General features: G+C 76.4%; 52 protein-coding genes, 1 tRNA gene and 1 rRNA gene (1 of these 54 running past the window's edge). 10 read left to right on the top strand and 44 right to left on the bottom strand.

The features are described 5' to 3' along the window. The 7 genes from BUE37_RS07815 to BUE37_RS07785 form a co-directional block, all read right to left on the bottom strand. Nucleotides 1–1,194 carry the 5' portion of a CaiB/BaiF CoA transferase family protein gene (locus BUE37_RS07815; protein WP_073419688.1) on the bottom strand. The gene continues 45 nt to the left of window position 1, outside the view, so the window shows 1,194 of its 1,239 coding nt (coding positions 1–1,194); its start codon is at nt 1,192–1,194; its stop codon lies off the left edge, out of view. Beyond that, a complete protein-coding gene (locus BUE37_RS07810) occupies nt 1,187–2,338 on the bottom strand; it encodes a CapA family protein (protein WP_217651182.1) in 1,152 nt (383 codons plus the stop codon). Before BUE37_RS07810 ends, BUE37_RS07815 begins: the two co-directional genes overlap by 8 nt. Before the next feature lie 16 nt (nt 2,339–2,354). Next, nucleotides 2,355–3,179 (bottom strand): amino acid ABC transporter ATP-binding protein, encoded by an 825-nt coding sequence (locus BUE37_RS07805; protein ID WP_073419687.1) that lies wholly within the window; start codon nt 3,177–3,179, stop codon nt 2,355–2,357. Then, the gene (locus BUE37_RS07800) at nt 3,176–4,114 is read right to left on the bottom strand and encodes an amino acid ABC transporter permease (protein WP_073419686.1); all 939 of its coding nucleotides are present in this window, start codon (nt 4,112–4,114) and stop codon (nt 3,176–3,178) included. The genes BUE37_RS07805 and BUE37_RS07800 overlap by 4 nt, the downstream gene beginning before the upstream one ends. A gap of 23 nt (nt 4,115–4,137) precedes the next feature. Beyond that, complete coding sequence (locus tag BUE37_RS07795) at nt 4,138–5,067, bottom strand: transporter substrate-binding domain-containing protein (RefSeq protein WP_073419685.1); 930 nt, start codon at nt 5,065–5,067, stop codon at nt 4,138–4,140. Nucleotides 5,068–5,224: 157 nt separating this feature from the next. Beyond that, entirely contained in the window at nt 5,225–6,076 is an 852-nt protein-coding gene (locus tag BUE37_RS07790) for a PaaX family transcriptional regulator (protein WP_217651181.1), read from the bottom strand. Between the two features lie 72 nt (nt 6,077–6,148). Further along, the gene (locus tag BUE37_RS07785) at nt 6,149–7,150 is read right to left on the bottom strand and encodes a PaaX family transcriptional regulator (RefSeq protein ID WP_073419684.1); all 1,002 of its coding nucleotides are present in this window, start codon (nt 7,148–7,150) and stop codon (nt 6,149–6,151) included. Between the two features lie 219 nt (nt 7,151–7,369). Between BUE37_RS07785 and BUE37_RS07780 the strand changes: the two genes are divergently transcribed. Then, nucleotides 7,370–8,764 carry an alpha/beta hydrolase gene (locus BUE37_RS07780; RefSeq protein WP_217651180.1) on the top strand — a complete coding sequence of 465 codons (1,395 nt, stop codon included), beginning with the start codon at nt 7,370–7,372 and terminating at the stop codon, nt 8,762–8,764. A 100-nt stretch (nt 8,765–8,864) separates the two neighbouring features. After that, nucleotides 8,865–10,118: an alpha/beta fold hydrolase gene (locus BUE37_RS07775; RefSeq protein ID WP_139252896.1), complete on the top strand. Its 1,254-nt coding sequence runs from the start codon at nt 8,865–8,867 to the stop codon at nt 10,116–10,118. Nucleotides 10,119–10,139: 21 nt separating this feature from the next. Here the strand turns inward: BUE37_RS07775 and BUE37_RS07770 are convergent, their stop codons facing one another. Then, nucleotides 10,140–10,946, bottom strand: coding sequence for a DNA-formamidopyrimidine glycosylase family protein (locus BUE37_RS07770; protein WP_073419683.1), 807 nt, complete (start codon nt 10,944–10,946; stop codon nt 10,140–10,142). Nucleotides 10,947–11,058: 112 nt separating this feature from the next. Next, a tRNA-Pro gene (locus BUE37_RS07765) sits at nt 11,059–11,132 on the bottom strand. A 145-nt stretch (nt 11,133–11,277) separates the two neighbouring features. Here BUE37_RS07765 and BUE37_RS07760 point away from each other — a divergent pair. Next, nucleotides 11,278–12,798 (top strand): MDR family MFS transporter, encoded by a 1,521-nt coding sequence (locus BUE37_RS07760; RefSeq protein WP_175562814.1) that lies wholly within the window; start codon nt 11,278–11,280, stop codon nt 12,796–12,798. Between the two features lie 62 nt (nt 12,799–12,860). Here the strand turns inward: BUE37_RS07760 and BUE37_RS07755 are convergent, their stop codons facing one another. The 9 genes from BUE37_RS07755 to BUE37_RS07715 form a co-directional block, all read right to left on the bottom strand. Then, on the bottom strand, nt 12,861–14,375 hold the full coding sequence (locus BUE37_RS07755) for a M1 family metallopeptidase (RefSeq protein ID WP_073420630.1): 1,515 nt from the start codon (nt 14,373–14,375) through the stop codon (nt 12,861–12,863). Nucleotides 14,376–14,545: 170 nt separating this feature from the next. Then, entirely contained in the window at nt 14,546–15,892 is a 1,347-nt protein-coding gene (gene der, locus BUE37_RS07750) for a ribosome biogenesis GTPase Der (RefSeq protein ID WP_073419681.1), read from the bottom strand. Then, nucleotides 15,889–16,590, bottom strand: a complete 702-nt coding sequence (gene cmk, locus BUE37_RS07745; protein ID WP_073419680.1) for a (d)CMP kinase — start codon at nt 16,588–16,590, stop codon at nt 15,889–15,891. Before cmk ends, der begins: the two co-directional genes overlap by 4 nt. Then, nucleotides 16,587–16,949, bottom strand: coding sequence for a chorismate mutase (gene aroH, locus BUE37_RS07740; RefSeq protein WP_073419679.1), 363 nt, complete (start codon nt 16,947–16,949; stop codon nt 16,587–16,589). Before aroH ends, cmk begins: the two co-directional genes overlap by 4 nt. 227 nt (nt 16,950–17,176) lie before the next feature. Continuing rightward, entirely contained in the window at nt 17,177–18,091 is a 915-nt protein-coding gene (locus BUE37_RS07735; RefSeq protein ID WP_073419678.1) for an aldose 1-epimerase family protein, read from the bottom strand. Further along, nucleotides 18,088–19,161 carry an ABC transporter ATP-binding protein gene (locus tag BUE37_RS07730; RefSeq protein WP_073419677.1) on the bottom strand — a complete coding sequence of 358 codons (1,074 nt, stop codon included), beginning with the start codon at nt 19,159–19,161 and terminating at the stop codon, nt 18,088–18,090. The genes BUE37_RS07735 and BUE37_RS07730 overlap by 4 nt, the downstream gene beginning before the upstream one ends. Nucleotides 19,162–19,173: 12 nt before the next feature. Further along, nucleotides 19,174–20,076, bottom strand: coding sequence for a carbohydrate ABC transporter permease (locus BUE37_RS07725; RefSeq protein ID WP_245794429.1), 903 nt, complete (start codon nt 20,074–20,076; stop codon nt 19,174–19,176). A gap of 2 nt (nt 20,077–20,078) precedes the next feature. Next, a complete protein-coding gene (locus tag BUE37_RS07720; protein ID WP_245794427.1) occupies nt 20,079–20,915 on the bottom strand; it encodes a carbohydrate ABC transporter permease in 837 nt (278 codons plus the stop codon). A 135-nt stretch (nt 20,916–21,050) separates the two neighbouring features. Further along, a complete protein-coding gene (locus BUE37_RS07715; RefSeq protein WP_245794425.1) occupies nt 21,051–22,232 on the bottom strand; it encodes an extracellular solute-binding protein in 1,182 nt (393 codons plus the stop codon). Nucleotides 22,233–22,660: 428 nt separating this feature from the next. On the opposite strand from BUE37_RS07715, the gene BUE37_RS07710 reads away from it, so the two are divergent. After that, nucleotides 22,661–23,668, top strand: a complete 1,008-nt coding sequence (locus BUE37_RS07710) for a LacI family DNA-binding transcriptional regulator (protein WP_073419674.1) — start codon at nt 22,661–22,663, stop codon at nt 23,666–23,668. A 64-nt stretch (nt 23,669–23,732) separates the two neighbouring features. Further along, nucleotides 23,733–26,120, top strand: a complete 2,388-nt coding sequence (locus tag BUE37_RS07705; protein ID WP_073419673.1) for a beta-xylosidase/alpha-l-arabinosidase — start codon at nt 23,733–23,735, stop codon at nt 26,118–26,120. Between the two features lie 63 nt (nt 26,121–26,183). Here the strand turns inward: BUE37_RS07705 and BUE37_RS07700 are convergent, their stop codons facing one another. The 8 genes from BUE37_RS07700 to ald form a co-directional block, all read right to left on the bottom strand. Further along, complete coding sequence (locus BUE37_RS07700) at nt 26,184–27,032, bottom strand: pseudouridine synthase (RefSeq protein ID WP_073419672.1); 849 nt, start codon at nt 27,030–27,032, stop codon at nt 26,184–26,186. 50 nt (nt 27,033–27,082) lie between these two features. After that, nucleotides 27,083–27,517 (bottom strand): hypothetical protein, encoded by a 435-nt coding sequence (locus tag BUE37_RS07695; RefSeq protein ID WP_073419671.1) that lies wholly within the window; start codon nt 27,515–27,517, stop codon nt 27,083–27,085. Between the two features lie 43 nt (nt 27,518–27,560). After that, entirely contained in the window at nt 27,561–28,388 is an 828-nt protein-coding gene (gene scpB, locus BUE37_RS07690) for an SMC-Scp complex subunit ScpB (RefSeq protein ID WP_217651179.1), read from the bottom strand. Next, on the bottom strand, nt 28,385–29,236 hold the full coding sequence (locus tag BUE37_RS07685) for a segregation and condensation protein A (RefSeq protein ID WP_073419670.1): 852 nt from the start codon (nt 29,234–29,236) through the stop codon (nt 28,385–28,387). The genes scpB and BUE37_RS07685 overlap by 4 nt, the downstream gene beginning before the upstream one ends. A gap of 150 nt (nt 29,237–29,386) precedes the next feature. Further along, complete coding sequence (locus BUE37_RS07680; RefSeq protein ID WP_073419669.1) at nt 29,387–29,893, bottom strand: hypothetical protein; 507 nt, start codon at nt 29,891–29,893, stop codon at nt 29,387–29,389. Beyond that, entirely contained in the window at nt 29,890–30,795 is a 906-nt protein-coding gene (locus BUE37_RS07675; RefSeq protein ID WP_073419668.1) for a ParA family protein, read from the bottom strand. The genes BUE37_RS07680 and BUE37_RS07675 overlap by 4 nt, the downstream gene beginning before the upstream one ends. Before the next feature lie 199 nt (nt 30,796–30,994). Continuing rightward, on the bottom strand, nt 30,995–31,975 hold the full coding sequence (locus tag BUE37_RS07670; RefSeq protein ID WP_245794423.1) for a site-specific tyrosine recombinase XerD: 981 nt from the start codon (nt 31,973–31,975) through the stop codon (nt 30,995–30,997). Then, nucleotides 31,954–33,069: an alanine dehydrogenase gene (gene ald / locus BUE37_RS07665; RefSeq protein ID WP_073419667.1), complete on the bottom strand. Its 1,116-nt coding sequence runs from the start codon at nt 33,067–33,069 to the stop codon at nt 31,954–31,956. The genes BUE37_RS07670 and ald overlap by 22 nt, the downstream gene beginning before the upstream one ends. A 171-nt stretch (nt 33,070–33,240) precedes the next feature. On the opposite strand from ald, the gene BUE37_RS07660 reads away from it, so the two are divergent. Next, nucleotides 33,241–33,915 carry a hypothetical protein gene (locus BUE37_RS07660; RefSeq protein ID WP_073419666.1) on the top strand — a complete coding sequence of 225 codons (675 nt, stop codon included), beginning with the start codon at nt 33,241–33,243 and terminating at the stop codon, nt 33,913–33,915. A 122-nt stretch (nt 33,916–34,037) separates the two neighbouring features. Then, nucleotides 34,038–34,652, top strand: a complete 615-nt coding sequence (locus tag BUE37_RS07655; protein WP_073419665.1) for a fibronectin type III domain-containing protein — start codon at nt 34,038–34,040, stop codon at nt 34,650–34,652. A 108-nt stretch (nt 34,653–34,760) separates the two neighbouring features. On the opposite strand, the gene BUE37_RS07650 is transcribed toward BUE37_RS07655, so the two are convergent. Genes BUE37_RS07650 through steA form a run of 8 tightly spaced genes read right to left on the bottom strand, consistent with a single transcriptional unit; the run spans nt 34,761 to nt 45,175 of the window. Next, on the bottom strand, nt 34,761–35,360 hold the full coding sequence (locus BUE37_RS07650) for an NUDIX domain-containing protein (protein WP_073419664.1): 600 nt from the start codon (nt 35,358–35,360) through the stop codon (nt 34,761–34,763). Then, the gene (locus tag BUE37_RS07645; RefSeq protein WP_073419663.1) at nt 35,360–37,111 is read right to left on the bottom strand and encodes a CTP synthase; all 1,752 of its coding nucleotides are present in this window, start codon (nt 37,109–37,111) and stop codon (nt 35,360–35,362) included. The genes BUE37_RS07650 and BUE37_RS07645 overlap by 1 nt, the downstream gene beginning before the upstream one ends. Next, entirely contained in the window at nt 37,089–39,482 is a 2,394-nt protein-coding gene (locus BUE37_RS07640) for a hypothetical protein (RefSeq protein ID WP_073419662.1), read from the bottom strand. The genes BUE37_RS07645 and BUE37_RS07640 overlap by 23 nt, the downstream gene beginning before the upstream one ends. Next, nucleotides 39,479–40,621, bottom strand: a complete 1,143-nt coding sequence (locus BUE37_RS07635; protein WP_073419661.1) for a glycosyltransferase family 4 protein — start codon at nt 40,619–40,621, stop codon at nt 39,479–39,481. Before BUE37_RS07635 ends, BUE37_RS07640 begins: the two co-directional genes overlap by 4 nt. Next, nucleotides 40,614–42,254 carry a murein biosynthesis integral membrane protein MurJ gene (murJ, locus tag BUE37_RS07630; RefSeq protein ID WP_073419660.1) on the bottom strand — a complete coding sequence of 547 codons (1,641 nt, stop codon included), beginning with the start codon at nt 42,252–42,254 and terminating at the stop codon, nt 40,614–40,616. Before murJ ends, BUE37_RS07635 begins: the two co-directional genes overlap by 8 nt. Nucleotides 42,255–42,270: 16 nt before the next feature. Beyond that, a complete protein-coding gene (locus BUE37_RS07625; RefSeq protein WP_073419659.1) occupies nt 42,271–43,095 on the bottom strand; it encodes a hypothetical protein in 825 nt (274 codons plus the stop codon). Then, nucleotides 43,092–44,042, bottom strand: a complete 951-nt coding sequence (locus BUE37_RS07620) for a copper transporter (protein WP_073419658.1) — start codon at nt 44,040–44,042, stop codon at nt 43,092–43,094. Before BUE37_RS07620 ends, BUE37_RS07625 begins: the two co-directional genes overlap by 4 nt. After that, complete coding sequence (gene steA, locus BUE37_RS07615) at nt 44,039–45,175, bottom strand: putative cytokinetic ring protein SteA (protein WP_245794421.1); 1,137 nt, start codon at nt 45,173–45,175, stop codon at nt 44,039–44,041. The genes BUE37_RS07620 and steA overlap by 4 nt, the downstream gene beginning before the upstream one ends. Before the next feature lie 408 nt (nt 45,176–45,583). Here steA and BUE37_RS07610 point away from each other — a divergent pair, with 408 nt between their 5' ends. Next, the gene (locus tag BUE37_RS07610) at nt 45,584–46,378 is read left to right on the top strand and encodes a TetR/AcrR family transcriptional regulator (protein ID WP_073420626.1); all 795 of its coding nucleotides are present in this window, start codon (nt 45,584–45,586) and stop codon (nt 46,376–46,378) included. 43 nt (nt 46,379–46,421) lie between these two features. Continuing rightward, entirely contained in the window at nt 46,422–47,126 is a 705-nt protein-coding gene (locus BUE37_RS07605; RefSeq protein WP_139252894.1) for a hypothetical protein, read from the top strand. Nucleotides 47,127–47,162: 36 nt separating this feature from the next. Here the strand turns inward: BUE37_RS07605 and BUE37_RS07600 are convergent, their stop codons facing one another. From BUE37_RS07600 to BUE37_RS07570, 7 genes are all read right to left on the bottom strand, one after another. After that, nucleotides 47,163–47,879, bottom strand: a complete 717-nt coding sequence (locus BUE37_RS07600) for a class I SAM-dependent methyltransferase (RefSeq protein WP_073419655.1) — start codon at nt 47,877–47,879, stop codon at nt 47,163–47,165. A 135-nt stretch (nt 47,880–48,014) separates the two neighbouring features. Continuing rightward, the gene (gene recN, locus BUE37_RS07595; RefSeq protein WP_245794419.1) at nt 48,015–49,949 is read right to left on the bottom strand and encodes a DNA repair protein RecN; all 1,935 of its coding nucleotides are present in this window, start codon (nt 49,947–49,949) and stop codon (nt 48,015–48,017) included. Beyond that, nucleotides 49,924–50,979 (bottom strand): NAD kinase, encoded by a 1,056-nt coding sequence (locus BUE37_RS07590; RefSeq protein WP_073420624.1) that lies wholly within the window; start codon nt 50,977–50,979, stop codon nt 49,924–49,926. The genes recN and BUE37_RS07590 overlap by 26 nt, the downstream gene beginning before the upstream one ends. 92 nt (nt 50,980–51,071) lie before the next feature. Beyond that, the gene (locus BUE37_RS07585) at nt 51,072–51,869 is read right to left on the bottom strand and encodes a TlyA family RNA methyltransferase (protein WP_073419654.1); all 798 of its coding nucleotides are present in this window, start codon (nt 51,867–51,869) and stop codon (nt 51,072–51,074) included. Continuing rightward, nucleotides 51,869–52,057 (bottom strand): hypothetical protein, encoded by a 189-nt coding sequence (locus BUE37_RS07580; protein ID WP_073419653.1) that lies wholly within the window; start codon nt 52,055–52,057, stop codon nt 51,869–51,871. Before BUE37_RS07580 ends, BUE37_RS07585 begins: the two co-directional genes overlap by 1 nt. A gap of 184 nt (nt 52,058–52,241) precedes the next feature. Beyond that, nucleotides 52,242–53,333: an HAD-IIA family hydrolase gene (locus BUE37_RS07575; RefSeq protein ID WP_073419652.1), complete on the bottom strand. Its 1,092-nt coding sequence runs from the start codon at nt 53,331–53,333 to the stop codon at nt 52,242–52,244. Continuing rightward, nucleotides 53,330–53,785 carry a tetratricopeptide repeat protein gene (locus BUE37_RS07570; protein ID WP_073419651.1) on the bottom strand — a complete coding sequence of 152 codons (456 nt, stop codon included), beginning with the start codon at nt 53,783–53,785 and terminating at the stop codon, nt 53,330–53,332. The genes BUE37_RS07575 and BUE37_RS07570 overlap by 4 nt, the downstream gene beginning before the upstream one ends. 90 nt (nt 53,786–53,875) lie before the next feature. Between BUE37_RS07570 and BUE37_RS07565 the strand changes: the two genes are divergently transcribed. Next, entirely contained in the window at nt 53,876–55,192 is a 1,317-nt protein-coding gene (locus tag BUE37_RS07565) for a DUF1015 domain-containing protein (RefSeq protein WP_281248067.1), read from the top strand. 11 nt (nt 55,193–55,203) lie between these two features. Here the strand turns inward: BUE37_RS07565 and BUE37_RS07560 are convergent, their stop codons facing one another. The 3 genes from BUE37_RS07560 to rrf all read right to left on the bottom strand — a co-directional run. Then, a complete protein-coding gene (locus tag BUE37_RS07560; protein WP_073419650.1) occupies nt 55,204–55,563 on the bottom strand; it encodes a single-stranded DNA-binding protein in 360 nt (119 codons plus the stop codon). A 99-nt stretch (nt 55,564–55,662) separates the two neighbouring features. Further along, nucleotides 55,663–56,511, bottom strand: a complete 849-nt coding sequence (locus BUE37_RS07555) for a tetratricopeptide repeat protein (RefSeq protein WP_139252893.1) — start codon at nt 56,509–56,511, stop codon at nt 55,663–55,665. A 1,068-nt stretch (nt 56,512–57,579) separates the two neighbouring features. Beyond that, nucleotides 57,580–57,671: ribosomal RNA gene (rrf, locus tag BUE37_RS07550) — 5S ribosomal RNA — on the bottom strand; the annotation flags it as partial.

The following is a 57,671-nucleotide window of genomic DNA, read 5'->3' as shown; positions in this document are numbered from 1 at the left end:
GTAGCCGAGGAGCTCCCCGAGCACGGCCTCCGTGTGCTGCCCCAGCCGCGGCGCGGGCCGGTCCAGCGTCGTGTCGCTGTCCGACATCCGGATCGGCACGCCGGTCGCCCGGAGCTCGGCGACGGTCCCGAACCGGGGGTCGGCGAGCGGCACCACCTCGCCGCGCTGCGCGACCAGGGGGTCGCGGACCGCGGCCCGGGGGTCGCGGACCTCGGCCGCGGGCGCGCCGTGCGCGGTGAACGCGGCGCACACGGTGGCCACGTCCCGGTCCCGCGCCCAGTCGGCGATGAGGTCGTGCAGCGCCGCGGCGTTCGCGACCCGCCCGTCCCGCTCGGCGAAGCGCGGGTCGCCGACGAGGTCGGGCCGCTCGATCGCCCGGAGCGCGCCGTGCGCGAAGGAGTTGGTGGGCGCGCACAGCGCGAGCCACCCGTCCCGGGCGGCGAAGATCCCGAACGGCGCCAGCCGGGGCACCGTCGGCCCGGTGCGGGTGGGCAGGCCGATCTCCTCGAGCGCGTCGAAGGGCTCGCAGGCCACGAGCGAGGTGAGCGCGCCCAGCATCGAGACGTCGACGTGCTGGCCCCGCCCGGTGCGGTCGGCCTGCACGACGGCGGCGAGCGTGCCGATCACCGCGTACAGCGGCGCCACCAGGTCGCCGACGGGCAGGCCGAAGCGGACCGGGGGCTCGCCGGGGGCGCCGGCGGTCATCATCACGCCGCTGAGCGCCTGGATGATCGTGTCCATGGCCTTGCCCGACCCGGGCCCGCCCTGCGCACCGAACCCGCTGATCGACGTGTAGACGACGCGGGGGTTGAGCTCCCGCGCCCACTCGTGGTCGATGCCCAGGCGCGCGGTCACGCCGGCGCTGTAGTTCTCCACCACGACGTCGGCGGCGCGCACCAGGTCGGCGAGCACCTCGCGCCCCTGCGGGTCCTTGAGGTTGAGGGTGACGCTCTCCTTGTTGCGGCCGCGCACCAGCATCGAGACCGACATGTCGTCGGCGTCCTGGCGGCGCACGCCCAGGCCGTCGGCGGTCAGGTACGGCGAGTTGTTGCGGGAGGCGTCACCGCCGGTGTCGGGGTTCTCGACCTTGATGACCCGGGCACCGAGCCCGCCGAGCAGCAGGGTCGCGTAGGGACCGGCCAGCGCGGTGGTCAGGTCGACGACGACCTTGCCCTGCAGGGGACGCTCACTCACCGGGGACCTCCTCGCCGGCCGCGCGGACGAGCACCTCGTCGCCGGACCACTCGAACCGCGTGTCCAGGCCGGCCTCGCGCGAGATGCGCTCGACGTAGCCGGCCACCTCCTCGCCCTTCACCCCGCGCCCCAGCGGGACCGGTCGGGCGTCGTCGTCGATCCAGCACGGCACGAAGCCCGCCTCGACCCGGCCGTCCGCGCCGAACCGGCACACCGCGATCGCCGTGGCCCGGCTCTCCGGGTGGAAGGGGTAGGTCGGCATGCGCGGGTCGGGCGCGAAGCCGAACATCTCGCGGCGCTTGCGCGCCCAGGCCTCCAGCTCCGCGGCGTTGCCGCCGGACGGGGTGAGGGCCCGCGTGACCGTCACGAAGTTGCCGAGCCCGTGGTAGACCGGCCGGCCGCGGTACACCTCGATGCCGCGCATGATGTGCGCGTGGTGGCCGAACACCACGGACGCGCCGGCGTCGACCGCCGCGTGCGACACCTGCCGCTCGTAGTCGGCGACGTGCACGGGCGTGTGGCCGATCCCCTTGTGCAGGGACACGCAGACGACGTCGGCGGAGGCGGCCGCCGCGCGGACGTCGTCCTGCATGCGCCGCAGGCTGTCCGGGGCCGCGAAGGTGTAGACGGTCGGCGGGCCGCCCGGGTTGGCGTACTCCAGGTCGTAGTGCGTGAGCACCTTGACGTAGGCGCAGCCGGCCTTGCGCGACGTCGCCCAGGACTCCTTCGGTCCCACGCAGTTGTAGCTGAGCACCGCGATCCGCAGCCCGCCGCGCTCGACGACGGCCGGGGTGCGCGCCTGCTCGAGGTCCATGCCGGCGCCGGCGGTGAGCAGCCCGGCCGCGCGGGCGTGGGCGATGGTGTCGGCGACGCCCTCGGTGCCGGCGTCGTAGACGTGGTTGCCGGCGAGGGTGACGACGTCGAAGCCGGCGGCGGTGACCGCCTTGAGGTGCTCGGGGTCGGCCGGGGGCGCCGGGACGTCGGTGCTGGCGCTGGTGGTCGTGGTGCTGTGCGGCACCTCGACGTGGCCGATGGCCAGGTCGGCGCGCCGCAGGGTGTCGGTCGACGGGGCGAAGAAGCTGTCGGGATCGGGCTCGTCGAGCACCAGGTCGCCGACGGCCATGACCGTCACGGGGTGGTCCACGGGGTGTCTCCTCGGGTCAGACGGCGGGAGCCGCGGCGTCGGCGCGCTGCTGCCGCTGGGCGAAACGGGTGAGGAAGGCCTGCAGGCGCGGGGAGCGCGGGGCCTCGAAGACCTCCTGCGGCGTCCCCACCTCGACGACGCGGCCGCGGTCCATGAAGACGCAGCGGTCGGCCACCTCGCGGGCGAAGTCCATCTCGTGGGTGACGACGACCATCGTCATCCCGGTCCTCGCGAGGTCGCGGACCACCGAGAGCACCTCGTCGACGAGCTCCGGGTCCAGGGCGCTGGTCGGCTCGTCGAAGAGCATGATCCGCGGGTCGGTGGCGACGGCGCGGGCGATGGCCACCCGCTGCTGCTGACCGCCGGAGAGCTGCTTGGGGTGGGCCTGGTGCTTGTCGGCCAGGCCGGTCCGCTCCAGCAGCTCCACCGCCCGGCGGCGGGCCTCCTCGGGACGCTGGCCGTGCACCTTGACGGCGGCCTCGGTGATGTTGCGCAGGACCGTCCAGTGCGGGAACAGGTTGAACTGCTGGAAGACCATGCCCATCCGGCGGCGCTGGCGGGCGACGCGGGCCTCGGGCAGGGGCCGCAGGTGGCCGCGGTGCTGCTCGTAGCCGAGCAGCTCGCCGTCCAGGTAGGCCGCGCCGCCGTCGACCGACTCGAGCTGGTGGACGCAGCGGACCAGGGTGGACTTGCCCGACCCGGACGGCCCGAGGACGACGACGACCTCGCCCTCGTGCACGTCGAGGTCGACGCCGTCGAGCGCGACGTGGTCGCCGAAGACCTTCCGCAGCCCGCGGACGGACAGCACCGGGCGTGCGGGCCCGCTCCCCGGGGCGGTCATGCCCGCGCTCCGGCGAGGCCGAGGCGGGGCCGGCGGCGGCCGCCGGCGACGGTGGCGGTGCGGTCGTGGCCGCGGCCGAAGTGGCGCTCGAGGCGCTTCTGGCCGAGCGAGAGGACCGTGACGACGGTCAGGTACCAGATGCAGGCGACGACCAGCATCGGGATGACGTCGTAGGTGCGGTTGTAGATGACCTGGACCGAGTGCAGCAGGTCGCTCATGGCGATGACGCTGACCAGCGAGGTGCCCTTCAGCAGGCTGATGAACTGGCTGCCGGTGGGCGGGATGATCACCCGCATCGCCTGCGGCAGGACGACCTTGAAGAAGGCCTGGCGGCCGTTGAAGCCCATGGCGCGGGCGGCGTCGCGCTGGCCGGGGTCCACGGCGAGGATGCCGGCGCGGACGATCTCGGCCATGTAGGCCGCCTCGTGCAGGGTCAGGCCGATCAGGGCCGCGGTGAGCGGGGTGATGACCTCGTTGGCCGACCACGACGCGAACGTCGGGCCGAACGGGATGCCGATCGACACGTCGGGCACCAGGAACGCGAGGTTGTACCAGAAGATGAGCTGGACCAGCGGCGGGATGCCGCGGAAGACGCCGACGTAGAGGGTCGACGCCCACCGGACCGGCCCGAAGTCGGAGAGCTGCCCGGCGGCGAGCACGACGCCGAGCGCCGACCCGACGACCATGGCGATCACCGTGAGCATCACGGACATGCCGAGGCCCTGCAGCACGGTCGGGTGGAAGAGGTACTCCCCGACGACGTCCCACTCGAAGCGCTCGTTGCCCACGAGGAAGGTGGCCAGCTGCGCGCCGACCACGAGGAGCACGGCCCCCAGCAGCCAGCGCCCCGGGCGGAACCGGGGCCGGGCGGCCGCGACGTCGTCCGGTGGTCGCTCCTGGACGGCGGGGTCGGGAGCGGGGTGCGTGGTGGTCATGGAGGCGTCCCCTGACAGGAGGGTCACTGCTCGGTGGCGGGGTTGAGGAGGGGCTCGTCGATGGTGACGTCCTGGAGGTTCCACTCCTCCATCACGCGCTCGTAGTCGCCGTTCTCGAAGAGGACCTGGAAGGCCTCGAACACCACGGGACCGAGCTCGTTGGACTTCGGGGTCAGCAGGGCCATCTGGTCCACGCCGGCGCCCTGGTCCTCGGTCTGCGAGACGTAGTAGTAGTCCTCGCTGGCGCTGACGATGTCGATGGCGGCGGCCTCGGTGACCGCGGCGGCGTCGACCCGGCCGGCGTCGACGGCGAGGATCGTGGCGTTGGTGTCGGCGAGCCCGGTGAACTCCACCGGCCCCTCCCCCTGCCCCTCGCACCACTGCGAGAGCCGGGTGACCATCTCCTGGGTCACCGACCCCTCGGTGCCGGCGACCGTCTTGCCGCACAGGTCGCCGCTGTCCTCGATGCCGGCGTCGCTGCCCTCGGGGACGACGTAGGAGGTCACGGTCGTCATCCAGACGACGGCGTCGAACTCCGCCTCGCGCTCCGGGGTGGTCCGCACCGGCCCGTTGAAGGCGTCGTAGCGCCCGGACAGCATCCCGGAGAGCATCGCCGGGAGACCCGTGGTGATCTCCGTCCGGATGGGCACGCCGAGCACCTCGGAGAGCGCGGCCTGCAGGTCGGCGTCGATCCCCGTCACGGTCTGCCCGTCGGCGCCGACCGTGCGGTAGGGCGGGTGCGAGTCGCCCGCGAACACGATCTCCCCCGCGTCCTTGATCTCCTGCGGGAGCCGGTCGTACAGCTCCGCCTCGGTGTCGACGCCGCCGGAGGGTCCCGCCGCCGGGTCCGGCCCCGGGGCGGCCGACGAGGTCTCCCCCGACCCGCCACAGGCGGCCAGGACGGCCATGGAGACGGCCAGGGGCAGCGCGAGTCGAGCAGTGGTGTGGCGCATGGGGTCTCCAGTCGTACGTCACAGGTGCGCGGTCGGCAGTACGAGAAAGTGTCGCCGGTTACAGGGGGCGAAAGTAACCACCGCCACAACGGCTGTCAACGAAACGCCCCGGCAACGACCACGTCACCGCCCGGCCCCCGTGTCGCCGGGCGGGCCCTCAGGACAGGTCGGGCGCCGTCACCAGGATGTCGGCCGCGGCGGCGCGCGCCGGCGGGTCGAGCTCGGCGTGCCACCGGCGGAAGACCTCCTGCGCCCGGCGGGCGGGCCAGTCGGCGGGGAGGTGCTCCAGCGGCAGGCGCGGGTCGCTGCGCAGGACGGCCAGCCAGTCGGTGGTGAGGGCCAGCTGGGCGGCGAGCGCGTCGCCGGCGGCCCCGGCGGGCCCGCAGTCGCCCCAGCGGGCGAGGAACTCGTCGTACCGGGCCCGCAGCTCGGCGAGGTCCCAGGCGTCCCGCACCATCTCGGGGACGTCGACGTCGGGACCGGGGCGGGCGACGAACGCCCTGACCCGGTCGGCCCCCTCGACGCCGGCCAGCACCTGCCCGACGTCGAGGGCGGACGGCGCGATCCACAGCCCGCCCTGCAGCATGCCGAAGCCCGCCCACTGCAGGCGGGACCGGATCTGGTGGCGCTGGCGCTGCCAGGCCTCGGGCAGCGAGAAGGTCAGCAGCGTCCAGGCGCCGTCCCAGTGGCCGCTGACCGCAGCCGCCGCCCACAGCCGCCGCTGGCCGTCCGCGAGCAGCTCCCGGGAGCGCGGGGTCAGCCCCAGGAACACGGGCCGGCCGCGCCGCTCCCGGCGGAGCAGGCCGCGCTTCTCCATCCGGAGCAGGACCGAGCGGGTGGCGGGGTCGGAGACACCGACCCGCGCCATCACCTCCGAGACGCTGGTCTGCGACACGAGGACGGCACGGCCGAGGACGTGCCGGCCGAGGAGCGTGAGCAGGAGGGCCTGCGGCCGGGCGGCGCCGGCCGGCACCGCCGGGACGTCGGGCGCCGCCGGCTCCGCGCTCACGGGCGCACCCCGGCGGCGTTCCTCACCGTTCCCGTGACGGCCGCAACGGATCCGGTACGCCCGGGCGCCGCGTCAGAGCCCACGGCCCCGCGGTGCGGCCTCGCGCAGCCGGCGCTCCTCGACCGCCCGCTCGAACGGCGTGCCCCCGGTGGGCTGCGGGTCGCCGAGCTGGGCGAACAGCTCGGCCACGGTCCGGGAGTCGTGGTGGCGGGCCAGCGCGGCGAGGTCCGGGTCCGACTGCGCCAGCACCTCGCGGAAGCGCATCTCGGCCAGGGGCCCGAGCCGGTCGTAGATCTCGACGAAGACCCGCTGCGCCCGCGCCCGCGGCCAGTCGGCGGGCAGGAGCTCGGCCGGCATGTCGGGATCGGTCTCCGGGAAGTGGCGCCAGTCGACCCGGAGCTCGGTCCGGGCGCGCAGGGCGTCGGCCGGACCGATCCGGCCCGCCGCGGCGGCGGCCAGCAGCGGCTCGTAGCGCTCGACGAACTGCCGGTACTCCTTGACCAGCGGCTCGAGGTCGAAGGCCGACCGCGGGCTGCCGAGCCGCCCGGCCCCGGGCACCTCGGTGGAGCGCAGCACGGTGGCCGTCTCGACGCCGAGCTCGTCGAGCAGCCTGCGCGCGGCCGCCCCGCTGTCGTGCGGGGACACCCACACGCCGTCGTAGAGGGCGGCGAAGCGCAGCACCCGCAGGCGGGCCCGCAGGGCACCGCGCAGCTCCCGCGACTGCTCGGGCACGGAGAAGGCGACGACCGTCCAGCTCCCGTCCCACCGCGGCGCCGACGCCCCGAAGGTCAGCAGGCGGTGGGTGCGCCGGACGATGACCTCCGAGGTCCGCGGCGGGATGCCGTAGGCGGTGGTCCGGCCGCTGCGGGAGACGGTGAGCAGCCCCCGGGATGCCAGCCGGCGCATCGCCGCACGGGCGCCGTCGGCGGTGGTGCCGAACTCCGCCAGCAGCCGGACGAGGGCGCTGGAGGGGATGTGCTCGTCCCGCCAGTACCAGAAGTCGCCCAGCAGCGACGTCAGGAGCAGCTGCGGCTCGGGCCCCGTCTGGTTCCGGGGGAGGTCGATCGGCGTCATGTGTCTCGTCCGTCCTCGGCTGGCTCGGCGAGCACCCACCGTACGTCCCGGGGCCGCCGGGACCACCCCCCGACCGGGTTGACACGGACGACACATCGCTGAACGCTCGTCCAAACATGCGGCAGTAATGCCGGTCACAGGGGCTCCGGCCGACACGGAGTCGGCCGCCCCATCCCTTCCCCTCGCCCGTCCCATCGCCTCGACGTGGAGGAACACGACGTGCTCTCACGCACCACGACCGTGCGGACCCTGACGGCCGCCCTCGCCGCGGCCACCGTCCTGGGCACCGGCACGGCCACCGCCGCACCGGCCGCGCCCGGCGGCACGCCCTGCCTGCCCGGCTCCCCCGACCGGCCGACCTGCATCTCGGGGACCCTCGAGGACGGCACGCCCTACGAGTTCGTCGTGCCGGCCGACTGGGACGGCACGGTCGTGGTCGCCCTCGACTTCGCCGGCCCCGGCCCGGCGCAGGAGCTCACGGCCCGCCTGCTGTCCGACGGCGTGGCCCGCGGCGGCACCACCCGCGCGGTGACCGGCTGGGACATCGCGTCGGCCATCGACAACCAGGCCGAGGCGCTGGCCCGGTTCGAGGAGGCCTACGGCCCGGCGCGGTACGCGATCGCCTCCGGCACCTCGATGGGCGGGTTCGTGTCCGCCGGGGTCGCCCAGGTCCACCCCGAGGTCTTCGACGCGGCCGTGCCGTTCTGCGGCGGGCTCGGCGGCTCGGTCGGGCAGTGGAACCAGAAGCTCGACACCGTCTTCGTGCTCGAGCACCTGGTGGCACCGGGCCTGCCGGTCGTCGACGTCCCCGCCGACGTCGCGGGTGCCCAGCGGGCGTGGATCGACGCCCTCGCGGCCGCACAGCAGACGGCGGAGGGCCGGGCGCGCATCGCGCTGGCCGCCGCGATCGGCCAGCTGCCCGCCTGGGGCGTCCGGCCGGACGGGACGGCGCCGCCGCCCCCAGACCCGCGCGACGCCGCGGCACTGCAGGAGGGCGCCTACCTCGCCCTCGCCGGCGGGCCGCTGCCCTACGTCGGGCAGGCGATGAGCAGCCGGCGGCAGATCACCGCGGTCGTCGGCGGCAACCCGTCGTGGAACACCGGCGTCGACTACGCCGAGCAGCTGCGCCGGGCCGACCCGGAGCTGCGCCGCGCCGTCCGCGAGCTGTACGCGGCGGCCGGGCTCGACCTCGGGGCCGACCTGGACGCCCTCGCCGCGGCCCCGCGCATCGCCGCGGACCCCGCCGCGGTGGAGCGCTTCGCACGGGGCATCGTCCTCGACGGGGACCTGCAGGTGCCGGTCCTCACGGTGTCCGGCACCGGCGACCAGATCTCGACCGTCGCGCAGCAGCAGTCCTACGAGGACCGGGTGCGGCGGGAGGGGGCGAACCGGCTCCTGCGGCAGACGTACGTCGAGTCCGTCGGCCACTGCACGTTCTCGGGGGCCGAGCAGCAGGCGGCGCTGCGCACGATGGGCGACCGCCTCGAGAGCGGCTCCTGGCCGGCGACGTCGCCGCAGGCCATGAACGCCCGGGCTGCGGAGCTCGGGGCCGACCCGGCGCCCCGCTACGTCGGCTACACCCCGCCGCGGTTCAACCGGCCGTACCCCGGCTGACGCCGCTCGCGGCGCCATGCGCCCGGTGTCGACCTGCGGCTGCCTCCCCGACCGGGAGACGGCGGCAGGTCGGCACCGGGCGCACTGACAGGATCGGGCGGTGACCGAGTACGACCTGCCCGGCATGCGGGTGCGCGAGCACACGGTGCCCGTGCCGCTGCACTGGGACGCCGACGACGGCGCGACGATCGACGTCTTCGTGCGGGAGCTCGTCCGCCCGTCCCGGGACGCCGACGACCTGCCGCTGCTGCTGTTCCTGCAGGGCGGGCCCGGCGGCAAGGGACCGCGGCCGGTCGGGCGCGGCGACTGGGTCGACCGGGCGCTGCGGGACTTCCGGGTGGTGCTGCTCGACCAGCGGGGCACCGGCCGGAGCACCCCGGTGACCGCCCGGCGGATCGGCGCCCTCACCGACCCGGCGGCGGCCGCCGCCCACCTCATGGCCTTCCGGGCCGACTCGATCGTCGCCGACGCCGAGCACGTGCGGGCATCGCTCTACGGCGGCCGCCGCTGGACGACGCTCGGCCAGAGCTACGGCGGCTTCCTCACCCTCACCTACCTCTCGCGGGCCCCGCAGGCGCTCGACCGCTGCCTGGTCACCGGCGGGCTGCCGGGCCTGACGGCGGACGCGCGCGAGGTGTACCGGCGCACCGGCCCGCGGGTGGCCGCGAAGACCCGCCGCTTCTACGAGCGGTTCCCCGGCGACGTCGACCGGGTGGCCGCGGTCGCCGACCTGCTGGCCGCCGAGGACGTCCGGCTCCCCGACGGTGACCGGCTCACCGTGCGCCGGCTGCAGACCCTCGGCCACGCGCTGGGCACCGGGACCGGCGCCGAGCAGCTGCACTGGCTCTTCGACGAGGCGCTGGTCGACGGCGAGCCGTCCGCCGGCTTCCTCGACGAGGTCGCCCGGCGCACGTCGTACTGGGACAACCCGCTCTACGCGGTGCTGCACGAGAGCATCTACGGCAGCGGGCAGGGCGCCACCGGCTGGGCCGCCGAGGCCGAGCGCGGGCCCGACCTCTCCCCCGACCTGCGCCCCCTGCCGTTCACCGGCGAGATGGTCTACCCCTGGATGTTCGACGAGATCGCCTCGCTGCGGCCCTTCCGGGACGCCGCGCACGCGCTCGCCGCACTGCCGGAGCACCCGCCGCTGTACGACCCGGCGCGGCTGGCGGCCAACGAGGTGCCGGTCGACGCCGTCGTCTACTTCGACGACATGTACGTCGACGCGGACCTGTCGCTGCAGACGGCGGACGCCGTCGGCAACGTGCGCACCTGGGTCACCAACGAGTTCGAGCACGACGGCCTGCGCGCCGGCGACGTGCTCGACCGCCTGCTCGGCCTGCGCGACCGCTGACCGACCGGCCCGGGCGCGCGCTCAGGTCTGGCAGCGGGGGCACCACCAGGTGTGCCGGCCCTCCGGGTCCTCGCTCCCCTGCTCGCTGAACAGCAGCGCCGTCCCGCACCGAAGGCACGGCTGGTGGGTGCGGCCGTACACCCAGTACCGGCGGCCGGGCCGGGTGTCGCCGGTGGTCACGCGCCCGGGCCCGCCGGGCGCGATCGCGAACCGCATCGCCCGGATCGCCAGCCGCACGAGCGGCTCGGCGTCGACCTCGCCGACCGGCGTGCGCGGCAGGTGCCCCCGCAGGAAGCAGAGCTCGTTGACCCAGACGTTGCCCAGGCCGGCCACGGTCCGCTGGTCGAGCAGCGCCGTCACGAGGGGCCGGTCCGGCTGCGCCGCCAGCCGGCCGACGGCGTCCTCGACCAGGTCGTCGGCGGAGCGCCCGGGGTCGAGCAGGTCGGGGCCCAGGTGCCCGACGACGGACTCCTCGGCGTCGGTGGGCAGCAGCTCGACCACCGGCATGCGCAGCGCGGCCGCCGTGGGCCCGGTCGTCGTCAGCACCACTCGCGCGTCGGCCTGCAGGCGGCGGGGCAGCGAGCGCCCGGCCGCGAGGACCGTCCACTCGCCGTCCATCCGCAGGTGCGTGTGCAGGGTCAGCGCCTGGCCCGCGTGGTCGAAGCGGGTGAGCAGGTGCTTGCCCCGGGCGGTCGTCCCGAGCACCGCTGCGCCGGACAGGTCGGCGGTGGCGTGACGGGGGATGCGGAAGTCGCTGCCGCGGACGGTGGTGCCCGTCAGGACCCCGAGGCGCCGGGCGAGGCGGTGGACGGTGTCGCCCTCGGGCATCGCTCCCCCCTCGCGTCGCGGGCGGCAGCACCGCCGGACCCGCCCGGGTGACCCCCGGAAGGCGGTCGAGGGCCGTCCCGGATCGCTCCGGAACGGCCCTCGACCTGCGCTGTCGGGCTGACAGGATTTGAACCTGCGACCCCCTGACCCCCAGTCAGGTGCGCTACCAAGCTGCGCTACAGCCCGAGCGCCGGGCGGCTCGCACCGCCCGATCGCTGCGCCGACGAGGTTACCGCACGCCGTCGGCCGCCCTCCGCGGTGGTCGGGCGCGGGAATGCCCGGCCACCCCGAGGTGTCACAGTTGCTCGTGACAACCGGTACCCGCGCCGCGGTGGGACTCCGATCCGAGCGCGGGCCCGTGCTCGGGGCGGTCATGCTCAGCACCGCCCTCATCGCGCTCGACAGCACGATCATCGCCACCGCCGTCCCGGCCGTCGTCGACGACCTCGGCGGGTTCAGCCAGTTCCCCTGGCTGTTCAGCGTCTACCTGCTCACGCAGGCGGTGACGGTGCCGGTCTACGGCAAGCTCGCCGACGTGCACGGCCGCAAGCCGGTGCTCCTGTTCGGCATCGCGGTGTTCGTCGCCGCGTCCCTGTTCTGCGGGCTGGCGTGGTCGATGCCGGCGCTGATCGTGGGCCGGGCGCTGCAGGGCATCGGCGCCGGCGCCGTCCAGCCGATGGGCATCACCGTCATCGGCGACATCTACACCGTCGAGGAGCGCGCCCGCGTCCAGGGCTACCTCGCCTCGGTGTGGGGCATCTCCTCGGTGCTCGGCCCCACCCTCGGCGGCCTGTTCAGCGACGCCCTCTCCTGGCGCTGGATCTTCCTGATCAACCTGCCGCTGGGCGCGCTCGCGTTCTGGGCCCTGTCCCGCCGCTGGACGGAGAAGGTCGAGCGGAGCGCCCACCGCCTCGACGTCGCCGGCGCCGTCCTGCTGTCCGCCGGTGCCGCGCTGCTGGTCCTCGGCCTGCTCGAGGGCGGCAACGCCTGGGCGTGGGCGTCCGCGCCCGGCATCGCGGTCCTCGCGACGGCGGTCGCGCTCCTGGCCGCGTTCGCGCTGGTCGAGCGGCGGGCCGCCGAGCCCGTGCTGCCGCTGTGGGTGCTGCGCCGCCGCATCCTGGCCAGCGGCAACGTCGCCGCCCTCGGCCTGGGCGCGCTGCTCATCGGCCTGAGCTCCTACCTGCCCACCTGGGCACAGGGCGTGCTCGGCGCGAGCGCGCTGGAGGCCGGCTTCGCCCTCGCCGCCCTCACCCTCGGCTGGCCCGTCGCGGCGAGCCTCGCCGGCCGCGTCTACCTGCGGCTGGGGTTCCGCACCACCGCGCTGCTCGGCGTCGCCCTCGTGCTGGTCGGCACGGCCGGGACGGCGTTCCTCGGCCCCGACGCCTCCCTGTGGGAGGTCGGCGCCTGGATGTTCGTCACCGGCCTGGGCCTCGGCCTGTCGTCGTCGCCGCTGATCGTCGCGGTGCAGTCGGTGGTCGGCTGGGACCGTCGCGGCGTCGTCACCGCCACCAACATGTTCTCCCGCTCGATGGGCTCGGCCCTCGGCGCGGCGGTGTTCGGCGCCATCGCCAACACCACCCTCGCCGCGCGCTTCGCCGCCCCGCCGGCAGGGCTCGACGGCGAGGTGCCCACCGACGTCGACAGCACGACGGCGGCGCTCGGGCAGGGCGGGGCCGTCGCCGACTTCGCCCGGGAGAGCCTGCACGCCGCCTCGCACGGCGTGTTCGTCGCGACCGCCGTGACCGCCGTCGTCATCGCGCTGGCGGTGCTGGCCATGCCCGGCCGGACCGAGCCGCTGCACTTCGACGACGACCCGTCGGACGACGCGCAGGACCCGGCCCCGGCGGGCTGACACGCGGAGGGCCGCCCGCGGGCAGCGTGCCCGCGGACGGCCCTCGTGCGACCGGGACCGGCTCAGGGAGCCGGGGCCGGCTCCGGCGCCGGCGCGGGCTCGGGGAGCCCGGCCGGGCGGCCCGGGGTGAACAGCCAGACGGTGAACAGGTCGTCGAGTTCCTGCCCCGAGACCTCCTCGGCGTGGCCGATGAACTCCTCCGTGGTCGCCGTCTGCCCCGCCTTGGTCGCCGCCCACTCGCGCAGGAGGGTGAAGAAGGCCTCGTCACCCACCTGCACGCGCAGCGCCTGCAGCGTCATCGCGCCGCGGTAGTAGACCGCCGAGTGGAACAGCTGGTCGGCGCTCGCCCCGGGATCGCCGATGACGACGTCCCAGAAGCCCGGCTGCAGCGCCTCCTCCGGTGCGGCGGCGAGGGCGTCGAACTCCTGCTGCGGCGTGCTCACGCCCTCGTGCTCCAGCCACAGCCACTCGGCGTAGGTGGCGATGCCCTCGTTGAGCCAGATGTGCTGCCAGGTGTCGAGCCGCACCGAGTCGCCGTACCACTGGTGGGCGTACTCGTGGACGACGACGAGCTCCCCGAACAGCGGGTCGGAGAAGAAGTACGGCGAGTACACCGGCCGGGTCTGGGTCTCCAGCGCGAAGCCCAGCTCGGGGGCGTGGTCGGCGATCCCGCCCGCGGCGGTGAACGGATACGGGCCGAACCACTCCTCCTGCGCCGCGACGATCTCGGGCTGCCGGCCGAAGGAGTGGTCGACCACCTCACCGGCCAGTGGCCCCTCGGTCTCCGGGTCGGCGTCGAACTCCGCCAGGCGCGGGTCGACGGCGTCCCAGTAGGCGATGCCGTCGGCCTCGTAGGCCCGCACGTCGAACTCGCCGACGGCCAGGGTGACCAGGTAGGTGGCCATGGGCTCCTCGGCCGACCACGACCACGTCGTCCACCCGTCGGTGGTCCACGAGCCGCACAGCACGCCGTTGGAGATGCCCTCCAGCCCCTCGGGCACGGTGATCGCGACGTCGAGCGAGGCGGCGTCGCGGGGGTGGTCGTTGGCCGGGAACCAGGTCGCCGCGCCGTGCGGCTGGCCGGCGACGACGGCGCCGTCGTCGGTGTGGAAGAAGCCCGAGGCTCCGAGCTCGTCCTGGAGGGTCTGCGGGACGCCGTCGTAGACGACCTCGACGAGGAACCGCCGCCCCTGGTGCAGCGGGTGCGCGGGCGTGACGACCAGCTCCTGGCCGTCGCGGGTCCAGGCCGCCGGGTGCCCGCCCACGGTGACCGACCGGACCTCCATGCCCTGCAGGTCCAGGTCGAAGCTGGAGAGGGACTGGGTCGCCCGGGCCGAGATGAGCGCCGTCCCGGCGAGGACGTCGGTGGCCGGGTCGTAGCGCAGGTCCAGCCCGTAGTGCTGGACGTCGTAGCCGCCGTTCCCGTCGAGCGGGAAGTACGGGTCGCCGATGCCCGGCGCGCCGGGGCTCGGCGCGCCGGGGTGCGAGGCCTCCGGCCCGCCGTCGGCCGCGGCGGTACCCGCGCCCGCGACGACCAGGACACCCGCCGTCGTGATCACTGTCAGCCTGCGGTGCATCACTACCCCCGTCCATGGGCCGGATCCGTTCCGGATCCGGGTAGTGAACTCCCGCTGGGAGGTCGCTGCGAGGTCCCTGTGAGGGTCGTCCGGCGACCGCGCGCGGCGGCGCGGCCGGTCGCCCCGGGCGGTCGGCGGGCGACTACACCCCGCTGACCGCCCGGGCCGCCTCAGCCGCGCTTGTCGTTCCCCCGGCCCTCGCGGACCTTCACCGAGATGTCGATCGGCGTGCCGTGGAAACCGAAGCGCTCGCGCAGCTTGCGCTCCAGGAACCGGCGGTAGCCGGCCTCGAGGAAGCCGGTGGAGAAGACGACGAACCGCGGCGGCCGGACGTCGGCCTGCGTCACGTACTTGATCTTCGGGGCGCGCCCGCCACGGGCCGGCGGCGGGGTCTCCATGACCAGCTGGCGCACGTAGGCGTTGAGCTCCGCCGTCGGCACCCGGGTCTCCCACGAGGCGAGCGCGGCGCGCAGGTGGTCGGCGAGCTTGCCGACGCCGCGGCCGCTGAGCGCCGAGATGTTCACCCGGCTGGCCCACTTGATGCGGGACAGGTCGCGCTCGATCTCGCGCTCGAGCTGGGCGTGCCGGTCCTCGTCGAGGGTGTCCCACTTGTTGAACGCGATGACCAGCGCGCGCCCGGCCTCGATCACCTGGGTGATCACCCGCTGGTCCTGCTCGCTGATCACCTCGTCGGCGGCCAGCAGCACGACGGCGACCTCGGCGGCCTGGATCGCGGCCTCGGTGCGCAGGCTCGCGTAGTACTCCATGCCGCTGGCGGTGTTCACCTTGCGGCGCAGGCCGGCGGTGTCGACGAACCGCCACTCCTCGCCGCCGAGGGTGATGAGCGAGTCGACCGGGTCGACGGTCGTGCCGGCCACCGAGTCGACGACCGAGCGCTCCTCCTTGGCCAGCCGGTTGAGCAGGCTGGACTTGCCCACGTTGGGCCGCCCGACCAGCGCCACGCGGCGGGGGCCGCCCTCCTCGGGCTGCTCGCGCGGCGCCTCGGGCAGCGCGTCGAGCACCAGGTCGAGCAGGTCACCGCTCCCCCGCCCGTGCAGCGCGCTCACCGGCTGCGGCTCGCCCAGGCCCAGCGACCACAGCTCGGCGGCGTTGGCCTCGCTGCGCTCGTCGTCGACCTTGTTGGCGACGACGATCACCGGCCGGTCGCTGCGGCGCAGGATGCGCGCGGCGGCCAGGTCGGTGTCGGTGGCGCCCACCTGGCTGTCGACGACGAACACGATGACGTCGGCGGTGCGCATCGCGAACTCCGCCTGCCGGCTGATCGACGCGCCCAGCCCCTCGGCCTTGGGGTCCCAGCCGCCGGTGTCGGTGACGGTGAACCGCCGCCCGTTCCACAGCGCCTCGTAGGAGATGCGGTCGCGGGTCACGCCCGGCACGTCCTGCACCACCGCCGCGCGCCGGCCCAGCACGCGGTTCACCAGCGTCGACTTGCCCACGTTCGGCCGGCCGACGATCGCCACCACCGGCAGCGGACCGCCGGTGCCCTCCTCGCTCATGCGTCCACTCCTCGTGCCCCGGCCGCCGCGAGAGCGAGGTCGACCACCCGGTCGACGACGGCCTCGCGGTCGAGGTCGGTGCTGTCCACGACCACCGCGTCCGCGGCGGGCCGCAGCGGGCTGTCCGCGCGGCTGCTGTCGCACTCGTCCCGGCGGCGCAGGTCGGCCGCGAGCGCGGCGACCTCCTCCGGGGTGGTCAGGCCGAGCTGGGCCGCGCGCCGCTGGGCGCGCGCCTCCGGCGCGGCGGTCAGGTAGATCTTCACGGTCGCCCCGGGCAGCACCACGGTGCCGATGTCGCGTCCCTCGACGACGACGGCGTCGGCCGCGGCGACCAGGTCGCGCTGCTGGTCGACCAGCTGGCGGCGCACCGCGGGCACCGCCGACACCGCCGACACGTTGCGGGTGACCTCGGCGCCGCGGATGCGTTCGGCGACGTCGGTGCCGTCGACCTCCACGCGCTCGGTCGCAGCCGTCGTCCCCACCTCGATGCGGGCCGCGGCGACCACGCGGGCCACCGCCTCGGCGTCCTCGGGGTCGACCCCGGCGTCGAGCACGGCCACCGTGGCGGCGCGGTACATGGCGCCGGTGTCGAGATAGGCCGCACCCAGCCGGGTGGCCGCGGCGCGCGCGACGCTGCTCTTGCCCGTGCCCGAGGGGCCGTCGAGGGTGACCTGGCCGGCGAAGCGTGCGGCGCTCACTGGGCGATGTCCCGTCGCAGCGCCACGGCACCCCGCAGGTAGACGTGCTGGATGTCGGCGCGCTCCTTCGGCGTCTCCACGTGCGCCATGAGGCGCAGCACCCGCGGCAGCGCGTGCGGCACGGCGATCTCGGTGGCGCACATCAGCGGGACGTCGCCCATGCCGAGCTCGCGCGCGGCCAGCGCCGGGAACTCCGACACCAGGTCCGGGGTCGCGGTGAACAGGATGCTGATGATGTCGGCGTGGTCGAGGCCGTTGCGCCCGACCACCTCGCTCACCAGCTCCCGGGTGGCCTCGAGCACCTGGTCGCGGTCGTCGGCGTCCACCTGTGTCGCGCCCCGGATGGCCCGTACGGCCACGTGCACCCTCCTCGATCGGTACCGGCTCCCGGATCTGGGGTGCCCGGTCGAGTCTAGGTGCGGCGCGCCACCCGCCTCCCCGCCGTCCGCCGACCCGTATGGGCCAATAGCGCTACAAAGGCCCCTCTCGCCGCCTTCGCGCGCGGAGGACCGACCTCGGTGGGGGGGCCGCGTTGGGGATAACGGCTCATGGGGCGACGTGCGGCACTCGAGCAGTGCCGTGCGGGTCAGAGCGGGCGGATGCCCCAGGTGCCGGTGACCGACTCCCCCGGCGCCAGCCGGCGGACCGCCCCGGTGCGCAGCGCGTCGGGCGCGCAGGTCATCGGCTCGACGGCCAGGCCGTGCCGGCGCCGCGACGGCGGCTCGACGACGTCGCCGGTGAACACCTGCACGTGCGTGTAGGAGGCGTCCATCCAGACGGCGGCCCCGTGCCCGTCGGGGCCGGTGAACCGCACCTCGGCGGTGCCGTCGGCGTCGCGGTCGAGGTCGGTGAAGCAGTCGTCGATCCGCAGGTCGCCGAGCACCCGGCCGGCGCGCAGGTCGAACGGCGTCTCGTGCACCGACTCGGTGCCCACGGGCAGCAGCCGGTCGTCGGTGAGCACGCGGGTGGCGGCCGGGAGCACCAGCGTGCAGTCGTCGACCCGCAGGCCGGCCGGCGCGGCGAGGTAGGGGTGGTGGCCCTCGCCGTAGGGGGCGTCGGCGTCGCCCTCGTTGGTGGCCGTCGTCGTCACCCGCAGCCCGCCGGCCGACAGCTCGTAGCCCACCCGCAGGCGCAGCGCGAACGGGTAGCCCGGCTGCGGGTGCAGCAGGTGCTCGAGCACCACGGAGTCCGCCGAGCGGGCGAGCACCCGCCACGGCACGAAGCGCACCAGCCCGTGGATGGCCGTGCCGAGCGCGCGCTCGGTGACCGGGGTGACGTGCTCGGCGCCGTCCCAGGTGTAGACGCCGTCGCGCAGCCGGTTGGGCCAGGGCGCGAGCAGGTGCCCGCGCACGTCCGGCGCCATCTCCCGCTCGGACCACCCGTCGAGGACGTGCCGGTCGCCCGCGGTGTAGGTGCGCAGGCCGCCGCCGACCTCGACGACGACGGCCTCGGCGTCCCCGCTGCGCAGGACGTGCTGCTCGCCGCTGGGGAGCACGCTCACCCGAGGCGCTCGCCGTCCACCGTGGAGAACAGGTGCACGTGGCCGACCCGCGGGGTGACGGCGATCCGGTCGCCCTTCAGGGGCGGACGGCGGCCGTCGACGCGCACGGTGACCGGGTGGCGGTCGTCGCCGACCAGCGCGGTGCCGTAGACGTAGGCGTCGGCGCCGAGCTCCTCGACCACCTCGACCTCCACCGGCAGGCCCGACCCGGTGACCTCGAGGTCCTCCGGCCGGACGCCGAGCACCACCGACGGCGCGTGCGCCTCGCCGAGGACCGAGCGCTCCACCGGGTGCACCTCGCCGCCGAGGCGCACGCCGCCGTCGGCGACCGGCAGGGTCAGCAGGTTCATGGCCGGCGAGCCGATGAACCCGGCGACGAAGACGTTGCGCGGCCGGTCGTAGAGCTCGCGGGGCCGGCCCACCTGCATGAGCAGGCCGTCCTTGAGCACCGCCACGCGGTCGCCCATCGTCATCGCCTCGGTCTGGTCGTGGGTGACGTAGACCGTGGTGATGCCCAGGCGGCGCTGCAGGGAGGCGATCTGGGTGCGGGTCTGCACCCGGAGCTTGGCGTCGAGGTTCGACAGCGGCTCGTCCATGAGGAAGACCTGCGGCTGGCGGACGATGGCCCGGCCCATGGCCACGCGCTGCCGCTGGCCGCCGGACAGGGCCTTGGGGCGCCGGTCGAGGTACTGCTCGAGGTCGAGCAGGCGGGCGGCCTCGCGCACCCGCTCGGCCGCCTCGGCCTTGCCGACGCGCGCCATCTTGAGGGCGAAGCCCATGTTCTCCGCGACGGTCATGTGCGGGTAGAGCGCGTAGTTCTGGAACACCATGGCGATGTCGCGGTCCTTGGCGGCGACGCCGGTGACGTCGCGGTCGCCGATGAGGATGCGCCCGCCGTCGACGTCCTCGAGGCCGGCGAGCATGCGCAGCGACGTGGACTTGCCGCAGCCCGAGGGCCCGACCAGGACGAGGAACTCGCCGTCGGCGACCTCGAGGTCGAGCGCGTCGACCGCCGGGCGGTCCGCGCCGGCGTAGACCCGGGTCGCCGCGTCGTAGGTGACGGTGGCCAAGACGGTTCCTCTCTACTTGCCGAAACCGGCGGTGAGTCCGCTGAGCAGGTAGCGGCGGCCCACGAGGTACAGGACGAAGATGGGGACGACGGACAGTGTGACCGCCGCCAGCAGGCCCGGGACGTTGGTGCCGAACTGGCCCTGGAAGTCCCAGAGGCCGAGGGTGAGCACCCGGGTGTCGCGGGACTGGGTGAGGACCAGCGGGAAGAGGAAGCCGTTCCACGCGTTGAGCGCGGTGAACACCGCGACCGTGGTGATCGCGGGCTTGGCCAGCGGCAGCACCAGGTGGCGCAGCACCGCCAGCGGCCCGGCGCCGTCGAGGGTCTGGGCCTCGTAGAGCTCCGACGGGATGTCGCGGAGGCTGTTGGTCATCACCAGCAGCGCGACCGGCAGGGCGAACGCCGCCGTCGGCAGGATGATCGCCAGCAGGGTGTCGTACAGGCGCATCTGGGTGATGAGCAGGTAGACCGGGATGATCGTGGCCTGCGCCGGGATGGCCAGGCCGATGAGCATGACCGAGAAGATCCGCTGCACGGTCCGGCCGGCGTTGCGGGCCACGGTGTAGGCCGCCGGCACGGTCACCGCGACCACGATCGCGACCGTCGCGACCGTGACGATCATGTTGTTGAGCAGGTACTGGGCGAACCCGCCCGAGAGCACGGTGGAGTAGTTCTCCCCCGTGGGCTCACCGGTCGGGGTCAGTGGGCTGGTGCTCAGGTAGTCCTGGCGGGTGCGCAGGCTCGCCGAGACCAGGTAGTACAGCGGGACGGCGACGATGACCAGCCAGACGGTCGCCAGGACGCCGGCCAGCCAGTTCGGCTTCTCCCGCCGGCCGGCGGGCCGGCCGCGCCGGACCCGCCGCGGGGCGGCCGGGGGCACGGCGCCCGGCTCGGCCAGGGCTGCGGTGGTGGCCACGGTCAGGCCCCTTCCTGCTGGCTCTGCATGCTGCGGAAGCCGGTCGCCCGGGTGACGACGAGCGAGAGGCCGGCGCCCAGGACGAGCAGCAGCGTGGCGATCGCGCTGGCGTAGCCGAACTCGAAGCCGCTGAACCCGCGGATGTACATGTACAGCGGCGCGATGCGGGTGGCGTCCCCGGGACCGCCGCCGGTGAGGATGAGGATCGTGTCGAAGGTCGTGAACGACCCGACCAGCTGCAGCACCGTCGAGGTGACGACCGTGTACTTGAGCAGCGGCAGCGTGATGGTGAAGAACTGCCGGTAGCGGCCGGCGCCGTCGATGGTGGCCGCCTCGTAGAGGCTGGCCGGGATCCCGCGGGCCGCGGCCTGGAACAGCAGCGTGTGGAACGGGATGTACTGCCAGGCGATCACGAAGACGACCGTGTAGACGACGACGTCGGTGTCACCGAGGAAGTTGAACCGGTCCAGCAGCGGCAGCGACTGGGTGACGCCGAAGTTCGGGTCGAGCACCGAGCGCCACAGCAGCGCGATGGCCGCCGTCGACAGCAGGAGCGGCAGGAAGAACAGCGAGCTGAGGACGGCGCGGTTGCGCTGCCGCCCGGCCGCCCAGACCCCGATCAGGATGGCGATCGGGGTCTGGACGACCCAGGACAGGACCATGAACAGGAGGGTCAGCCCCAGTGCGTCACGCGCCTCGGTGTCCTCCACCAGGCGGCTCCAGTTGCCCGCCCCGGACAGCTCGGGGAACCCGAAGCCCGACCAGTCGGTGAAGCTGAGGAAGACGACCAGCACCATCGGCACCACGGCGAACAGCCCGAAGAAGGCGACTGCCGGCACCGCGTACCACGCGGACGGACGCTGCTGCGCCGCCGGCGCGGAGGTCCGCTGCTGTGTCGTCGGTGCGGACGGACGCTTCTGCGTCGACACCGCGGACGACCCTCGGATGGCCACGATCCGTCGTACTCCGTTCGGTCAGGCAGCCAGGGCGTCGACGAAGCCCTGGGCGTCGATCTCGCCGAGGAAGAAGCGCGACAGCTGCTCGAGCATCACGGTGGCCTCGTCCGCGCTCAGGTCCTGGTCCCAGGAGAGCTGGAAGTTGGCCGCCTCGACCGTCTGGTCGTAGATGAAGGTCGAGTACTCGGCGTTGTCGGTCTCCTGCAGCTGCTCACGGACACCCTGCACCGGCGGGACGTCACCGGCCTCGATGAGGTCGGAGATGTACTCCTCGTCGGTCAGCGCGGTGGTGAGGAACTCCTCGGCCGCCTCGCGGTTCGGGGAGTCGGCGGTGAGCGAGTAGAAGTTCGACACGTTGCCGACCAGGTTCGTCGGGTCGCCCGCGCCGCCGGTCACGGCCGGGAACGGCGCCCAGCCGAGGCCGCCGCCGGTGACGAAGTCGGGGCTCTGGCCGAGCTGGTTGGTGAACTCCCACGAGCCCATCAGGTGGAACCCGGCGTCGCCCTGGGCGAGGATCGTCGAGGCGCCACCGACGTCGTAGCCGACGGAGGCGAAGTCCTCGCCGAACGCGCCGCGCTCGATGAGGTCCTGCAGCAGGCCCATGGCCTCGAGCACCTCGGGCTGCTGCCAGCCGCCGTTCTCGCCGTCGCGGATGTTCTGGAAGACCTCCGGGCCGCCGACGCGGTCGAGCAGGTACTCGGCCCACATGAGCTCGGTCCAGGCCTGGCTGCCGGCCAGGGCGATCGGGGTGACGCCCGAGGCCTTGAGGCCGTCGACGGCGGCGAGCATCTCGTCCCAGGTGGTGGGGACGGCGACGCCCGCGGCGTCCAGGACGTCCTTGTTGTAGAAGAGGACGACCGGCTGCATGCCGCGCATGGGCAGGCCGTAGACGCTGCCGTCGAGCTCGGCGCCGGCGAGCACGCTGGGCAGGAACGCGTCGCGCAGCTCGGGGTTCTCGTCGAGCAGCGGGGTCAGGTCCTCGATCCGGCCCGCGTCGACGTACTCCTTGAGGTTGCCGCCGCCCCAGTTGAAGAACAGGTCGGGGGCCTGCGGGGAGTTGATCGCGGTGCGCAGGCGCTGCTTGTACGGGTCGTTGCCGAACGTCGCCAGCTCGAAGTCGCCGGCCTCGGAGGACTCGTTGAAGCGGTCGATCGAGGCCTGCTCGATCGGGTTGAGGACCGTGTCCTGCAGGGCCCACACCTGGGCGGCGTCGCCGCCGCCACCGCCGCCGCCGCCGGCAGGGCCGGAGGAGCCGCAGGCGACCAGGCTCGCTGCGAGGAGGAGAGCGCCGGCAGTTGCGGTGCCTCGGGTCAGACGCCGGGATGTCATCCCATGGCCGCCTTTCTGTTTCGACGTTGAAAACCGAAAGTTTCGGGGTGGTGCGAGAACGTAAGGCAGGTCACCGGACGTGTCAACGCCGGGGTCCCGATGCGGACGGCGTGTCGCGGGTCACGATCCGGCCTCGCCGGGCGGGCTCGCGGACTGACCAGCGTGGATGGGTCGGGGCTAGCGGTTTCGGAGATGTTTCGATAGCTTCTCGGACCACGATCGTCCGGCACCGACGCCGGTGGGCGGTGTGCCGCTCCCCGTCGCAGGCCGGACCCCGGCGAACCGACGGAGGACGGACAGTGACCGAGCAGACGGCCGGCCGCCCCACCCTCGCGAGCATCGCAGCCGCGGCCGGCGTCTCGCTGCCCACCGTCTCCAAGGTCGTCAACGGCAAGACCGACGTCGCCCCCGCCACCCGGCAGCGCGTCCTCGCCCTGCTCGACCAGTACGACTACGTGCCGCAGGCCCGCCGCGCGGTCGCCGAGCCCGAGAGCCCGCTGGTCGACGTCGTCTTCACCGCCCTGGACAGCCCGTGGGCGGTGGAGCTGCTGCGCGGCATCACCGAGAGCGGGCTGGAGATGGTCCTCGACTCCCTCGCCGCCCGGCCACAGGGCGGGGACTGGGTGCGCTCGCTGATCGCCGGCGGCCGCCGCGGCGCGATCGTCGTCGCCTCCCGGATCACCGCCGCCGACCAGCGCCGGCTGGGCCGCTCGCACCTGCCCGTCGTGGTCATCGACCCGGCCGACATGCCCGGCCCCGACGTGCCCAGCGTCGGCGCCACCAACTGGTCGGGCGGGATGGCCGCCACCGAGCACCTGATCGAGCTGGGCCACCGGCGGATCGCGGTGATCGGCGGGCCCGAGGACTACCTGTGCAGCCGGGCGCGCATCGACGGCTACCGGGCCGCCCTCGACCGCGCCGGCATCCCCGCCGACCCGGCGCTGGTCCGGCACGGGAACTTCCACCACGACAGCGGCTACGAGCGGGCCCGCGAGCTGCTCGAGCTGCCCGACCGCCCGACGGCGGTGTTCGCCGGCAGCGACGAGCAGGCCTTCGGCGTCCTCGAGGCCGCGCGGCAGGCCGGCCTGTCGGTGCCCGACGACCTCTCGGTCGTCGGCTTCGACGACCTGCCGATGGCCCGCTGGTCCTCCCCTCCCCTGACCACCGTCCGCCAGCCGCTGGTCGACATGGGCCGCATGGCCGGCCGCATGCTGCTCGAGCTGATCCACGGCCAGGAGCTCGCCAGCCAGCGCGTCGAGCTGGCCACCACCCTCGTGCCGCGCGCCTCCACGGCCCGGCGTCCCTGACCTCCCTCCCCCGGCCGGGCGGCACCAGCCCCGGCCGTCCTCCCCGCACGTCTGGAGTCCCCGCGTGACCGACCGTTCCCTGCTCGACGCACCCCCCGCCGGCGACTGGCGGGACCCGGCCCGGCCGCTGGCCGAGCGGGTGCGCGAGCTGATGGCGCAGATGACCCTCGAGGAGAAGGTCGCCCAGCTCTACGGCGTCTGGACGACGATCGACCAGGGGTCCGACGGCGGCGCCGACGTCGCCCCCAACCAGCACGAGTTCTCCGAGCCGCTGCCGCCGTGGGAGGAGCTCACGCGGCCCGGCCTGGGCCAGCTCACCCGGGTGTTCGGCACCGTGCCGGTCGAGCCGCTCACCGGCGCGAGGGTGCTCGCCGCCACCCAGCGCGGCATCGTCGAGGGCTCGCGGCTGGGCATCCCGGCGCTCGCCCACGAGGAGTGCCTCACCGGCCTGGCCGCCTGGCAGGCCACCGTCTTCCCGACCCCGCTGGCCTGGGGCGCCACCTTCGACCCGGCCACCGTGCAGCGGATGGCCGCCGGCATCGGCGAGCTCATGCGCTCCATCGGCGTCCACCAGGGCCTCGCGCCGGTCCTCGACGTCACCATGGACGCCCGGTGGGGCCGTACCGAGGAGACCATCGGCGAGGACCCGTACCTCGTCGCGGCGCTCGGCACCGCCTACGTGCGCGGCCTCGAGGGCGCCGGGATCGTCTCCACCCTCAAGCACTTCGCCGGCTACGCCGCCTCCGGCGCCGGGCGCAACCACGCCCCGGTGCGGATGGGCGCCCGCGAGCTCGCCGACGTCGTCCTGCCGCCGTTCGAGACGGCGCTGCGCGAGGGCGGCGCCCGCTCGGTCATGCACTCCTACGCCGCCGTCGACGGTGTCCCGCCCGCCGCCGACCCGGCCCTGCTCACCGACCTGCTGCGCGGCACCCTCGGCTTCGACGGCGTCGTGGTGGCCGACTACTTCGGCGTCTCGTTCCTCGAGACCACCCAGTCCGTGGCCGGCTCCCCCGGCGAGGCCGCGGAGCTCGCGCTGACCGCCGGCGTCGACGTCGAGCTGCCCACCGTGCGCTGCTACGGCGAGCCGCTGCTGGAGCGGCTGCGCTCGGGCGCGGTGCCCCTGGAGCTCGTGGACCGGGCCGTGGAGCGCGTGCTGCTGCAGAAGGGCGAGCTCGGCCTGCTCGACGCCGGGTGGGACCCCGAGCCGCCGGTGCTGCGCGACGGCGGCTCGCTGGACTTCGACCCGCCGCACCTGCGCGAGCTGGCCCGGGTCCTCGCCGAGCGCTCGGTCGTGCTGCTCGACAACCCCGGGGGCACGCTGCCGCTGGCCGCGCCGGGCCGCCTCGCCGTCGTCGGCCCGTGCGCCGACGAGGTGCTGTCGCTGATGGGTTGCTACGCCTTCCCCAACCACGTGGGCGTCCAGCACCCCGACGTGCCGCTGGGCCTGGAGGTGCCGACCCTGCTCGACGCGCTGCGGGCCGAGTTCCCGGGTGCGGCGGTCGACACCGCGCGGGGCTGCCCGGTCCAGGAGACCGACCGCAGCGGGATCGCCGACGCCGTGCGCGCCGCCCGGGAGGCCGACGTCTGCGTCGCCGTCGTCGGTGACCGCTCGGGCCTCTTCGGCCGCGGCACCTCCGGCGAGGGCTGCGACGCCGCGGACCTGGCGCTGCCCGGCGTGCAGCAGGAGCTGCTCGAGGCGCTGCTGGAGACCGGCACCCCGGTCGTCGTCGTGCTGCTCACCGGTCGCCCCTACGCGCTCGGCGCGGTCGCCGGCCGGGCCGCGGCGGTCGTGCAGGCCTTCTTCCCGGGCGAGGAGGGCGCCGGCGCGGTCGCGGGCGTGCTCAGCGGCCGGGTGTCGCCCTCGGGGCGGCTGCCGGTGTCGGTGCCGCGCGGCCCGGGCGGGTCGCCGGCCACCTACCTCGCCCCGACGCTGGGCCGCGCCGGCGGGATCAGCTCGGCCGACCCGACGCCGCTGTGGCCCTTCGGGCACGGCCTGGGCTACACCACCGTCGAGTACTCCGGGCTGGAGCTCTCCGGCGACACCTGGGCCACCGACGGCGAGGTGACCGTCTCCTGCACGGTCCGCAACACCGGCGCCCGCGACGGCGCCGAGGTGGTGCAGCTGTACCTGTCCGACCCGGTGGCGAGCACCGTGCAGCCGCTGCGCCGGCTGGTCGGGTTCGCCCGGGTGGAGCTGCCGGCCGGGGCGTCGGCGCGGGTGTCGTTCCGGCTGCACGCCGACCGGGCGTCCTTCACCGGCCGCGACCTGCGCCGCGTGGTGGAGGCCGGCGACGTCGTCCTGGCCGTCGGCGCCTCCAGCGAGGACCTGCGGCTGCGGGCGACCGTGCCGCTCACCGGCCCGGACCGCGTGGTCGGCGCCGACCGGGTGCTCAGCACCCCGGTGACGGTGGAGACGACGGCCGCGCCCCTGCGGGAGTCCCTGCCCCGCTGAGCGGGTCCCTGCTCCCCCGCCCCGGCCGCGCTCCGGCCGGGGCGGGGTGCCCTACCGGGCCTCCTAGAGGCCGACGAGCTCCTCGAGCGCCCCGACCTCGGCGCGGCTGAGCCGGCGGATCGAGCCGGTGCGCATGCGCTGCAGGGAGATGGGGCCGACGGCGGTGCGGGTCAGCCGCGAGACCGGCAGGCCGACGGCGGCCAGCAGCCGGCGCACGATGTGCTTGCGGCCCTCGTGCAGGACGACCTCCACCACCGACTGGCCGGCGTGGGTGTCGACCACGCGGAACGAGTCGACCTTGACCGGGCCGTCGTCGAGCTCGACGCCGCCGCGCAGCGTGCGGTGCAGGTCGCGGCCGACCGAGCCCGACACCTGCGCGAGGTAGGTCTTCTTGACGCCGTAGCTCGGGTGGGCCAGCCGGTGGGCGAGCTCGCCGTCGTTGGTGACGATCAGCAGGCCCTCGGTGTCCTGGTCGAGCCGGCCGACGTGCACCAGGCCCGGCGCGAGGTCGCCGATCATGTCGCCGATGGTCGGCCGGTCGCGGTCGTCGCTCATCGCGGTGATGACGCCGAAGGGCTTGTTGAGCGCGTAGGTGACGCGGTCGTCGCGCAGCTCGATGCGCTGCCCGTCGACGGCGATCTTGTCGGTGGCCGGGTCGACGCGCATGCCCTGCACGCGCACGACCGAGCCGTTCACGCTGATCCGGCCGGCGTCGATCATGTCCTCGCAGACGCGGCGGGAGCCGACGCCGGCGCGGGCGAGCACCTTCTGCAGGCGCTCCCCCTCGCGCTCGTCGGGTGCGGCGGCGGGCTCGCGGTCGCCGGGGTGGGCGGGGGCGAGCTCCATGTCCTCCGACCAGCCCTCACCGCCGGGGGTGGCGGGGAGGTCGTCGGGATGCGGTGCGGTGTCCATCCCCTCCATCCTCCCACCCCCGCCGGCGGCGCCGGCCGGTGCCGGAGGGGTCAGCAGTTCTCCTGGCCGAAGGTGTCGACGGCCTCACCGGCGGAGACGAGGTCGCCCTGCAGCCGGGTGGCCTCCTCGGCGAGGTCGGTGTTGGCCGACGGGTCGCTCAGGTCGGCCGACTCGATGAGGTCGGTGAAGGCCCGCCAGGAGCTCACCAGGTCGCCCCAGACCTCCTCGGCGTCGGCCGGGGGCTGCACCTCCTCCAGCTTCCCGACGGCCTCGTTCAGCACGTCGGGTGCGCTCTGCGGGTCGGAGTAGACGGCGTTGACGTCGTCGGTGATGTCCGACAGCAGGTCGGGCACCTGCTCGCAGAACGCCTCCAGGCGCTGCTCGTCCGCCGAGGCGCCGCAGCCGGTCAGCAGCAGGGCCGGGACGGCGAGCGAGGCGGCGAGCGTGCGAGCGGCGGTCGTCCGGGCGGCGGAGCGCGAGGTCATGAGCCGACCGTAGCCAGGGCGGCACCCGGTGCCACCGGCGGCCTCAGCCCTCCTGCTGCTCCCGGGCGAGCGCGGTGGCGTCGGGCAGCAGCGGGGCCAGCGGCGGCAGCTCGTGCAGCCCGGTGAGCCCCATGCGCTCGAGGAACAGCGGCGTCGTGCCGTAGAGCCCGCCGCCGCTGTCGGGGTCGGTGCCCACCTCGACGACCAGGCCGCGGGTGAGCAGGGTGCGCATGACGCCGTCGACGCCGACGCCGCGGATCGCCGAGATGCGCGCCCGGGTGACCGGCTGCCGGTAGGCGATGACGGCGAGGGTCTCCAGCGCGGCCTGGGTGAGCCGGCTGCGCCCGCCGCCGGTGAGCGAGCGCTCGACGACCGGCGCGAACTCCTCGCGGGTGTAGAGCCGCCAGCCCTCCCCCGCCCGGCGCAGCGCGATGCCGGCGCGCCGGGCGTCGTAGCCCTCGGCGAGCTCGGCCAGCGCCGCCCGCACGCGGGGCACGCCGACCCGCAGCGTGGCGGCCAGCGTCTCCTCGTCGGCCGGGCCCTCGGCGACGAACAGCAGCGCCTCGACCCCGCCGCGCACCTCGTCGTCGTCGAGGTCGTCGTCGAGGTCGGCCTCCGGCTCGGGTACCGGCTCGGGCGCGGGCGGCTCCGGCATGCCGGGCAGCACCAGCGGCTCGTCGGGGACGGCCGGGACGTCGTCGGCCGGCGGGGCGGGCCGGTCGGCCACCCGCGCGGCGAGCCGGGCGGCGACGGCGTCCCAGACGGCCGGGTCGGCGCCGGCGGCCTCGTCCTCGTCGTCCCGCGTGGCCTCCAGCTCGGCGGCCAGCGCCTCCCAGGAGATCGGCCCGCGCTCGTCCTCCCGCTCGCTCACGAGGCGACCCGCTCGTCGGCGCGGTCGTCCCCCGCTCCCCCGAGGTCGGAGACGGCGGAGACGGTGGCCGGGCCGGTCCACTGCACGTGCAGCTCGCCGAGGGGGGTGGGCTGGTCGAACACGACCCGCTGCTGGCGGTAGAGCTCGAGCAGGGCGAGGAAGCGGGCCACGACCTCCAGCGTGGAGGAGCAGTCGACGGTGAGCGCCCGGAAGCTGACCGCCCCGGCGCCGAGCAGGGCCGCGCGGACGGCGAGCAGCTGCTCGGCCACGCTGACCGGCGGCGCGTGCAGGTGGGTCACGCCGACGGTCGGCGGCTCCTTGGGCGCGAGCGCCCGCGCCGCCAGGGCGGCGAAGCGCTCGGGGGTGATGCCGAGCAGCACCTCGGGCAGCAGGCCGGCGAACCGGGGCTCCAGCGGCGCCGAGCGCGGGAAGCGCCGGACACCCTCGGCCTCCCGCTCGCGCAGCACCCCCGCGGCCTCCTTGTAGGCGCGGTACTGCAGCAGCCGGGCGAACAGCAGGTCGCGGGCCTCGAGCAGCTCGAGGTCCTCCTCGTCCTCCACCTCGGCGGCGGGCAGCAGCCGGGCGGCCTTGAGGTCGAGCAGGGTGGCCGCGACGACGAGGAACTCGCTGGCCTGGTCGAGGTCGAGCTCGTCGCCGAGCGCCCGCAGGTGGGCGATGAAGTCGTCGGTGACGACCGACAGCGCGATCTCCGTGACGTCGAGCTGGTGGCGGCCGATCAGCTGCAGCAGCAGGTCGAACGGGCCCTCGAAGTTGGTGAGCCGCACGGTGAACCGGCCGGGGTCGGCGACCTCCGGCGCGGCTGCGACCGCGTGCGTTCCCGTGCTCACGGAACGCAAGGGTATCCGGTCCCACCGACAGTTCCGGTCACCCGCGCGCGGAAGGCGGACTCTGCCGGCCTCCGGACGGCGGCCGGGAGGGGCCTCTGTCGCGCTGATGGCCCCTGGGTCGCCTCCCGCGTGCGGGAGGCGACTCGGACGTCAGCCCTTCAGGCGGCGGACGAGGACGGAGTCCTCGCCGTTGTCGGCGAGGTCGGCCAGCAGCACCGAGATCGCCTCGCGGACGATCCGGCCGCGGTCGGCGGCCACGCCGTGCTCGGCACGCAGCGACAGCCGGGCGCTCTCCAGCGCCAGCAGGTCCTCGGCCGAGATGTAGACGGTGATCTTCTCGTCGTGCCGGGTGCGGCCGGCGCCGGCGGCGCGGGCGGCCTTGCCGCGGGTGCGCGCGCCCGGGGCGGGCAGCGTGGCGGGCGCGCGGTAGGCGGCCAGCGGGTCCGCGGGCGCGCCGCCGGGGACGAGGGTGAGCGGCGCCGCGGGCTGCTCGACCTCCGCCTCGGGCTCGGGCTCCGGACGGCGGCGCGTCGAGCGCAGCGCCGGGGAGGCCGTGGCCGACGCCAGGTTGGGCAGCTCGGTGACCTCCGCCGCGGGCGGGGTGTCGGTGCGCCGGAACAGCTCCGCAGCGCCCGGGAGCACGGGACGGCGGGTCACAGGGAGATGACCTCCTTCGCCAGGTCGCGGTAGGCGGCCGCACCCGAGGAGGTGGGCGCCCAGGTGGTGATCGGCTGGCCGGCGACGGTGGTCTCCGGGAACCGCACGGTGCGCTGGATGACGGTCCGGAAGACGGTGTCGCCGAAGGCCTCGACCACCCGGCTGAACACCTCGCGGCAGTGCACGGTCCGCGAGTCGTACATCGTGGCGAGGATGCCGTCGATCTCCAGCGACGGGTTGAGCCGCTCCTTGACCTTGTCGATCGTGTCCACGAGCAGGGCCACGCCGCGCAGGGAGAAGAACTCGCACTCCAGCGGGATCACCACGCCGTGCGCCGCGGTCAGGGCGTTGACCGTGAGCAGGCCGAGCGAGGGCTGGCAGTCGATGAGGATGTAGTCGTACTCGTCGCGCACGGAGTCCAGGGCGCGCAGCAGGGTCTGCTCGCGGGCGACCTCGCTGACCAGCTGCACCTCGGCGGCGGACAGGTCGATGTTGCTGGGCACCAGGTCCAGGCCGGGCACGTCGGTGCCCACGCGGACGTCGGCCAGCGTGGTGCGCCGCTCCATGAGGGCGTTGTAGATCGTGCGGTCGAGCTGCTGCGCGGGGACGCCGAGGCCGACCGACAGCGCGCCCTGCGGGTCGAGGTCGACCAGCAGCACGCGGCGGCCGTACTCCACCAGCGAGGCACCCAGGTTGATCGTCGACGTCGTCTTGCCGACGCCGCCCTTCTGGTTGCACATCGCGATGACGCGCGCCGGGCCGTGCTGCTTCAGCGGCGGGGGCTCCGGCAGCTTGCGCTGACGCGCGCGGGCCGGGTCCAGCCGCGAGGCGGCCGCACCCATCTCGCCGCCGTCGGCCGGGAGTGCGAGAGCCTGACCGGCCACGTCCCCTCGGATCGCCATGAGTCGCCCTTCCTCCGTGCTCCCCGGCGGTGCCGGCCGCGGTCGGCCGGCCCGGTCCGCTCGGGTCCGGGCACGACGGTAGGGAGATCACCTGCGCCGATCCACGGGACACGCCGGTCGCTGGCGGATCTCGCCCAGGTTCCTGCGTACCGGCGGGTAGCCGTGGGCAGGACCTGCCGAACGGGGCGCCCTGCCGTCGTCAGGACAGGGCCCGCGGGTGGCTCCCCGCGTAGACCTCGCGCAGCTTGTCGACCGTGACGAGCGTGTAGACCTGCGTCGTCGTCACCGACGCGTGGCCGAGCAGCTCCTGCACCACGCGGACGTCGGCGCCGCCGTCGAGCAGGTGGGTGGCGAACGAGTGGCGCAGCGTGTGCGGGGAGACGTGCTCGGCCAGGGACGCGTCGCCGGTGCGCTCTGCCGCCGAGCGCAGGATCGCCCAGGCGCTCTGCCGCGACAGCGGGCCGCCGCGGGCGTTGAGGAACAGCCGCCCGCCCCGGACGCCGCCCCTCCCGGCGGCGGCCAGGGCCGGACGGGCGCGCACCAGGTACTCCTCGACGGCGCGCAGCGCGAAGCTGCCCACCGGGACGATCCGCTCCTTGCCGCCCTTGCCCGCCAGCCGCACCACCGCCTGGCCGCGGTCGAGGTCGTTGACGGCCAGCCCCACCGCCTCGGAGATGCGCGCCCCGGTGCCGTAGAGCACCTCCAGCAGCGCCCGGTCGCGCAGCCCGCGCGGCCCCTCGACCGACCCCGCCGCCTCGATGAGCGCCACCACCGCCTCCACCGGCACCGCCTTGGGCAGCCGCCGCGCCGGGGCCGGCGGGCGGACCTCGGCGGCGACGTCGCCGGTGACCAGCCCGTCGAGCAGCGCGAACCGGTGCAGCCCGCGGACGGCGACGACGGCGCGCGCCGCCGAGGTGGCCGACAGCGGCGGGTGCTCGTCGTCCCCGGCGCGCAGCGCGGCGAGGAACCCGGCGACGTCGCTCTCGGCCACCTCCCCCAGCCCGCGCACGCCGGCGCCGGCGAGGAACTGCGTGTACCGCCGCAGGTCGCGACGGTAGGAGGCGATGGTGTTGGCGGCCAGGCCACGCTCGACGGTGAGGTGGTCGAGGTAGCCGGACACCACCCGCTCGACGGCGGGACCGGGCGACAGGACGGCGGTCAGGACAGCAGCTCCTCCCACGGCACGGCGGTCATGCCGTGCGCCTCCGCGACCTCCGGCAGCACCACCTCGCCGGCCACGACGTTGACCCCGTGGGCCAGCGCCGGGTCGTCGGCGACCGCCGCCCGCGTGCCCTTCCCGGCCAGGGCCATGACGTAGGGCAGCGTCACGTTGGTCAGTGCGTAGGTGGAGGTGTTGGGGACCGCGCCCGGCATGTTCGCCACGCAGTAGAACACCGACCCGTGCACGCGGAAGGTCGGCTCGTCGTGTGTCGTGGGCCGGCTGTCCTCGAAGCAGCCGCCCTGGTCGACGGCGATGTCCACGAGCACCGAGCCCGGCTTCATCCGCGAGACCAGCTCGTTGCTCACCAGCGTCGGCGCCTTGGCGCCGGGGACGAGCACGGCGCCGATCACCAGGTCGGCGTCGAGGACGGCCCGCTCCACCTCGTAGGAGTTGGAGGTGACCGTCTGCAGGTGCCCGCGGTAGATGGCGTCGGCGGCGCGCAGCTTGTCGACGTCGCGGTCGAGGACGACGACCTCGGCCTGCATGCCCAGCGCGATGGTGGCGGCGTTCATCCCCGACACCCCGGCGCCGATGACGACGACCTTGGCCGCGTAGACGCCCGACACCCCGCCGAGCAGCACGCCGCGGCCGCCGTGCGCCCGCTCGAGGCTGTGCGCCCCGACCTGCGGCGCCATCCGGCCGGCGACCTCGCTCATGGGGGCGAGCAGCGGCAGGGCGCCGTTCGCCGTCTGCACCGTCTCGTAGGCGATGGCGGTGGTGCCGGAGGCCACGAGCGCGTCGGTGCACGCCTTCGACGCCGCCAGGTGCAGGTAGGTGAACAGCGTCTGCCCGGAGCGGAGCCGGCCGTACTCCTCCTCGACCGGCTCCTTGACCTTGAGCAGCAGGTCGGCGTCGGCCCAGACGTCGTCGGCGCTGCCGACGATCCGCGCGCCGGCGGCGGTGAAGTCGGCGTCGGGGATGGAGCTCCCCTCGCCGGCGCCCCGCTCGACGAGCACCGTGTGCCCGGCCCGGGTCAGCTCGGTGACCCCGGCGGGGGTCAGCGCGACCCGGTACTCCCTGTTCTTGACCTCGCGAGGCACCCCGACGTGCATGCGATCCGCTCCCGTTCTGCGACGGCCGGGCCGAGGTCGTCGGTCCCGCGCCTGTGACGTGGCTCCCGGTGGGGAACCAGATCGGACCCTAGCCAGCGCCCGGGCTGCCGCCAGTCCGCGCAGCGCCGACGATGGCGCGAGTCCCCGTGCGTCCACCCGGAAGGCTGATCCATGCGCCTGTACGCCGCCCGACCCGACCACCGGCTGCGCCAGCTGCTCGCCGACGCGGGGCTGCTGGCCTGGGTCGTGCTGTGGGTGGTGGTGGCGCGCACGGTGCACGGGGCGGTGCTCGTGCTCGCCGAGCCCGGCCGCGCGGTGGAGGACCTCGGCTCCTCGGTGGCCGACAGCATGGGCTCGGCGGCCGACGCGGCGCAGGACGTGCCGGTGGTCGGCGACGAGCTGTCGTCGCCGTTCGACGCGCTCGGCGACGCCGCGGGCTCGGTGCGCGGCGCGGGGCAGGCCGCGCAGGACGCCGTCGGCACGCTGGCGTTCGTGCTCGCCGTCGTGCTGGTGGTGCTGCCGGTCTGCTGGGCGCTGCTGCGCTGGCTGCCGTGGCGGCTGGGCTGGATCCGGGAGGCGACGGCGGTGACCCGGCTGGCCGGCGGCCGGCACCCCGACCTGCACCTGCTGGCCGCCCGCGCCGTCGCCACCGCTCCCCTGCCCCGGCTGGCCGCCCTGCCGCCGGGCACCGGGGAGGCGTGGCGGGCCGGCGACCCGGCGGCGGTGCGTGCCCTGGCGGCGCTGGAGGCCGGGCGGCTGGGCCTGCGGCTGCCCGCCCCGGACGGCCCCGGGTCGGGCGCCACCACCCCTGGTCCCGGCGCCACTGCTCCCCCGTTCTCGGGTTGACATCGCTCCCGCCGGTGCCGATGTCCCGGGCGGATCGGGAGGTGTCGGTGGGACGAGCGGGACGCACGCGGGGACGACGGCGGGGCCGCCGGGGCGCGTCGGCCGCCGGGATCGCCGGGCGCGTGACCGCCGCCGCGGCCGTCGGGCTGGTGGCGCTGTCGGCGCCCGCCACCGAGATCGCCGCGGAGGTCAGCGCGTCCTGGGCGCCGTTCCGCAACGCCGGCACCGCCGACGGCCCGGAGCCCGCGCCGGTGCTCACCCCGCAGGCGGTTCCCGCGCTGCCGGAGCCCGCCGTCGACACGCCCGTGCTCGCCCTGCCGGTGCCGCGCCGGATGGACGTCCAGCTGCCCGCGCCGATGGTCCCCCGCGGCGAGCCGCTGGAGGTCACGCCGCCGCCCGCGCAGTGCGGCGGCTACGGCAGCCTGCGGCAGATGCCGCCGGGCGTCGTCCCGGGCCCGGGCTCCGCCACCGTCACCTGGCAGGCCGACGGCCGCGAGACCGTGCAGGGCTACCGCGTGACGGCGGTCAGCCAGCGGCTGGTGGCCGGCGAGCAGCCGGCGCCCCCGCGGGTGGACGCGCCGCAGCGGGGCGACTGCGGCGAGGTGAGCGCGGTGCTCACCGGGCTGACGCCGGGCACCCCGTACGTGTTCTGGCTCGAGGAGGCCGTGCTCGACCTCGACACCCAGGTGGTCGAGTACGTGCAGGTCGGCTGGTCGAGCCCCGTCGTCGTCGGCTGAGCGACGCCCGGGCGCGCGCCGAGCCCGACCGGCCGGCAGGTCCTCCCGCCGATGCTCGTGCTCTGCACACGGTGGTGGGCAGAGCACGAGCGTCAGAGGGAGGACACCTCAGGTGGCGTCGAGGGGACGCAGCCGCGGCTGCGCGGCGCGGTGCTGGGCGGCGGCCAGCAGGCCGATGACGGCGGCCGAGTTGCGGATCGCGCCGTCGAACACCCGCTGCACCGCGTCGGCCAGCGGCACCCGCTCGATCGTCATGTCGAGCTCCTCGTGCTCGACGGTGAAGCCCTCGGGCCGGCCGACGTCGGACAGGCCCTCGGCGAGGTAGACCAGCACCTGCTCGTCGCAGAAGCCGGGCGTGCTGAACGTCGTCGTCAGCAGCGACCAGCGCTCCGCCGACAGCAGCGCCTCCTCGGCGAGCTCGCGCTGGCCGGTGAGCAGCGGGGCCTCGCCGTCGGCGTCGCGCAGCCCGGCCGGCAGCTCCCACAGGTAGCCGCCCACCGGGTGCCGGTACTGCCGGACCAGGACGACGTTGTCGTCGTCGTCGAGCGCGACGACGGCGACCGCGCCGGGGTGGCGGACCACCTCGCGCACGCTGTCCCCGCCGCCGGGCATCGCGACGGTGTCCTTGACCAGCCGGATGACCCGGCCCTCGTAGACGGTCTCGGTGCCGAGAACGCGGTAGTCGCCCTCGGCGGCCGGCTCCGTCATCAGATGCCGACCTTCTCGGCCTCGTCGAGCGGCACGGGGAGCCGCGCGGACTCCTGGCGCTCGATCGCCGCGGCCACGAACGCGGCGAACAGCGGGTGCGGGCGGGTCGGGCGGCTCTTGAGCTCGGGGTGGGCCTGGGTGCCGACGAAGAACGGGTGCACCTCGCGCGGCAGCTCGGCGAACTCGACCAGCAGGCCGTCGGGCGAGGTGCCGCTGAACACCAGGCCGGCCTCGGAAAGCCGGTCGCGGTAGGCGTTGGCCACCTCGTAGCGGTGCCGGTGCCGCTCGGTGATCTCCGTGGAGCCGTAGGCGGCCGCGGCCTGCGAGCCCTTGAGCAGCGCCGCCGGGTAGCTGCCCAGCCGCATCGTGCCGCCGAGGCCGCGCTCGCCGGCGATGACGTCGACCTGGCTGGCCATGGTCGCGATCACCGCGTCCGGGGTGTCGGGGTCGAACTCGGCGGAGTTGGCCTGCTCGAGGCCGGCGACGTCGCGGGCGTACTCGATGACCATGCACTGCAGGCCCAGGCACAGGCCCAGCGTCGGGATGCCGTTGGTGCGGCTGTAGCGGATGGCGCCGAGCTTGCCCTCGATGCCGCGCACGCCGAACCCGCCGGGGATGCAGACGCCGTCGACGTCGCCGAGCGCGGCCGCCGCGCCCTCGGGGGTCTGGCACTCGTCCGACGGCACCCAGCGGATCTGCACCCGGCTGCGGTGGGCGAACCCGCCGGCCCGCAGCGCCTCGCTGACCGACAGGTAGGCGTCGGGCAGGTCGACGTACTTGCCGACCAGCGCGATGGTCACCGTCTGCTTCGGCCGGTGGACGCGGTCGAGCAGGTCACCCCACACCGTCCAGTCCACGTCGCGGAACGGCAGGCCCAGGCGGCGCACGACGTAGGCGTCGAGGCCCTCGCGGTGCAGCACCTTCGGGATGTCGTAGATCGACGGCGCGTCGGGGCAGGCGATGACGCCCTCGGTGTCGACGTCGCACATCAGGCTGATCTTGCGCTTGAGCGCGGTGCCGATCTCGCGGTCGGCGCGGCAGACCAGCGCGTCGGGCTGGATGCCGATGTTGCGCAGCGCCGCCACCGAGTGCTGCGTCGGCTTGGTCTTCAGCTCGCCGGAGGGCGCGATGTAGGGCACCAGCGAGATGTGCAGGAAGAAGCAGTTGTCGCGGCCGATCTCGTGGCGCACCTGCCGGGCGGCCTCGAGGAAGGGCAGCGACTCGATGTCGCCGACGGTGCCGCCGATCTCGGTGATGACGACGTCCACGCCGCCGTCGGCACCGTCCTCATCGTCCCCGGCGGCGCCGGTCTCGGCCGCGGCGAGGATGCGCGCCTTGATCTCGTTGGTGATGTGCGGGATCACCTGCACGGTGTCCCCGAGGTACTCCCCGCGCCGCTCCTTGGCGATGACGTCGGAGTACACCTGCCCGGTGGTGACGTTCGAGCGCGCGCCCAGGTCGGTGTCGAGGAACCGCTCGTAGTGACCGACGTCGAGGTCGGTCTCGGCGCCGTCCTCGGTGACGAAGACCTCGCCGTGCTGGAACGGGTTCATCGTCCCGGGATCGACGTTCAGGTACGGGTCCAGCTTCTGCATGGTCACCCGCAGGCCTCGGGCGGACAGCAGCGCGCCGAGCGAGCTGGCCGTCAGGCCCTTGCCGAGAGAGGAGACAACTCCACCGGTGACGAAGACGAACTTCGTCGGCTGGGAGTTGTGGAGGAGCCCGCGATCACGTGTTCCAGGTCGACCCACGGGAGGCAACCGTAACACCACCGGCGTCCTCGCCCGCGGTGCCGTCGGACACGTCCCCCCGGGCGGGGGACGTCGCCGCCAGCGCCACCAGCAGCGGCACCAGCAGCGCCGCGGCGGTGGCCGGCAGCGCCACCCCGGAGTCGTTGACGGCGGCCCCCAGGGCGAGGCTCAGGGCGGTCGCGACCAGCCCCGCGCGCAGCACCGCGGCGTCGGCGCGGGCCAGCCCCGAGCCGCCGTCGCGCAGCAGCCCCGGTCCCCGCAGCGGCCCGCGGCCCAGCCGGCCGCGGACCGGCCGGCTGCGGACCAGCCACAGCGCGGCCACCAGCGCCACGGGCAGCAGCCAGGCCAGCGCGCTGCCGAGCAGGATGTCGACGTTGGCCTGCGCCTTGCGGCTGACCACCGTCCACGCCTCGCCGGTGAGCAGCTGCTCGACGAACCGGCCGAGGTGGCTGCGCTCGTCGGCCGGGCGGGTCCAGTCGAGGACGGCGAGCGCGCCGACGGCGACCACCCCGGCGGCGAGCACCGCGCCGAGCCGGACGAGGGTCACCCGCACGCCGGTGAGCAGCATCGCCAGCAGCAGGAAGCCGGGCAGCGCCGCGAGCACGCCGCCGAAGTCGCGGCCCAGCGACGGCGTGCCGACGAGCACGGTGGTGAGCGCCCCGGCGCCGAGCACGACCGCGCCGGTCACCCGCCGCTGCCGCCGCCCGCCGTCGTCCCGCCCGCCGTCGTCGCGGCCCCGGCCGGCGCGGCGGCCGGCGGCGGTGGCGAGCACCGCGGTGGACAGCAGCGCGGCGGCGGCGAGCAGCCCGGAGCTCAGGTTGCCGTAGCCGGTGAACCGCCCGGCGACGATCGCGTCGTACCCGAGCAGGCCGTCGAGCTCCAGCGGCGAGCCGGCGAGCACGTCGCCGACGAGGGTGGCGAGCGTGACGCCGAGGACGACCAGCGGCGGGCCGAGCCGCCGGCGCCGCCACGGGCCGAGGAGCGCGAGCGCGGCCACGACGGCGGTGGCCAGGAGCACCGACCCGGCCAGCGCCCACCGCGGCGCGCCGGTGCGCTCCCAGGGCAGCAGCCCGGCGAGGTAGGTGGCCACCGGCAGCGACGCGGCGGCGAGGGCGGCGGCCTCCAGCAGGGGCCGCAGCCGGGGGCGCGCCCGCCCGCGCAGGCCCAGCACGAGCAGGCCGAGGGCGACGACGGCGGCGTCGACGGCGACCAACCCGACGAAGAACGTGCCGGTGCTGCGGTGGTGGGTGACGGCGGCGGTGTTGGCCCGCTCGAGCTCGGCGACGGCCTCGACGGTGCCCGGCCGGCCCTCCGCGACGGCCAGCGGCTGCCCGTTGACCGACGCCGGCCGCTCGGCGTCGAGGGCCCGCAGCACGGTGGGCGCGACGTCGATGAGCTGGGTGAACGGCGCCCGGCCGGTGCTCGCGGAGGTCAGCCAGCCCGGCTCGGTGAACCCCGGCCCGGACGCGATGGCCACGTGCAGCTGCGGGCGGCCGTCGTTGACCTCCGACACGCCGTGGAGGAGCAGCAGCGTCTCGCCGGGCAGGGCGGCGACGGCGGCCCGCAGCCGCGCGACGGCGTCGTCGATGCCGGCCAGCGCCGCCTCGCGGGAGGCGGGCTCGGTACCGGTCTCGCTGCCCTCGGGCGCGGGGACGCCGGCGTCGACCAGCCCGTCGAGGGACACCAGCGTGAGCGGGCAGGGCTCGAGCAGCGCGGCGACGGCGGCCGGGTCCTCCGGCAGCGCTTCCTCCCGGGTCAGCCCCACCCCCGGCGCGGCCACGGCCAGCGTGGCGGCCCGCCCGACGGCGGTGGCGCAGCCGACGGCGGTGCCCAGCGCGCCGGGCTCGGCGCCGAAGCGGGTCGTGGCCGGGTCCTCGGCGACGGCGCGCACGGCGGTCAGCGGGTCGGCCAGGCCCACCTGCGCCAGCCGCTCCTGCAGGCCGCAGTGCGACAGCTCGGGGCTGGCCGGCGGGCCGGCGGGCACCGGCTCGGGCGACGGCGTGGCGTCGGGCCCGGCCCCCGGCGTCTCCCCGGGCAGCGGCACGGTGGGCAGCGGGACCGGCGGCGCGGCCTCGTCGGGCGCGGGGAAGCGGGCGCGGTTGCCGGCGCCCAGGGTGGCCCAGCCGTCGAGCAGGCAGGTGGTGGAGCGCGCCGCCCGCACCGACCCGGCGCCGATCGGCGAGGTGTCGGCCAGCTCCCAGAGCGCGGGCGTCGCCTCGGGGTCGACGTCGTCCCAGACGAGCCCCGGCACGCCGACGACGAGCACCCGGTCGGCCGAGGGGTCGCCGGCCGCCGCCGCGGGGCCGGCGCCCGGCAGCGCGAGCGCCAGCACCCCCAGCACCGCGAGCAGGAGGACGGCGGCCCGCCTCATGCCGCGCCGCTCTCCGGCGGGCCCAGCAGCTCGCGGTAGACGGCGGCCAGCGTGCGGGCGGTGGCCGCCTCGTCGGGCCAGCCGGCGGCCCGCTCGCGCCCGGCGGCGGCCAGGGCGGCGGCGCGGGCGGGGTCGGCGAGCAGCTCGCGCACCGCGGACGCGAGCGCCGGGGCGTCGCCGGGCGGGACCAGCACCGCGGCGTCGCCGAGCAGCTCGGGCAGCCCGCCGGCGCGGGTGGCCACCAGCGGCGTGCCGGCCCGCAGCGCCTCCTGGGCGGTGAGTGAGCGGGCCTCCCAGCGGGAGGGCAGCACGACGAGGTCGGCGGCGGCGAGCAGGTCGGCGACGTCGTCGCGCCGGCCGAGCAGTGCCACCGGCAGGGACCCCTGGGTGATCCGCGCCGACAGCTCCGCCTCCAGCGGCCCGTCGCCGGCGATCGCGACCAGCGGCCGCGGCTCCCCCGTCCAGGTGGCGGCGGCGTCGAGCAGGACGTCGTAGCCCTTCTGCGGGTGCAGCCGGCCGACGGCGAGGACCAGCGGGCGCCCGTCGGCGAGGCCGAGACCGGCGCGGACCTCCTCGCGGGTGCGGGTCGGCGGGGGCAACGCGGGCGCCGACACGGGCGCCACCCGGACGTCGCGGGCGCCCAGCCGGTGCGCGTTCTCCGCGAGGTCGGCCGAGGCCGCCAGCACGACGTCGGCGGCGCGGACGGTGGCCCGCTCGGCCTGCGCGAGCACGCGGCGCAGCGGGCCGGCGCGGTCGGGCAGGGCGTTGTGCAGGGTGACGACGAGCCGGCGCGGCGGCCCGGTGCGCACCGCGGCGGCGGCCACCAGCCCCGCGCGCAGGCCGTGGGCGTGCACCAGGTCGGCGCCGGCCAGCGCCCTGCGCAGGGCCAGCACGGCGCGGGCGTCGGCGAGCGGGTCGAGGCCGGCGGAGATCTCGACCGGGGTGAAGCGGGCGGCGGCGGAGAAGCCGAAGAGGGCGTCGGTGGCGGCGGGCCCGCAGACGGTGACCGCCGCCCCCGCCCCGGCGAGCGCGGGCAGCACCGAGCGCAGGTGGGTGCCCACGCCGCCGGTGCTCGTGGCCAGCACCTCGGCGACGCGGCGGCCGGCGAGCGGTCCCGGCGCGCCTCCCGCGTCAGTCACCGTGCACCTCCGTCCCCCCGGGCGTCCGCAGCCCGCGCACCGCCGCCAGCAGGGGCCGGCGCGCCGTCCCCATCATGACCGCCGCCGCCACGGCGGTCACGGCCGCGGCGGCGAGCACCCCGGCCCCGACCGCGCCGGGCAGCGACCCGCCGGGCACGGGGTCGGCGCCCAGCGCGCGGGCGGTGAGCAGCCCGGCGGCGGCGCCGGCCAGCGCCGCGAGCAGGGCGGGCAGTCCGGTGCGGGCCACGCCGGCCAGCCCGCCGGGCGCCACCCGGGCGGTGACGGCGAGCAGCGCGAGCCCGGCCACCGTGACGCCGGTGCTGTGCCCGGCGGCCAGCGCCAGCGCCCGGTCGGCGGGCGGCAGCAGCGCGGAGAGGACGAGGTCGGCGGCGACGGCGAGCAGCCACCCGCCGAGCACGCACGCGGTGGGTGCCTTCCACAGCCCCCGGGCGTACAGCGCGCGGGTGAGCACGGCGACCAGCCCGTAGCCCGCCAGGCCCGGGGCGAAGCCGAGGATCGTGTCGCGCAGCGCGGCGACGCCGGCGTCGGGCCCGCCGACGAGGAACACCCGCGCCATGGGCCCGGCGACGGCGGCGAGCACCGCGGCGGCGCCGAGCGAGGCGACGAGCACCAGCGTGGTCACCGGCGCCAGTGCGCGGCGGTATCCGGCCTCGTCACCGGTGCCGGCCCGCTCGGCCAGCAGCGGGTAGGCCGACGTGGCCAGCGGGACGGCGACCGCGGCCCAGGGCACGAGGAACAGCGTCAGGCCGGCGGTGTAGGCCACCTGGGTGCCGTCGGGGGCGCCGCTGGCCAGCCGGATCGCCACGGCGGCCACCAGCTGCTGCCCGGCCAGGGTGAGCACCCCGGCCAGCGCCAGCCGGCGCACGCGCGGCGCCGCGCCGACCGGGAAGCGCAGCGACGGGCGCAGGCCCAGCCGCAGCCGGCGCAGCGGCAGCAGCAGCGGCAGGGTCAGCGCGACCACGCCGAGCGTCGTCCCCACCCCGAGGACCAGCTCGGCCGGCGTCGAGAGCCCCTCGACGTCCCGGGAGCCGCCCAGCCACGCGAACAGCGCGTACGCCCCGGCGACGACGACGCTCGACACCAGCGGCGCGACCGCGGGGGCGGCGAACCGGCGGTGCGCCTGCAGCACGCCGGTGAGCACGACGGCGAGGCCGTAGAGCACCACCTGCGGGGCGAAGACGAGCAGGAAGCGGGCGGCCAGCGCCACCTCGGCGTCGGTGCCGGCGCCGAGCAGCAGCCGGGCGATCGGCTCGGCGAGCAGCGCGAGCAGCGCGCCCAGCGGCACGAGCACCAGCAGCGTCCAGCCGAGCAGCGCGCTCGCCGTGCGGCGGACCTGCTCGCGGTCGCCGGTGGCGATGCCGCCGGCGAGCATGGGCACCACGAGGGAGGCCAGCGCTCCCCCGGCCACCACCTCGAAGACGATGTTCGGGACGGTGTTGGCGGCGGTGTAGGTGTCGCCGGTGCTGTCCAGCCCGACGGCGTTGGTGAAGACCAGCGTGCGGCCGAACCCGGCGAGCCGGGCGAGCACGGTGAGGACGGCGATGAGGAGCGCCGCGCCGGCCACGCCCTGGGCGACCCGGCGTCCGGTCGTCGCCGGCCCCGCGGTGCTCACGCCGGCCCCGCCGTGCTCACGCCGGGCGGCGGCCGAGCCGGTCCAGCTCGCGCAGCCCGGGGGTGGCCTCGATGACCCGGGTGAAGCTGACCCGCTCGCTGGCGAGCGTGAGGGCGGTGACGACGGCGAGCGCGCCCGCCCGCGCGGGCCGCGAGGGCACCTGCGACAGCCGCAGGCCCAGCAGCGCGCCGAGCGCGTTGGCGCCGGCGTCGCCGAGCATCACCCGCTCGCCGAGGTCGTCGGGCAGCACGGCGAGCGCGGCGCCGAGCGGGCCGGCCACCAGACCGCCCGCGGGACCGCCGAGGCCGGCCGCGGCGGCGATCGCCCCGGCCTTGGCCGCGCGGCCGGGGCGCAGGTCGAGCAGGTTGACGAGGTTGGCGGTGCCGGCCACGAGGCCGGTGGTGAGGACGGCGTCGGCGAGCCCCCGCTCGCGGCGGGTCAGCAGCGCGGTCACGGCGGCCGCCGCGCCGATGCCGGCGACCTTCACCGCCCCGGCCGACACCCGCCCGGCGCGCAGCGCCCGCAGGTGCCCGGCCAGGCCCTTGTCCCGGGCCTGCTCGGGCCGGGCGCCGGCGAGGTCGTCGTAGCCGCCGACCAGCCCGGACACCGCGCCCGCCACGACGGCGGCGGCGCGGGTGCCGGCCGGCGCGCCGAGGGCGGCGCCGGCGGTCGCGGCGGCGGCGAGCGCGGGCCCGCCGAGCAGGGTCACCGGGCGGCCGGCGTAGTTGGTGCGCCGCCAGGGCGCGCCGGCCGGGCGGGCGTCGAGCGCGCGGCCCGCGGCCAGGCCGGCCCGGGCGGCGGCCGCCCCGGCCAGCGCGGCCAGGACCGGGCGGGCGGTCACGGGGTGGTGGCCGGCACCGGCGGCACCGGCTGGGCGTCCTCCCCGGTGCCGTAGGCGCCGGAGGTGCCCTCGCTCTCGCTGCGCAGGGCCAGCACGGTGCTGACCTGGCCCGAGGGGCTGGTCACGTTGTCGACGGTGGAGACGGCCGCGGCGGTCTCGGGGTCGGCGCGCACGACGCCGACCAGACCGTCCTCGCCCGCCGACGCGGCGTCACCGGCCACCATGGCGCCGGAGCCCGCGGCGTCGAGGGCGGTGACCAGGTCGAGCAGCACGCCGTTGCGGTCGGCGGCGTCGTCGCCGGAGACCGTGCCGGAGGTGAGCACCACGGCGAAGTCGGCCGGGGTGAGCGAGGCGGAGTCCTGGGTGAGGACGTCGAGCGCCTGGAGGCCCGCGACGACGGTGGAGACCCCCGCGGCGTCGGGCGCGGGGCCGCCGGCCGGGACCATGAGCACCTCGGCGAGCAGCCCGCCGACCAGCCGGCCGGTGTCGTCGGTCTCGGGCAGCTCGACGCCGGCGGGGCGGCCGGCGGGCGTGGTCACGTAGCTCTGCAGCGCCGGCTCGCTGGCGGGGTCGCTGTACTCCGGCGCCAGGGTGAGCTGGCCGGCCACCGTGCCGCCGGCCTCGGTCACCAGCGCGGTGACCTCCTCGACGGTGTCGGTGGTGACGTCCTCGGAGGCCACGACGAACAGGACGCTGCGGCCGGCCAGGGCGCCCTCCACGAGGGCGGGGGCGACGGCGGACTCGAACGCCTGGCTGCCGTCGACCTGGGCCTGCAGGCCCTGGGTGGTGTCCTCGAGCTCGCGCTTGTCCTCCTGCAGCGAGGTGACCTGCCCCTGGAGGTTGTCCAGCAGCGGGCCCGACAGCTGGGTCGCGCCGATCACCAGCCCCAGGGCGATCGCGAGGAACACCGCGATCAGGGAGACCAGGTGGTAGCGGAAGTCGATCACGAGAAGAGGTTCTCCAACCAGAACACGAAGCTGTCCCACTGGTCGACCAGCAGGTCGAGGTAGATGCGCCCGGCGGTGGTGACGGCCACGGCGGCGACGATGGCGACCAGCGCGGCGAGCACGAGCACGACGAGCGCGGCGGTCGAGATGCGGCTGCGGTACAGGCGGCTCACGCCCTTGGCGTCGACGAGCTTGCCGCCCAGGCGCAGCCGGGTGAGGAACGTCGAGGCCATGCCGCCGCGGCCCTTGTCGAGGAACTCCACGAGGGTGGCGTGGGTGCCGACGGCGACGATGAGCTTGGCGCCCTTCTCGTCGGCCAGCAGCATCGCGATGTCCTCGCTGGTGGCCGCGGCCGGGAACGTGATCGCGTCGACGCCGAGGTCCTGCACGCGCTGCAGGCCAGGGGCGCGGCCGTCGGCGTAGGCGTGCACGACCACCTCGGCGCCGCTGCGCAGGACGTGGTCGCTGACCGAGTCCATGTCGCCGATGATCATGTCCGGCTGGTAGCCGGCCTCGACCAGCGCGTCCGCGCCGCCGTCGACGCCGACGAGCACCGGCCGGTAGTCGCGGATGTAGGACCGCAGCGCCTGCAGGTCCTCCTTGTAGTCGTACCCGCGGACGACGACGAGGACGTGCCGGCCCTCGATCGCCGTCCTGACGTCGGGGACGCCGACGCCGTCGAGCAGCAGCGCGCGCTCGCGCTTCATGTACTCCATCGTGTTGGTGGCGAACGCCTCCAACTGCGTGGACAGCCCGGCCTTCGCGTCGGCCATGGCGGCGGCGACGGTGTCCGGGGTCTGCTCGGTGCCGGTGGCCACCTGCTGGCCGTCGGGGCCGTAGAGCACGTTGCCCTCGACGCGGACCTGCGCGCCCTCCTTGAGCGCGGCGAAGACCTCCTTGCCGACGCCGTCGACGAGCGGGATCCCCGCGGCGGTGAGGATCTCCGGGCCGAGGTTCGGATAGCGGCCGGAGATGCTCGGCGCGGCGTTGACCACGGCACCGACCCGGGCGGCGACGAGGGAGTCGGCGCTCACGCGGTCGATGTCGACGTGGTCGATGACGGCGATGTCGCCGGGCCGCAGGCGCTTGGTGAGGTTCTTCGTGCGACGGTCCAGCCGGACGGTGCCGCTCACCCCGGGTTCCGTCTCCTGGGCCCGGCTCCGTCGCAGGGTGCCGATGCGCATTGACCGATGCTCCCACGCACGCCTGGAGGGGCCGACCTCCGACGCGCATCGGCGACGACCTGCTCACGGAGGGTGTCCGACACCACGGACAGCGCGACACGCCCGGCGCGTACGCCCCACCCGCACCGCCGACACCGCCCCGATCGCTGTCTAGCGTTCGTCGCTGTGACTCGTGGGGCTCCAGCCGTCAGCGTCCCGGCGACCCGCCCCGGGGCCGCGGACGGGGGCACGGGCGGGAGCACGGACGGGAACGCAGGCGGAGGCGTGGGCAGCGGCTCGGCGCTCGTCCGCGCGGTGCCGGGTGCCCGCCCGGCGCCGGCCCCGGCCACGTCCCCGCGGGGCCCGGCCGCTCCCCCGGTGGACCGGACCCCGCCCGCCGTCGAGGCGCCCGCGCCGGCCCCGCCGCCCGCCGTCGACGCCCCCGTGCCCTCCCCGCCGGCCGCGCCGCCGGGCGGCCGTCCCGCCCCCGAGCCCGCGGACGGCGGCCGCGCGGCCCGGCGTCGTGAGCGGCGGGAGCGGCGCGGCCCCGGCGTCCGGGAGCGGCGCCGGCTGGAGACCCACGACCGGATCGTCGAGGCCGCCGCGGCGCTGTTCGCCGAGCGCGGCTTCGACGCGGTCAGCGTCGTCGAGATCGCCCAGCGGGCCGGCGTCGTCGAGAAGACGGTGTTCAACCACTTCCCGGTCAAGGAGGGGCTGGTGCTGGCCACCGACCCGCCGATGCGCCGGGCGCTGCTGGCCGCCGTGGCCGGCCGTCCGGCGGGCGAGTCGGCGGCCGCGGCGGCCGGCACGTTCGTCGTCACGGCGATGACCTCCCTCGGCGACCCGGAGGCCGCCGCCGGGGTGGCCGCGATGGCGCGCATCGTGCGCGGCTCGCGGACCCTGCAGGCGCGCGAGCGGGAGATCCTCGGGGAGATCACCGCGGCGCTGGCTGCCCAGATCCGGGAGGAGACGGGGTCCGACGACGGCTCGGTCGAGCCGGAGCTCACCGCGGCGGCGGTCACCGCGCTCTACGGGCGGCTCCTGGAACTGGCGCGCGACCGGGTGCTGGCCGGGGTGACCGGGCCGGAGCTCGGCGCGGAGCTGCGGGCCGCCGGCCGCCGCGGGCTGTCCCTGCTGCAGTTCGGCCTGGCCGGGTACGCGAAACGCCGCTGACGGGGAGTTCCGGAACGGGGCCGCGTCTGCCAGGGTGCGCGGCGTGCGCCTGCGCCGGACCGCCCTCCTCCTGCCCTGCGCGGTGCTGGCCACCTCCGGCTGCGCGCTGCTGACCGCCGTCGCCACGCCGGACGAGGAGCCCCCGGTCGCGGTGTCGGCCCCGACGCCGTCGGTCCACGTCCCGCCGCCGCCCGCGCCGGTCGAGGTGGGCGCGGCGCGGCTGTCCGACCGCTCCGGCGAGCTGCTGTTCACCGCGTCGGTGCGGGCGACCCGCTCCCCGGTGTCGGTCGGCGTCCCGCCGCTGCCGGGGTCCTTCGCCGCCGACTGCGCCCTCCCCGACGACGGCTCGGTGCGCTCGCTCGTCGTCGAGGTCGGGTTCGCCAACGAGACCTTCGCCATGGCCGGCCTGGCGGCGGCCGTCGAGCTCACCGCGGCCGACGGCGGCGCCCCGCGGGCGGGCACGGCGGTGTTCGTCGGGTCGTCGGCGCCGGGCACGCGCTGGTGCCAGGACGGGACGACGTCGCCCACCCGCGACGGCTTCGGCCTGTCCGCCGGCGCCGGGGACGGCGCCTCGGCGAGCGTCCACGTCGTCGCGCGCGACGCGGCGCCGACGAGCGACCTGGTGCTGCGGATCTCGGGGCTGCGCAACGAGGCGGGCTCGAACGCCACCGGGCCGTGGGACCGGGTGACCGTGGCCGCCGGGGCCTGCGCCGACGACCCGGCGGCGCTCTGCGTGCCCCTGGGCTGAGCCGTCAGGTCCCGGAGCCATCGGGCCCCGGAGCGGTCAAGCAGGCAGCTGCAGGGCGTGCAGCAGCTGGTCGCCGCGGTCGCCGGGGAGGTCGGGGTCCCGGGTGAACAGGGCGACGGCGACCATGTACTCGTCGTCGCCCGCCCAGCCGCGGCCCTCGGCGACGATCCGGCGGATCTGCTCGCGCACCTTCGGCTCGCTGCTGTAGGGGCCGTAGTCCAGGCCCATCGCGAGGAAGTTGACCACCCGGTAGCCGAGGTCCGCGGCGGTGCCCACGGTGGTGACCGGGTCGGCGTAGCTCGCGACCGCGGTGACCACGTGGTCGTAGCCGGCCTTGAGCAGCTGCAGCGTCAGGTCGTTGCCGCGCTCCCCGCCCCACAGCTCGGGCATGAGGATGTCGCGGTCGGGCGCCGGGATGTACGGCGGGTTGGAGATCGCCGTGGTCACCGGCTCCCCGCCGGCCGCGTCGGCCTGGTCGAAGAAGTCGCCGAGCTCGACGGTGTAGCGGTCGGCGACGCCGCGCTCGGCCACGTTGGCCCGCGCCCTGCGCACCGAGTCCTCGCTGATGTCGTAGCTGCGGATGCGCAGGCCGGGCAGGCCCGCGACGACGTCGGCGATCGCCGAGGCGTCACCGGTGCCGAGCTCCACCACGGGCGCGGACTCCCAGCCCAGCTGCTCCCGGTACTGCTGCAGCAGCATGCAGACCGAGAAGCCGTAGTGCGCCGACTCGTCGGCCGAGCTGAAGCAGCTCATCGGGCACCCCCCGCGGGGCATCGGGGGGCGGTTCGGGATCGGGCATCGGTGCGCACGGGGAACGCCTACCCGGCGACCGCGATCGACACTCCTGCGTTCCGTCACCCGATCGCCCACGACCGAGCGGCGCGGCAACTACTCCGCTCGGGCGGTGGCGGCGACGGCCAGCAGCTCCCGGGCGTGCGCCTGGCCGGTGTCGCTGTCTGCGAGGCCGGACAGCATCCGGGCCAGCTCGCGCACCCGGTCCTCGCCGTCGACGGCGCGGATGTCGGTGGCGGTGACGCCGGCGGCGGTGTCCGGGGACTTGTCGACGACCAGGTGGGTGTCGGCGAAGGCGGCCACCTGCGCGAGGTGGGTCACGACGACGACCTGGTGGTCGCGCGCCAGCCGCGCCAGCCGCCGCCCGATCTCGCCGGCCGCCTGCCCGCCGACGCCCGCGTCGACCTCGTCGAACACCATCACCGGCACCGGGTCGGCGCCGGCGAAGACCACCTCGATGGCCAGCATCACCCGGGAGAGCTCACCGCCGGACGCCCCGCGGTGCACCGGCCGCGGCGGGGCGCCGGGGTGGGCGGCCATGAGCAGCGCGACCTCGTCGATGCCGTCGGCGCCGGGCTCGCCGGGGTGGCTGTCGATCGAGAAGGACACCCGGGCGCTCTTCATCGCGAGGCCCGCCAGCTCGCGGCCCACCTCGGCGGCGAACCCGTCGGCGGCGGCGCGGCGGCCGGCGGAGATCCGGCCGGCGAGGTCGTCGACCTCGGCGCGGGCGGTGTCGCGGGCGGCCTCCAGCGCCTCGAGCGCCTCGTCGGAGACGTCGAGCGCGGACAGCTTGGCCCGGGCGTCGTCGGCCCAGGCGAGCACCCCGGCGAGCCCCTCGCCCGGGTCGGCGTACTTGCGCACCAGCGCGGTGAGCGCGGCCCGCCGGTCGAGGACCTCGGCCAGCCGCGCCGGGTCGGCGTCGAGGTCGGCGACGTAGCCCGCGAGCTGGACGCTGACGTCGGACACGACCGCGACGGCGTCGGCGAGGTCGCGGGCCAGGAGCACCAGCGCGGGGTCGTCGGTGGAGGACAGTGCCCGCTCGGCGGCGGCCAGGGCGGCGGTGGCGTCCTGCGGCAGGCCCTCGCCGCCGAGGTCGCCGGTGACGTCGCCGACCAGCGCCATGCGCGCCTCGTCGACGGCGGCCCGCAGCGCGTCGGCGTCGCCGAGCCGCTTGGCCTGCGCGTCGAGGGCCTCGTCCTCGCCGGGCTCGGGCGCCAGGCCCTCGATCTCCTCCAGGCCGTGGCGCAGCACCTCGGCGGCCTGGGCGAGCTCGCGGGCCTGGCCGCGGCGGCGGTCGAGGTCGGCCGACAGCTCGCGCCAGCCGGCGTACGCGGTGCGGTAGGTCTCGAGCAGCTGGAGGTGCGCGGGCCCGGCGTAGCGGTCGAGGGCGTGCCGCTGCTCGGCGGGGCGCGACAGCCGCAGCTGGTCGCTCTGCCCGTGCACGGCGAGCAGGCCCTCGGCGAGCTCGGCCACGACGCCGACCGGCACGCTGCGCCCGCCCAGGTGCGCCCGGGACCGGCCCTCGGCACTGACGGTGCGGGCGAGGATGAGCGACCCGTCGTCGTCCGGCTCGGCGCCGGCCTCGGCGGCGCGCTCCCACACCGGAGAGCCCTCCGGCAGCTCGAGGCGGCCCTCGACGCCGGCCCGCCCGGTGGCGCGCACGCGGCCGGGGTCGGCGCGGCCGCCGAACAGCAGCGTCAGCCCGGTGACCACCATCGTCTTGCCCGCGCCCGTCTCGCCGGTGACCACGGTCAGGCCGCGGCCGAGCTCGAGGGTGACGTCGTCGATGGCGCCCAGGCCGCGGATGCGCAGCTCGGTCAGGCGGCCCCGGCCGTGCGGCGCGCGGGGCGCCGGGGCGAGGCCGTCGCCGGCGGGCGCGTCCCGCCCGGCCGCCGTCGCGTCCTCGGCGGGGCGGGCGTCCGCGGCCGGCGCGCTGCCGGCCGCATCGGTGCCGTCGGGGGCGGTGTCCGCGGGCGCCGCGGTGCGCCGGGCGCGGGGACCGCGCTCACGCGTCGGGGTCCGCGGAGCCACCGCGCACCTCCTCCCGCGCCGGGCCGCGGCCGGGAGCCGGGGGCAGCGACACCACGTCGCGGGCCAGCACGTTGCGCGAGGGCGTGAGCTCGTGGCCCGGGTCGTGCCGGCGCACCTCGCGGAAGCCGCGCACGGGCAGGCCGAACTTGGCCACCAGCCGGTCGCCGAAGGTGGCGGGGTGCACGCGGGCGATGCGCACGGGCCGGGCGGCCCGGCGCACGTCGACGCGGCCGCCCTCGGGCACGTCGAAGGCGCGGCGGCCGTCGGCGGACACGCGGGCACGGTTGCCGTCGGGCGGGATTGAGACCGACAGGACGGCGTCCGGCGAGGTCACCAGCGGCCGGGCGAACAGCGCGTGGGCGTTCGTGGGCACGAGCAGCATCGCCTCGACGTCGGGCCACACCACCGGACCGCCGGCGGAGAACGCGTAGGCGGTCGAGCCGGTGGGCGTGGCGAACAGGACGCCGTCGCAGCCGAAGCTGGTCAGCGGCCGGCCGTCGACGGAGATGACGACGTCGAGGACGCGCGAGCGCTGCGCCTTCTCCACCGACACCTCGTTGAGCGCCCAGGTGCCGCCCACGACCGCGCCGCCAGCGTCGATGACGTCGACCTCCACCGCCAGCCGCTTCTCCACCGAGTACTCGCAGCGCTCGATGGCCGTGAGGGTCTCCTCGACGGCCTCGGGCTCGGTCTCGGCGAGGAAGCCGACCCGGCCGAGATTGACGCCCATGAGCGCGGCGTGGCTGTAGCGGGCGAGCTCGGCGGCGCGCAGGAAGGTGCCGTCGCCGCCGAAGACCATGACGATCTCCGCACCGCGGGCGGCCTCGGCGTCGGGGGCCACCACCTCGGCGCCCTCGATGCCCAGGTCCTTCGCCTCGTCCTCGAGGACGCGCACCGTGATGCCGGCGCGCGCCAGCCGCGCGGCGGAGCTGCGGGCCAGCTCGACGATGTCCTCCCGCCCGGTGTGCACGGCGAGCAGCACGTGCCGCGTACCCCCGGGACGCCATCCGCCCTGGCCGGCCTCGCTCATCGGTCCTCCCTGCTCGTCGCTGTCGTCCTGCGGCTGCTGCGGCCGCGTCCCGTCCCAGCGTCCCCCGGGATCGCCGCCCGCGCCCGGCCCGGTCACCGCGGCCCCTCCTCGACGGCGCGGACGACGTCGGCCTCCTCCGGCGGCGGCGCGTCGCGGCGCAGCCACAGGAAGAACTCGACGTTGCCCGACGGCCCGGGCAGCGGGCTGGCCACCACCCCGGCGGTGCCCCAGCCCAGCTCGGCGGCCGCGCGGGCGACGGTGAGCACGGCGTCGGCGCGGTGCGCCGGGTCCCGCACCACCCCGCCGGCGCCGAGCCGCTCGCGTCCCACCTCGAACTGCGGCTTGACCATGGGCAGCAGGTCGGCCTCCGCCGTCGCGCAGGCGGTGAGCGCCGGCAGCACGAGGCGCAGCGAGATGAACGACAGGTCGGCGACGACCAGTTCGGTCGGCCCGCCGACGTCCTCCGGCGCGAGCGTGCGGACGTTGGTGCGCTCGTGCACCCGCACCCGCTCGTCGGTGCGCAGCGACCAGGCCAGCTCGCCGTAGCCGACGTCGACGGCGACGACCTCGCGCGCGCCGCGGGACAGCAGCACCTCGGTGAAGCCGCCGGTGGACGCGCCGGCGTCGAGCGCGCGGCGGCCGGCGACCTCCACCGGGAACGCCTCGAGGGCGCCGAGGAGCTTGTGCGCGCCCCGGGACACCCAGCGCTGCTCGTCGGGGTCGGTGCGGACGACCACCGGGGTGGCGGGGTCCACGCCGGTGGCCGGCTTGGTGGCGGCCTGCCCGGCGACGGCGACCCGTCCCTCGCTGATCAACGCGACGGCGTGCTCGCGGGAGCGGGCCAGGCCCCGCCGCACGAGCTCGGCGTCGAGTCGGCTGCGGCGCGGCATCAGAGCTGGTCGATCGTGGCGAGCTCGCGGGCCAGGCGGTCGTGCTCGGCCTCGAAGACGGCCACGTGCTCGGCGACCGGCCGCTCGTCCAGGCCCTCGAGCACCGACGCGGACGCGCGGGCCGGGTCCGCGACGGGACCGGGCCGCGGCGGGCCCGGGACCGGTCGCGGTCGGCTCGGCTCGGTCATCGCGGGGACCTTCCGGGAGAGAGGGCGGAGGCGGGGCGGGCAGCCCGGGGAGCGGGGGCCTCGGCGGAGGGGACGCGGTGTCCCCGGCCCGCGAGACTACCGGCCGGGGACGACACCGCCGCCCGCCCGCGGGAGCCGGCCGGTGCCCCCGGGGCCGCCCCGCAGGAGAGCCTCCCGGCCCTCCTCACCGCGGCTCCAGGTCCCAGCCGGCCAGCGCCGCCCGGGCGCGCTCGTCCCCCGCCCGCACCCGGACGCCGTCGGCTCCGCTCTCCCGCGACCAGGCCGCCACGCACAGCGCCCGGAGCCCGTCGAGCCCGTCGCCGTCCCGGTCGTCCCCGTCCGGCTCCGTCCTGCCGGCCGTGCGCAGCACCAGCGTGCCGTCGCCGTCGGCGGCCGCCACCCAGCCGCCGCAGCGCCAGCCGCCGTCCGCGGCCGTGACCGGCGGGTGGGCGACCAGGACGCCCCGGGCGTCGGGTGCGAGCAGGTCGGGCCGGTGGTCCGGGCGGGCGGCCAGCAGCGTCGCGGGCACGGTGACGCCGCTGAGCACCAGCAGGCTCGCGGCGCCGGCGCGGTGGCTGCCCTCGATGTCGGTGTCCAGCCGGTCGCCGACCACGAGGGGCCGCTGCGCCCCGGTGCGGCGGACGCACTCGGCGTGCATCGCCGGGTCGGGCTTGCCGGTGACCAGCGGCTCGACGCCCGTGACGTCCCGCACCACCCCGACCATCGCGCCGTTGCCCGGCAGCGGCCCGCGCGGTGAGGGGATGGTCGCGTCGGCGTTGGTGGCCACGTGCCGGGCACCGCGCCGGACGGCCACGACCGCCTCGGCGACCTGCTGCCACCCGACCTCGCGGCCGTAGCCCTGCACGACGGCCACCGGCTCGTCCTCGGCCCGCTCGACCACCGTCAGCCCGGCCGCGCGCAGGGCCGCCGCCACCCCGGGGCCGCCGACCGGGAGCACGCGCGCGCCGGCGCCGAACGTCTCGGCGACCACCGTGGCCGCGGCCTGCGAGCTGGTGATGACCTGGTCGGGGACGGCCGGCACGCCGAGCTCGCTGAGGTGCGCGGCCACCTCCTCGGGCGGGCGGGCCGCGTTGTTGGTCACGAACCCGAGGCGCATGCCGGCCGCGCGGGCGGCCGCCAGCCCCTCCGGGACCCCGGGCACCGCGTCGGGGCCGACGTAGACGACGCCGTCGAGGTCGAGCAGCGCCACGTCGAACAGCTCGGCCGGCGGGCGGGTGCTGCCGGCGGCCAGCGCCGGCGGGCGTCCGGTGCTCACGCCGCCCCCGGCCCGGAACCGCGGCGGGCGCGCACGCCGCGCAGCGCACGGGCGTAGTGCGGCAGGTCCGGCCGCATGGCGACCGCCAGGGCCAGGTGCTCGGCCGCCGTCTCCAGGTCGCCGGCCCGGCTCGCGGCCAGGCCGAGCCCGAACTGGGCGTAGTCGTCGGTGGGGTTCACGGCGGCCAGCTCCCCGAAGCTGTCGACGGCCTCCCGGTAGCGGCCGGCGTCGTACTGGGCGCGGGCGAGGGCCTCGAGCACGCTCCGCGAGCCCGGCTCGGCCTCGGCGGCCCGGCTGAGCAGCGTGGCCGCGGCGGCCGGGTCCCCGCTGCCCAGCAGGTCCAGCCCCCGGCGGTACCACTCGTAGACCCCGCCCTCGGGCCCGGTGCGGCCGGCCGCTCCCTCGGGCGTGGTCTCCGCCCCGGCGTCCTCCGGCGGTCCTGCTGTCGACACCGATGCCCTCCCGATCTCCCGCGGTCGCCCCCGCCCGCCCCCGCTGACCGGTCGCGTCGGCGGGCCGGGGACGGCGGCTCCTACGATCCGGTGGTGCAGTCGTCGCCGGCGGGTCCCCCGCTCCCCGTCGCGACGGGGATCGACGTCCGGCCCTTCCGGGCTCTCACCTACCGGGAGCAGGACCCCGGGCACCTGGCCCGGGTGAGCTCGCCAGCCTACGACCTGGTGACGCCCGACGGCGCCGAGCGGCTGGCGGCCGCCGACCCGCACAACATCGTGCGCCTGATCCTGCCCGGGGGCACGTCCGGTCCGGGGACCGCCGGCGCCGGTGGCCCGGTCGCGGCCGGGGACGTCGCCGCCCGCGCCGCCGCCACCCTGCGCGACTGGGAGCGCGACGGCGTCTTGGTCCGGGACGGCGAGCCGGCCCTGTGGCGCTACGAGATGCGGCCGGCGACGGGGACGCCGACGGTCGGCTGGCTCGGCGCCGTCGCGGTGTCCGCCGCGGGCGGCCGGGCGGTGCTGCCGCACGAGGACACCTTCCCCGCCGCCGTCGAGGGCCGCCGCGCGCTGCTCGCGGCGACCGCCACCGACCTCGAGCCCATCGTGCTGGCGCACGACCCCGAGCCGCGCGTGGCCGCCCTCACCGCCGCCGTGGCGGGCGCCGCCCCGGACCTGCACGTCGTCGACGACGACGGCGTCGCGCACCTGCTCTGGCGCGTCGCCGACCCCGACGTGCTGCGGGAGCTGACTGGCGCGCTGGGCCGCACCGGCGCGGTGATCGCCGACGGGCACCACCGCTTCGCCGCCGCGCAGGCCCTGCACCGCACCCATCCCGACGGCGACTGCCGCGTCCTGGCCCTGCTCACCCCCATGGGCACCGGCGGGCTGCGCGTCGAGTCCATCCACCGGGTCGTGCCCGACCTGGGGCTGCGGGAGGCCGCCGACGCCGCCGCGCGCGGGTTCGCGGTGGCCGAGGTGCCCGTCCCCGGCGGACCCGGCGCGGTGTCCGCCCACGTGGCGTCGCTGCTGCCCGACCTCGACGGCTTCCTCGTCACCGACGGGGAGCGCCTGCTGCACCTGACCGGCCCCAGCGCCGAGGTGCGCGCCACGGTGCCGGCGGAGGCACCGCCGGCCTGGCGCGGGCTCGACGTCGTGCTGGCCACCACGGGCTTGGTCGGCGCGCTGTGGGGCCGCAGCGACGAGCCGGGGTCGCTGCTCGTGGCCCACAGCGTCCCGGAGGCGCTCCGCCTGGCCGGGGCGCGGTCGGGGGTGGCCGTGCTGCTGCGCCCACCCTCCCCCGCCGACGTGGCGGCCGTGGCCCGCGCGGGCGCCCGCATGCCGCGCAAGTCGACGCTGTTCGTGCCCAAGCCGCGCACCGGCCTGGTGCTCCGCCCGCACGGCGGCTGACCGGCGGGCGCTCACGCCGTCCGGACGCCGCCGCCGGCCGACGACCGCGGCACCTTCCGCCCCCGGCGGCAGTTGACCTCGCACACCGAGGCTGTGCCGGCGCCCGTGCGCCAGAAGCGCCGCTGCAGCGCCCCCTCCACCTCCACGACGTCACCGGCCTCCCAGGCGGCGACACGGCGCTGCAGCGCCCGGTCGTAGGTGATGCAGGGGAGGACGTCGACCGAGGACCCGCGCGCCCGCGGCTCGGGCCGGCGGACGACGAGCCGGAAGGTCACCAGCGGGTCGCCGCTCGGCAGGGTGCGGAGCTCCGCGGGAGCCGAGAGGCGCCCGCGGAGCACGACGTCGTTGCGGTCGATCACAGCCACGCTCATGACGGCAGCGTGCGGCCGCCTCCTCCCCGGCGGTGGGCCGACGGGGTGGCTGTGGACGGGAGACGCCGGTGTGGACGGCGCCGCCATGACTGTCGGCGGTCAGTGCCCGGGCTGGTCCCCCGCCGGCGGCTCGACCTCACCGAGGAGCTCGGCCACCTCGCGCTCGACGTCGGAGTCGAAGTCGAGCTCGTCGTCGTCCGCGTCGTCGTCGAGGTCCGCGTCGCCGTCCGAGTCGTCCTCGTCCTCGTCCTCGTCCGCGTCGCCGTCCGACGCCGCTGCCTCAGCGGTCGGCGCCAGTTGCGGCTCGTCGTCCACCGCCAGCTCGGCGAGCGGGACCTCCTCCTCGCCGAAGGCGATGTCCTCGGCCTCCGGCTCGGCGGCGGTGACGACCTCGCGCCACGCGTCCGCGGACGCGTCCCCGGACGCCGCGAGCAGGTCGGCGTAGGCGGAGGCGAGGCGCAGGGTGCCCTCGTCGCGCAGGTCCACCCGGCCCGGGGCCGGGCGGCCGCCCAGGGCGCCCTCGAGCACCAGCCGCGCCGCGGCGACCTCGCCGAGGTCCTGGCGCGCCCCGGCCTCGACGAGCTGCAGCTCGACGGTCTCCTCGCGGTCCGGACGGTCGGCGAGCGCCTCGCGCACCAGCCGCAGCGCGACCTCGGGCCGGCCCAGCGCCCGCTCGCAGTCGGCGAGGACGGCGCGGTAGCCCTCCTCGCCGCTCATCCGCCGGTAGGCCCGCAGCTCGCGGGACGCCTCGGCGTAGTCCCCGGCGTGGTACGCGGCGACGCCCACGGCCTCCCGGACGACGGCGAGACGCGACGCGCGGTCACGGGCGGCACGGGCGTGCGCGAGCGCGAGCTCGGGGTCCTCGTCGACGAGCGTCCCGGCGACGACCAGGTGCTTGGCGACCTTCTCCGCGTTACGCGAGTCGAGCCCCCGGAGGGCGGCACGCACGGCCGGGTCGAGCTCGCGCGGGTCGGCCCAGTCGGGCAGGTCGGGACCGGGCGTGGCCGGCGGGGTGCGGTCGCGGTCCGGGCGGGGACGGCGGTCGTCGGTGGGACGGCGGTCGCGCCAGTCACGGCCCCCGGCGCGGTCGGGCCGACCGCCGGCACCGCGCGGCTCCGGACGGCCCCTGCCGCCCTCGTAGCCACCGGCGCGAGCGGGACGCTCCCCCTGCGGACGACGGTCCCGCCACTCGGGGCGCGCATCGACGTCCTGGCGCCGCGGACGGTCCTCGTACGGCCGGGCGCCGCGCGCGGCGTCGTCGCGGCGGGCCGGACGTCCGCCCTCCACGCGGTCGCCGCCCGGGCGACGGTCCCTCCAGCCACCGGCGGACCGGTCCCGGGCCGGGCCCACGTCGCTGCGACGGTCCTGCCACGAACCCGACGACCGCTCGCCCTCCGGACGCCGGTCGCGCCAGCCTCCCCCGCCACCGCCGGTGGGGCGGCGGTCCTGCCGGTCGCCCGTCGGACGATCGCCACCGGGCCGGCGGTCGCGCCAGTCCCCGGACGACCGAGCCGGACGGCGGTCCTGACGGTCGTCGCCGCTGCGGTCGCTGTCGGGACGCCGGTCCCGCCAGTTCCCGCCGGCGCGGTCGGTGCTCGGACGACGGTCGCGCCAGTCCCCGGCGCCGCGGCTCCCGGCGACCGGGCGGCCGGCGCGGTCACCCTGGGGACGGTCCCCGCGGGCACCCTGACCGCCGCGGGCGGACCCGCCCTCGCGGCTGCCGCTGGTTTCGTCACGTCGGGAGCCGTAGCCGCCCGATCCGCGTCCCGCGCCCGAGGGGCGGCCACCCGATCGCGGACCCTGGCGGTCGTCGCGGCCGGATCGGCCCTGCCCGCGACCGTCCTGGCCGTCGGGCCGGCCACGGCCGGGGGAGCCTCGTCGGGGAGATGTCATGGAGTCCTGAATACCTCGTACGGCGGGGAGCACTCCTGTGGGCGCTCCGTGGGATGGAATCTGCGGACAACGCACGAAAACGGGGGCCGGAGCCAATGGCTCCGACCCCCGTCTCGAATGGTTGTCCGGCGGCGTCCTACTCTCCCACCCCGTCTCCAGGGCAGTACCATCGGCGCTGAGAGGCTTAGCTTCCGGGTTCGGAATGGGTCCGGGCG

The sequence above is a fragment of the Geodermatophilus nigrescens genome, assembly GCF_900129495.1.
GTDB classification, from domain to species: Bacteria; Actinomycetota; Actinomycetes; order Mycobacteriales; family Geodermatophilaceae; genus Geodermatophilus; species Geodermatophilus nigrescens.
The sequence above is the reverse complement of the archived record's forward strand: the minus strand, read 5'-3'. Positions and strand labels throughout refer to the sequence as shown.

Bases quoted from the DNA above. Each gene is read 5' to 3' on its own strand.
- BUE37_RS07805 (WP_073419687.1), bottom strand. From the start codon at position 3,179: ATGACCGCCCCGGGGAGCGGGCCCGCACGCCCGGTGCTGTCCGTCCGC.
- BUE37_RS07800 (WP_073419686.1), bottom strand. From the start codon at position 4,114: ATGACCACCACGCACCCCGCTCCCGACCCCGCCGTCCAGGAGCGACCA.
- BUE37_RS07795 (WP_073419685.1), bottom strand. From the start codon at position 5,067: ATGCGCCACACCACTGCTCGACTCGCGCTGCCCCTGGCCGTCTCCATG.
- BUE37_RS07785 (WP_073419684.1), bottom strand. From the start codon at position 7,150: ATGACGCCGATCGACCTCCCCCGGAACCAGACGGGGCCCGAGCCGCAG.
- BUE37_RS07770 (WP_073419683.1), bottom strand. From the start codon at position 10,946: ATGCCCGAGGGCGACACCGTCCACCGCCTCGCCCGGCGCCTCGGGGTC.
- BUE37_RS07755 (WP_073420630.1), bottom strand. From the start codon at position 14,375: ATGCACCGCAGGCTGACAGTGATCACGACGGCGGGTGTCCTGGTCGTC.
- der (WP_073419681.1), bottom strand. From the start codon at position 15,892: ATGAGCGAGGAGGGCACCGGCGGTCCGCTGCCGGTGGTGGCGATCGTC.
- BUE37_RS07700 (WP_073419672.1), bottom strand. From the start codon at position 27,032: ATGGACACCGCACCGCATCCCGACGACCTCCCCGCCACCCCCGGCGGT.
- BUE37_RS07695 (WP_073419671.1), bottom strand. From the start codon at position 27,517: ATGACCTCGCGCTCCGCCGCCCGGACGACCGCCGCTCGCACGCTCGCC.
- BUE37_RS07675 (WP_073419668.1), bottom strand. From the start codon at position 30,795: ATGGCGATCCGAGGGGACGTGGCCGGTCAGGCTCTCGCACTCCCGGCC.
- ald (WP_073419667.1), bottom strand. From the start codon at position 33,069: ATGCACGTCGGGGTGCCTCGCGAGGTCAAGAACAGGGAGTACCGGGTC.
- BUE37_RS07660 (WP_073419666.1), top strand. From the start codon at position 33,241: ATGCGCCTGTACGCCGCCCGACCCGACCACCGGCTGCGCCAGCTGCTC.
- BUE37_RS07650 (WP_073419664.1), bottom strand. From the start codon at position 35,360: ATGACGGAGCCGGCCGCCGAGGGCGACTACCGCGTTCTCGGCACCGAG.
- BUE37_RS07640 (WP_073419662.1), bottom strand. From the start codon at position 39,482: ATGAGGCGGGCCGCCGTCCTCCTGCTCGCGGTGCTGGGGGTGCTGGCG.
- BUE37_RS07600 (WP_073419655.1), bottom strand. From the start codon at position 47,879: ATGAGCTGCTTCAGCTCGGCCGACGAGTCGGCGCACTACGGCTTCTCG.
- BUE37_RS07590 (WP_073420624.1), bottom strand. From the start codon at position 50,979: ATGAGCGAGGCCGGCCAGGGCGGATGGCGTCCCGGGGGTACGCGGCAC.
- BUE37_RS07585 (WP_073419654.1), bottom strand. From the start codon at position 51,869: ATGCCGCGCCGCAGCCGACTCGACGCCGAGCTCGTGCGGCGGGGCCTG.
- BUE37_RS07580 (WP_073419653.1), bottom strand. From the start codon at position 52,057: ATGACCGAGCCGAGCCGACCGCGACCGGTCCCGGGCCCGCCGCGGCCC.
- BUE37_RS07560 (WP_073419650.1), bottom strand. From the start codon at position 55,563: ATGAGCGTGGCTGTGATCGACCGCAACGACGTCGTGCTCCGCGGGCGC.